50 protein-coding genes (1 of these 50 running past the window's edge) are annotated in these 57671 nt (G+C 64.3%); 35 read left to right on the top strand and 15 right to left on the bottom strand.

Annotated features, from left to right (window positions below; genetic code table 11):
• The 12 genes from TBU01S_RS04305 to groEL form a co-directional block, all read left to right on the top strand.
• Positions 1-646, top strand: partial view of a sigma-54-dependent Fis family transcriptional regulator gene (locus tag TBU01S_RS04305; RefSeq protein WP_068635406.1) — the 3' end only. 1364 nt of this gene lie to the left of the window's left edge; 646 of the gene's 2010 nt are visible here — the last part of the coding sequence; its start codon lies beyond the left edge, outside the window; it ends in the stop codon at positions 644-646.
• A gap of 130 nt (positions 647-776) precedes the next feature.
• Positions 777-2303 carry an IS21 family transposase gene (gene istA, locus TBU01S_RS04300; protein ID WP_068635405.1) on the top strand — a complete coding sequence of 509 codons (1527 nt, stop codon included), beginning with the start codon at positions 777-779 and terminating at the stop codon, positions 2301-2303.
• Positions 2304-2345: 42 nt separating this feature from the next.
• Positions 2346-3134, top strand: a complete 789-nt coding sequence (gene istB, locus TBU01S_RS04295) for an IS21-like element helper ATPase IstB (protein ID WP_068635404.1) — start codon at positions 2346-2348, stop codon at positions 3132-3134.
• 473 nt (positions 3135-3607) lie between these two features.
• A complete protein-coding gene (locus TBU01S_RS04290) occupies positions 3608-5251 on the top strand; it encodes an aromatic/alkene/methane monooxygenase hydroxylase/oxygenase subunit alpha (protein WP_217999562.1) in 1644 nt (547 codons plus the stop codon).
• A 117-nt stretch (positions 5252-5368) separates the two neighbouring features.
• Positions 5369-6544 carry an aromatic/alkene monooxygenase hydroxylase subunit beta gene (locus TBU01S_RS04285; RefSeq protein WP_068635402.1) on the top strand — a complete coding sequence of 392 codons (1176 nt, stop codon included), beginning with the start codon at positions 5369-5371 and terminating at the stop codon, positions 6542-6544.
• A 16-nt stretch (positions 6545-6560) separates the two neighbouring features.
• Complete coding sequence (locus TBU01S_RS04280) at positions 6561-6974, top strand: MmoB/DmpM family protein (protein WP_068635401.1); 414 nt, start codon at positions 6561-6563, stop codon at positions 6972-6974.
• Between the two features lie 14 nt (positions 6975-6988).
• On the top strand, positions 6989-7495 hold the full coding sequence (locus TBU01S_RS04275; RefSeq protein WP_068635400.1) for a hypothetical protein: 507 nt from the start codon (positions 6989-6991) through the stop codon (positions 7493-7495).
• An 83-nt stretch (positions 7496-7578) separates the two neighbouring features.
• Complete coding sequence (locus TBU01S_RS04270) at positions 7579-7857, top strand: DUF4242 domain-containing protein (RefSeq protein WP_068635399.1); 279 nt, start codon at positions 7579-7581, stop codon at positions 7855-7857.
• A 181-nt stretch (positions 7858-8038) separates the two neighbouring features.
• A complete protein-coding gene (locus TBU01S_RS04265; protein WP_068635398.1) occupies positions 8039-8302 on the top strand; it encodes a hypothetical protein in 264 nt (87 codons plus the stop codon).
• A gap of 58 nt (positions 8303-8360) precedes the next feature.
• Positions 8361-9455 carry an FAD-binding oxidoreductase gene (locus TBU01S_RS04260; protein ID WP_068635397.1) on the top strand — a complete coding sequence of 365 codons (1095 nt, stop codon included), beginning with the start codon at positions 8361-8363 and terminating at the stop codon, positions 9453-9455.
• A 47-nt stretch (positions 9456-9502) separates the two neighbouring features.
• Positions 9503-9790, top strand: a complete 288-nt coding sequence (locus tag TBU01S_RS23760; RefSeq protein WP_157659093.1) for a hypothetical protein — start codon at positions 9503-9505, stop codon at positions 9788-9790.
• 10 nt (positions 9791-9800) lie between these two features.
• A complete protein-coding gene (gene groEL / locus TBU01S_RS04255; RefSeq protein ID WP_169802951.1) occupies positions 9801-11507 on the top strand; it encodes a chaperonin GroEL in 1707 nt (568 codons plus the stop codon).
• A 432-nt stretch (positions 11508-11939) separates the two neighbouring features.
• On the opposite strand, the gene TBU01S_RS04250 is transcribed toward groEL, so the two are convergent.
• Positions 11940-12173 carry an NIPSNAP family protein gene (locus TBU01S_RS04250; protein WP_245650847.1) on the bottom strand — a complete coding sequence of 78 codons (234 nt, stop codon included), beginning with the start codon at positions 12171-12173 and terminating at the stop codon, positions 11940-11942.
• Between the two features lie 254 nt (positions 12174-12427).
• Between TBU01S_RS04250 and TBU01S_RS04245 the strand changes: the two genes are divergently transcribed.
• The 8 genes from TBU01S_RS04245 to TBU01S_RS04210 all read left to right on the top strand — a co-directional run bounded on the left by TBU01S_RS04245 (position 12428) and on the right by TBU01S_RS04210 (position 21705).
• Positions 12428-13576, top strand: coding sequence for an ISAs1 family transposase (locus TBU01S_RS04245; protein WP_083953460.1), 1149 nt, complete (start codon positions 12428-12430; stop codon positions 13574-13576).
• Positions 13577-14468: 892 nt separating this feature from the next.
• Positions 14469-14756 carry a hypothetical protein gene (locus tag TBU01S_RS23755; RefSeq protein WP_068635395.1) on the top strand — a complete coding sequence of 96 codons (288 nt, stop codon included), beginning with the start codon at positions 14469-14471 and terminating at the stop codon, positions 14754-14756.
• A gap of 43 nt (positions 14757-14799) precedes the next feature.
• Positions 14800-15828, top strand: coding sequence for a class I SAM-dependent methyltransferase (locus TBU01S_RS04235; RefSeq protein ID WP_068635394.1), 1029 nt, complete (start codon positions 14800-14802; stop codon positions 15826-15828).
• Between the two features lie 128 nt (positions 15829-15956).
• Positions 15957-17645, top strand: a complete 1689-nt coding sequence (locus tag TBU01S_RS04230; RefSeq protein WP_068635393.1) for an AMP-binding protein — start codon at positions 15957-15959, stop codon at positions 17643-17645.
• 89 nt (positions 17646-17734) lie between these two features.
• Complete coding sequence (locus tag TBU01S_RS04225; protein ID WP_068635392.1) at positions 17735-19063, top strand: acetyl-CoA hydrolase/transferase family protein; 1329 nt, start codon at positions 17735-17737, stop codon at positions 19061-19063.
• Positions 19064-19157: 94 nt separating this feature from the next.
• On the top strand, positions 19158-19985 hold the full coding sequence (locus tag TBU01S_RS04220) for a TonB-dependent receptor domain-containing protein (protein WP_068635391.1): 828 nt from the start codon (positions 19158-19160) through the stop codon (positions 19983-19985).
• 20 nt (positions 19986-20005) lie between these two features.
• A complete protein-coding gene (locus tag TBU01S_RS04215; RefSeq protein WP_174524506.1) occupies positions 20006-21250 on the top strand; it encodes a sialidase/neuraminidase family protein in 1245 nt (414 codons plus the stop codon).
• Positions 21247-21705 carry a thioredoxin domain-containing protein gene (locus TBU01S_RS04210; protein ID WP_068635389.1) on the top strand — a complete coding sequence of 153 codons (459 nt, stop codon included), beginning with the start codon at positions 21247-21249 and terminating at the stop codon, positions 21703-21705. The genes TBU01S_RS04215 and TBU01S_RS04210 overlap by 4 nt, the downstream gene beginning before the upstream one ends.
• Positions 21706-21836: 131 nt before the next feature.
• Here TBU01S_RS04210 and TBU01S_RS04205 read toward each other — a convergent pair whose 3' ends face one another.
• The gene (locus tag TBU01S_RS04205; protein ID WP_068635388.1) at positions 21837-22175 is read right to left on the bottom strand and encodes a helix-turn-helix domain-containing protein; all 339 of its coding nucleotides are present in this window, start codon (positions 22173-22175) and stop codon (positions 21837-21839) included.
• A gap of 399 nt (positions 22176-22574) precedes the next feature.
• Between TBU01S_RS04205 and TBU01S_RS04200 the strand changes: the two genes are divergently transcribed.
• The 4 genes from TBU01S_RS04200 (at position 22575) to TBU01S_RS04185 (ending at position 28118) form a co-directional block, all read left to right on the top strand.
• Positions 22575-23903 (top strand): recombination directionality factor, encoded by a 1329-nt coding sequence (locus tag TBU01S_RS04200; RefSeq protein WP_068635387.1) that lies wholly within the window; start codon positions 22575-22577, stop codon positions 23901-23903.
• Entirely contained in the window at positions 23900-25210 is a 1311-nt protein-coding gene (locus TBU01S_RS04195; RefSeq protein ID WP_068635386.1) for a metallophosphoesterase family protein, read from the top strand. Before TBU01S_RS04200 ends, TBU01S_RS04195 begins: the two co-directional genes overlap by 4 nt.
• A gap of 89 nt (positions 25211-25299) precedes the next feature.
• Entirely contained in the window at positions 25300-27780 is a 2481-nt protein-coding gene (locus TBU01S_RS04190) for an AAA family ATPase (protein WP_068635385.1), read from the top strand.
• Between the two features lie 101 nt (positions 27781-27881).
• Positions 27882-28118 carry a hypothetical protein gene (locus TBU01S_RS04185; protein WP_068635384.1) on the top strand — a complete coding sequence of 79 codons (237 nt, stop codon included), beginning with the start codon at positions 27882-27884 and terminating at the stop codon, positions 28116-28118.
• A 67-nt stretch (positions 28119-28185) separates the two neighbouring features.
• Here the strand turns inward: TBU01S_RS04185 and TBU01S_RS04180 are convergent, their stop codons facing one another.
• Both TBU01S_RS04180 and radC read right to left on the bottom strand, forming a co-directional pair.
• Entirely contained in the window at positions 28186-28494 is a 309-nt protein-coding gene (locus tag TBU01S_RS04180; protein WP_068635383.1) for a DUF5983 family protein, read from the bottom strand.
• Between the two features lie 263 nt (positions 28495-28757).
• A complete protein-coding gene (gene radC, locus TBU01S_RS04175; RefSeq protein ID WP_439654540.1) occupies positions 28758-29429 on the bottom strand; it encodes a RadC family protein in 672 nt (223 codons plus the stop codon).
• A gap of 374 nt (positions 29430-29803) precedes the next feature.
• On the opposite strand from radC, the gene TBU01S_RS04170 reads away from it, so the two are divergent.
• The gene (locus TBU01S_RS04170) at positions 29804-30019 is read left to right on the top strand and encodes a hypothetical protein (RefSeq protein WP_068635381.1); all 216 of its coding nucleotides are present in this window, start codon (positions 29804-29806) and stop codon (positions 30017-30019) included.
• 75 nt (positions 30020-30094) lie between these two features.
• On the opposite strand, the gene TBU01S_RS04165 is transcribed toward TBU01S_RS04170, so the two are convergent.
• From TBU01S_RS04165 to TBU01S_RS04155, 3 genes are all read right to left on the bottom strand, one after another.
• Positions 30095-30766 carry a hypothetical protein gene (locus tag TBU01S_RS04165; protein ID WP_068635380.1) on the bottom strand — a complete coding sequence of 224 codons (672 nt, stop codon included), beginning with the start codon at positions 30764-30766 and terminating at the stop codon, positions 30095-30097.
• A 111-nt stretch (positions 30767-30877) separates the two neighbouring features.
• The gene (locus TBU01S_RS04160) at positions 30878-31117 is read right to left on the bottom strand and encodes a hypothetical protein (RefSeq protein ID WP_068635379.1); all 240 of its coding nucleotides are present in this window, start codon (positions 31115-31117) and stop codon (positions 30878-30880) included.
• 249 nt (positions 31118-31366) lie between these two features.
• A complete protein-coding gene (locus TBU01S_RS04155; RefSeq protein ID WP_068635378.1) occupies positions 31367-31861 on the bottom strand; it encodes a hypothetical protein in 495 nt (164 codons plus the stop codon).
• A 129-nt stretch (positions 31862-31990) separates the two neighbouring features.
• On the opposite strand from TBU01S_RS04155, the gene TBU01S_RS04150 reads away from it, so the two are divergent.
• On the top strand, positions 31991-32221 hold the full coding sequence (locus TBU01S_RS04150) for a hypothetical protein (protein WP_068635377.1): 231 nt from the start codon (positions 31991-31993) through the stop codon (positions 32219-32221).
• Here TBU01S_RS04150 and TBU01S_RS24710 read toward each other — a convergent pair.
• The 4 genes from TBU01S_RS24710 to TBU01S_RS04130 all read right to left on the bottom strand — a co-directional run bounded on the left by TBU01S_RS24710 (position 32192) and on the right by TBU01S_RS04130 (position 41324).
• Positions 32192-32416 carry a hypothetical protein gene (locus tag TBU01S_RS24710; RefSeq protein WP_068635376.1) on the bottom strand — a complete coding sequence of 75 codons (225 nt, stop codon included), beginning with the start codon at positions 32414-32416 and terminating at the stop codon, positions 32192-32194. The genes TBU01S_RS04150 and TBU01S_RS24710 overlap by 30 nt on opposite strands.
• Positions 32417-33065: 649 nt before the next feature.
• On the bottom strand, positions 33066-35042 hold the full coding sequence (locus TBU01S_RS04140; RefSeq protein ID WP_157659092.1) for a hypothetical protein: 1977 nt from the start codon (positions 35040-35042) through the stop codon (positions 33066-33068).
• Between the two features lie 131 nt (positions 35043-35173).
• Positions 35174-39955 carry a helicase-like domain-containing protein gene (locus TBU01S_RS04135; RefSeq protein WP_245650846.1) on the bottom strand — a complete coding sequence of 1594 codons (4782 nt, stop codon included), beginning with the start codon at positions 39953-39955 and terminating at the stop codon, positions 35174-35176.
• Positions 39956-40679: 724 nt separating this feature from the next.
• Positions 40680-41324: a GGDEF domain-containing protein gene (locus TBU01S_RS04130; RefSeq protein ID WP_068635373.1), complete on the bottom strand. Its 645-nt coding sequence runs from the start codon at positions 41322-41324 to the stop codon at positions 40680-40682.
• 250 nt (positions 41325-41574) lie between these two features.
• Between TBU01S_RS04130 and TBU01S_RS04125 the strand changes: the two genes are divergently transcribed.
• Positions 41575-43614, top strand: a complete 2040-nt coding sequence (locus TBU01S_RS04125) for a ParB/RepB/Spo0J family partition protein (RefSeq protein WP_083953457.1) — start codon at positions 41575-41577, stop codon at positions 43612-43614.
• A 176-nt stretch (positions 43615-43790) separates the two neighbouring features.
• Here the strand turns inward: TBU01S_RS04125 and TBU01S_RS04120 are convergent, their stop codons facing one another.
• The 4 genes from TBU01S_RS04120 to TBU01S_RS04105 all read right to left on the bottom strand — a co-directional run bounded on the left by TBU01S_RS04120 (position 43791) and on the right by TBU01S_RS04105 (position 48944).
• Positions 43791-44882 (bottom strand): UvrD-helicase domain-containing protein, encoded by a 1092-nt coding sequence (locus tag TBU01S_RS04120; RefSeq protein WP_068635372.1) that lies wholly within the window; start codon positions 44880-44882, stop codon positions 43791-43793.
• The gene (locus TBU01S_RS04115) at positions 44875-46569 is read right to left on the bottom strand and encodes an ATP-dependent nuclease (protein WP_217999560.1); all 1695 of its coding nucleotides are present in this window, start codon (positions 46567-46569) and stop codon (positions 44875-44877) included. Before TBU01S_RS04115 ends, TBU01S_RS04120 begins: the two co-directional genes overlap by 8 nt.
• Positions 46570-46702: 133 nt before the next feature.
• Complete coding sequence (locus tag TBU01S_RS04110; protein ID WP_068635371.1) at positions 46703-47620, bottom strand: hypothetical protein; 918 nt, start codon at positions 47618-47620, stop codon at positions 46703-46705.
• Positions 47621-47735: 115 nt separating this feature from the next.
• Positions 47736-48944: an integrase domain-containing protein gene (locus TBU01S_RS04105; protein ID WP_083953456.1), complete on the bottom strand. Its 1209-nt coding sequence runs from the start codon at positions 48942-48944 to the stop codon at positions 47736-47738.
• Between the two features lie 1189 nt (positions 48945-50133).
• Here TBU01S_RS04105 and TBU01S_RS04100 point away from each other — a divergent pair.
• From TBU01S_RS04100 to istA (TBU01S_RS04070), 8 genes are all read left to right on the top strand, one after another.
• Positions 50134-51177 (top strand): PRTRC system protein D, encoded by a 1044-nt coding sequence (locus TBU01S_RS04100; protein ID WP_068635370.1) that lies wholly within the window; start codon positions 50134-50136, stop codon positions 51175-51177.
• Positions 51174-51452 carry a hypothetical protein gene (locus tag TBU01S_RS04095; protein ID WP_068635369.1) on the top strand — a complete coding sequence of 93 codons (279 nt, stop codon included), beginning with the start codon at positions 51174-51176 and terminating at the stop codon, positions 51450-51452. Before TBU01S_RS04100 ends, TBU01S_RS04095 begins: the two co-directional genes overlap by 4 nt.
• Positions 51453-51459: 7 nt before the next feature.
• Positions 51460-51933 carry a CFI-box-CTERM domain-containing protein gene (locus TBU01S_RS23750; RefSeq protein ID WP_157659091.1) on the top strand — a complete coding sequence of 158 codons (474 nt, stop codon included), beginning with the start codon at positions 51460-51462 and terminating at the stop codon, positions 51931-51933.
• Positions 51921-52475: a PD-(D/E)XK nuclease family protein gene (locus TBU01S_RS04090; protein ID WP_068635368.1), complete on the top strand. Its 555-nt coding sequence runs from the start codon at positions 51921-51923 to the stop codon at positions 52473-52475. Before TBU01S_RS23750 ends, TBU01S_RS04090 begins: the two co-directional genes overlap by 13 nt.
• 172 nt (positions 52476-52647) lie before the next feature.
• On the top strand, positions 52648-53862 hold the full coding sequence (locus TBU01S_RS04085; RefSeq protein ID WP_068635367.1) for an ABC-three component system protein: 1215 nt from the start codon (positions 52648-52650) through the stop codon (positions 53860-53862).
• 2 nt (positions 53863-53864) lie between these two features.
• Positions 53865-54359 carry a three component ABC system middle component gene (locus TBU01S_RS04080; RefSeq protein WP_068635366.1) on the top strand — a complete coding sequence of 165 codons (495 nt, stop codon included), beginning with the start codon at positions 53865-53867 and terminating at the stop codon, positions 54357-54359.
• A complete protein-coding gene (locus TBU01S_RS04075; RefSeq protein ID WP_068635365.1) occupies positions 54359-56347 on the top strand; it encodes a DUF3732 domain-containing protein in 1989 nt (662 codons plus the stop codon). The genes TBU01S_RS04080 and TBU01S_RS04075 overlap by 1 nt, the downstream gene beginning before the upstream one ends.
• Positions 56348-56738: 391 nt before the next feature.
• Positions 56739-57671: IS21 family transposase (istA, locus tag TBU01S_RS04070; protein ID WP_157659094.1), on the top strand; the 933-nt coding region annotated here is incomplete at its 3' end.

Genomic DNA, 57671 nt, shown 5'->3' with positions numbered 1-57671 from the left:
GCCCCTCGGCGGTCGCGAACCTATGCCGGTCGACATTGCGCTGGTATGCGCGACGCACCGCAATTTGCGCAGCCTGATAGCGCAGGGCCAGTTCCGCGAAGACCTCTACTACCGCCTGAACGGGCTGGCGATCTCGCTGCCACCCCTGCGTCAACGTAGCGACCTTGCCGCCCTGGTTAACCATATCCTCTTTCAGTGTTGCGGGGGCGAGCCGCACTACAGCGTGAGCCCAGAAGTGATGACGCTCTTCAAGCGGCATGCGTGGCCCGGCAACCTACGCCAACTACATAACGTTCTCGATGCAGCGCTTGCCATGCTCGACGACGGCCATGTCATTGAGCCCCATCACCTCCCCGAAGACTTCGTCATGGAGGTCGATTCGGGCCTCCGACCGATCGAGGAAGACGGTTCGACGGCGGCGCATCGCGCGCGACAGCCGGCGTCGGGAAGCGGTCCTGCCAAAAAGTTGCAAGATCTCGCGTTGGATGCCATCGAGCAGGCGATCGAGCAAAACGAGGGAAATATATCGGTCGCCGCACGGCAGTTGGGGGTCAGCCGGACCACGATCTACCGCAAGCTGAGGCAACTTTCACCAACCGGTTGTCACCGACCGGCACATTGGAGCCAGTCGCGGATCGGCACATAGAGGCCAGCGCCGGATCGGCGTAATGGAGCCACTTCCCCTCTGACGGACGTCTCGACCTTGACCGGTCCATCGCTACCCTGCTGCCTTTTTGTTCGGCAGGAGGTAGGCGGTGGCCCGCAGGAGCATCGAGATGTACGAGTACCGCCAGGCCCTGATGCGCATGCGCCAGGGCGATTCCGAGCGCGAGATCGCGCGCTCGAAACTGATGGGGCGCAGCAAGGCGGCCCGATTCCGCGAGCTGGCTCGCGGCCAGGGTTGGCTCGATCCCGAGCGGCCCTTGCCCGAGGACGCCGAGATCGCCGCCGCGCTCGGGCCGCCGAAGTTGCCGGTGACGGCCCAGTCCTCGATAGCCGCGTACCGGCCGCTGGTCGAGCAGTGGCTCGGGCAGGGCGTCTCCGGCGTGGTGATCCACACCACGCTCAAGCGCGAGCACGGGTTCAGCGGGCACTACTCCAGCGTGCGCCGGCTGATCGCGCAGATCGGCCGCGAGCAGCCGCCTGAGGCCACGGTGCGGCTCACCTTCGCGCCGGGCGAGGCCGCGCAGGTGGACTTCGGCGCGGGTCCCCATCTGGTCGACCCCGCCACGGGCGAGATCCGCCGCACGTGGGCGTTCGTGATGACGTTGTGCTTTTCGCGTCACCAGTACGTGGAGTTCGTCTGGGACCAGAGCGTGCGCACCTGGCTCGGCTGCCACCGTCGCGCCTTCGAGTGGTTCGGCGCCGTGCCCGCCCGGCTCATCATCGATAACGCCAAGTGCGCGATCACCCGCGCGTGCATGCACGACCCGCAGGTGCAGCGCGCCTACGCCGAGTGCGCCGAGGGCTACGGCTTCCGGATCGACGCCTGCCCGCCGCACGACCCGCAGAAGAAGGGCATCGTCGAGGCCGGTGTCAAATACGTGAAGGGCAACTTCCTGCCCACGCGCAGTTTCCGCGATCTGGCCGATCTCAACGCGCAGGCGCGCGAGTGGGTGTTGAAGGAGGCCGGGCTGCGCATCCACGGCACCACCCGCGTGCGCCCGCTCGACACCTTTGCGGTCGAGCGCAGCACCTTACTGCCGCTCCCCGAGGTGCCGCCGGATCTGGGCACCTGGCATTCGGTGACGGTGCATCGCGACTGCCACGTCAGCTTCGAGCGTGCGCTGTACTCGGTGCCGTTCGCGCTGGTGGGCAAGGCGCTGTGGCTGCGGGCCACCGACGCCGTGGTCACGGTCTATCACGACTTCAAGCCCGTCGCCACGCATGCCCGCGCGCGGCGTCCCGGCGAGCGGCGCACCGTCTCCGACCATCTGCCGCCGGCCGCCCAGCGCTTCTTCGCGCACGACCGCAGCTGGTGTCTGCAGCAGGCCCGCGAGATCGGAGACGCCTGCGCGCAGCTGATCGGGCAACTGCTCTCGGACCGCATCAGCGAGCGCCTGCGCGCCGCCCAGGGCGTTCTCGCGCTCAAGGACCCGTACGGCGCGGCACGCCTCGAGGCCGCGTGCGAGCGGGCCATCGCCCACGACAGCCCGCACTACCGCACCGTCAAGACCATCCTCGCCGGCGGTCACGACCTCGCGCCGGTGAGCACGATCACCCCCGAGCCCTATGCCGGCCGTGCCCGCTTCGCGCGCGCCACCGCGTCGCTGTTCGAAGACGACGGCCCCACGTTTCACTGACCCGGGCGCAGCGCGCGCCCACTTCACCCAAGGAGCCTCACCATGAACCCTGCCACCGAACTGGCACCGCAGCTCAAGCAGTTGCGCCTCTCCGGCATCCTCGATTCGCTCGACGCCCGCAACCGCCAGGCCATCGACGCCAAGCTCGCCTACACGGAATTCCTCGCCCTGCTGATCCAGGACGAGATCGCCCGCCGCGAGCAGAAGAAATTCGGCACCCGGCTGCGCCGCGCGGCCTTCCGCGCCAGCAAGACGCTCGAAGGCTTCGAGTTCGACCGCCTGCCCTCGACCAACCGCGCCCTGGTCCATGACCTCGCGACCGGGCGCTACATCGACGAGCGCGCCCCGGTGCTGATCGTCGGTCCTTGCGGCACCGGGAAAAGCCATCTGGCGCAAGCGCTCGGCCACTGCGCCGTGCGTCAGGGGCACGACGTCATCTTCGCCTCCTGCGCGCAACTGCTCGCCAGCCTGAACGCCGCCCGCGCGGTCGGCACCTATGAGCGAAAGCTGCAGCAACTGGCGCGCGTGCCGGTGCTCATCATCGACGACTTCGGCCTCAAACCCCTTCGCGCCCCCGCCGACGAGGATCTGCACGACCTCATCGCCGAGCGCTACGAGCGCACCGCCACCATCGTCACCAGCAACCTCGACTTCACCGAGTGGGACCAGGCCTTCCCCGGCAACCGGCTGCTGGCCTCGGCCACCGTCGACCGGCTGCGTCACAACGCCTATTGCCTCACGCTCGACGGGGCCTCTTACCGTGCGCCCCGACAGGGTCCGAATCGGGCGAAAAACGCCCTTGCCAGCACCCCGAAAAACATCGATTCTTGACCCCCCAACGACGTCCGTCAGAGCCCGGTTCGAGTGGCTTCTATATGCCGATCATCGGTGGCTCTATTGTGGCGGTCAGTGACACCGGTCGCCTTCACCCCCACAGATAGTAGGTGCTGCGGCTGCTCATGCTCCTGTCGCGGTAGCGCGCTGTTACGCGACCGCCCCCGGACCTCGGCGGACAGCGCGGAAGATTGGAAACAGCCCGAGCGTGCGTGCCTCGGGCTGCATCCTTGCCACACCCAACCGGATTCGTCGGACCGCTCGACATTCGCGTTCGCTCCCGCGGCGCCGCGGGTGTACCGTTGCGTTACAGATGTACCCTTCTTTAACGTGTAACACACGCCTGGAGCGGCCAAGAGCCCCGCACCTTGCGGCGCGTCTTCCCCAGGGGCCCACCGGTTGCGGCCTTTTGCTGCGACCGTCCATGCTGGCACGACACTTGCTGAAAGCGTTAGAGCGGAATCGGTCCGATGGAGCATTCGAAGCCGCTACCGACAGCAGAACACACAAAGGAGGAAGTGATGTCAGCAAATATGGCAGTCAAACAGGCCTTGAAGGCCAATCCGGTCCCGAGTTCCGTGGATCCTCAGGAAGTCCACAAATGGCTTCAGGATTTCACTTGGGATTTCAAGGGCAAGACCGCGAAGTATCCGACCAAGTATGAGATGGACGTCAATACGCGCGAGCAGTTCAAGCTGACTGCCAAGGAGTACGCGCGCATGGAGTCGATCAAGGAAGAGCGCCAGTACGGCACCCTGCTCGATGGTCTCGACCGTCTGGATGCGGGCAACAAGGTGCATCCGAAATGGGGCGAGGTGATGAAGCTGGTCTCCAACTTCCTCGAGACCGGCGAATACGGCGCAATCGCCGGTTCTGCTCTGCTGTGGGACACGGCCCAGTCACCGGAGCAGCGCAACGGTTACCTCGCTCAGGTGATCGACGAAATCCGCCATGTGAACCAGACCGCGTACGTGAATTACTACTACGGCAAGCACTACTACGACCCCGCCGGCCACACCAACATGCGCCAGCTTCGGGCGATCAACCCCCTGTACCCCGGTGTCAAGCGCGCCTTCGGGGAGGGCTTTCTCGCGGGCGATGCCGTCGAGTCCTCCATCAACCTCCAATTGGTCGGCGAAGCCTGCTTCACCAATCCGCTCATCGTTTCGCTTACCGAATGGGCGGCCGCGAACGGCGATGAAATCACGCCGACCGTGTTCCTGTCGATCGAAACCGATGAACTGCGCCATATGGCCAACGGCTATCAGACCATCGTGTCGATCATGAACAATCCGGAGACGATGAAGTACCTGCAAACGGACCTCGATAACGCATTCTGGACGCAGCACAAGTTCCTGACCCCCTTCGTCGGGGTGGCGCTCGAATATGGTTCCAAGTACAAGGTCGAGCCGTGGGCCAAGTCCTGGAACCGGTGGGTGTACGAAGACTGGGCTGGCATCTGGCTGGGCCGACTGCAGCAGTTCGGCGTCAAAACGCCAAAGTGCCTGCCCGACGCCAAGAAAGACGCCGTTTGGGCACACCACGATCTCGCGCTGCTGGCCCTTGCCCTGTGGCCGCTGACCGGCATCCGCATGGAACTCCCGGATAGCCTGGCGATGGAGTGGTTCGAGGCTAATTACCCCGGTTGGTACAACCATTACGGCAAGATCTACGAGGAGTGGCGCGCTGCCGGCTTCGAGGATCCGAAGAGCGGCTTCTGTGGTGCGCTCTGGCTGATGGAGCGTGGTCACGGCATTTTCGTCGACCATGCCTCGGGTTTGCCGTTCTGCCCCAGCCTCGCCAAAAGCTCTATCAAGCCGCGGTTCACTGAATACAACGGCAAGCGCTACGCCTTCGCCGAGCCGTATGGCGAGCGCCAGTGGCTGCTCGAGCCCGAGCGCTACGAGTTCCAGAACTTCTTCGAGCAGTTCGAAGGCTGGGAACTCTCCGATCTCGTCAAGGCGGCAGGCGGCGTGCGCAGCGATGGCAAAACGCTGATCGCGCAGCCGCATCTTCGCGACACCGACATGTGGACGCTTGACGATCTGAAGCGGATCAACCTGACGATCCCCGACCCGATGAAGATCCTCAACTGGCAACCCGTCGCCCAGTGAGGGTTGGGCCGGCGCACGCCGCCAGGCGAGAGATGCGCCGGCGGGGAAGACTTGCCGCCCGCCTACGAGCGGGCGGACGTGCCAACGAACGAACAGCACTATATGGAGTAGATAAATATGTCAACAAACATCTTTACGCGCGGGATGGTAGACCCGGAGCGCCAAGCCTGCATTCAGGAGGTCGTACCCAAGGCGCCGCTGGAAACCAAGCGTGACCATATTCCTTTCGCCAAACGCGGCTGGCGCCGACTCACCGAGTATGAAGCGGTGATGTTGCATGCGCAGAATTCACTGGACGCCGTCCCGGGCAGCCAGGAGGTGGGTGAAGTCGTACAGAAGTGGCCGGGTGGCAGGCCGAACTACGGCGTCGAGTCGACCGCGGCCCTCTCCAGCAACTGGTTCCATTTCCGCGACCCGTCGAAGCGCTGGTTCATGCCCTACGTGAAGCAGAAGAACGAGGAAGGGCAGACAGCCGAACGCGCGATGAAGAGTTGGGCCGAGGGCGGCGACGCGGAAATGATGAACGCCGCGTGGCGGGAGCACATCCTGGCCCGGCACTACGGCGCGTTCGTCTATAACGAGTACGGTCTGTTCAGCGCCCATTCAACAACAGTTTACGGTGGCCTTTCTGATCTGATCAAAACCTGGATTGCCGAGGCCGCGTTCGACAAGAACGACGCCGGTCAGATGATCCAGATGCAGCGCGTGCTGTTGAGCAAGGTGTTCCCTGGCTTCGACGCCGACCTGGCCGAAGCCAAGCAGGCATGGACTGAGGACAAGTCATGGAAACCCGCCCGCGAGTTCGTCGAGCACATCTGGGCCGAGACCTACGACTGGGTCGAGCAGCTTTGGGCGATCCACGCCGTCTACGACCATATTTTCGGGCAATTTGTCCGGCGCGAATTCTTCCAGCGGCTCGGCGGCATCCATGGAGACACGCTGACGCCCTTCATTCAGAACCAGGCGCTGACGTATCACCTGCAAGCCCGCGACGGCGTAACGGCACTGTGCTTCAAATTTCTGATCGAAGACGAGCCGGTATACGCCCAACACAACAGGCGCTACCTGCGGGCATGGACAGGGCGCTATCTCCCGCAAGTGGGCCGCGCATTGAAGGCCTTCCTGGCAATCTACAAGGAGGTTCCGGTAAAGATCGATGGGGTGACTTGCCGGGAGGGCGTGCGCGCCAGTGTCGAACGCGTGGTGGACGACTGGGCGGCGCGGTTCGCTGAACCGATCAACTTCAAGTTCAACCGCGCGGCGTTCATCGACGATGTGCTGAGTGGCTACTAATTCAGGGGCAGACCGAATGTCAAACGTAAATGCATACCACGCTGGCACCAATGGTAAAGAAGGCCAGGACTTCATCGATGACTTTTTGAGCGAAGAGAACAGTGCTCTACCCACGAGCGAAGCCGTGGTTCTGGCCCTGATGAAGACCGAAGAGATCGACGCGGTCGTCGACGAGATGATCAAGCCGCAGATGGAGGACAACCCGACCATCGCCGTCGAGGACCGCGGTGGATACTGGTGGATCAAGGCCAACGGAAAGATCGTCATCGATTGTGACGAAGCCACCGAACTGCTGGGCAAGAAGTATACGGTGTACGATTTGCTGGTCAACGTCAGCACCACCGTTGGGCGGGCGATGACCCTCGGCAATCAGTTCATCATCACCAACGAGCTCCTTGGTCTCGAAACCAAGGTCGAAAGCGTTTACTGAGGAGGATAGACGACATGTCGAAACAGGTTTGGTACAACACACCGGTGCGCGACGAGTGGATCGAGAAGATCACTGCGATCAGGACAGCGCGCGAAGGCACCGACATGCTCGCCCGCTTCCGCGCGGAGCATACGGGGCCGGATCGCACGACGTACGATCTCAAGAAGGAATACAATTGGATCGAGTCGCGCATCGAGATGCGGGTCAGCCAGCTTCATGCCGAGGCCACGGCCTCGGACGAAGACCTCCTCACCAAGACGATCGACGGCCGCTGCGCAAAGGAAGTCGCAGCGGAGTGGCTGAAAAAGGCTGCGGACATCGACTGTCACTACGAGATGGAGCGGCTTTGTGTCGCCTTCCGCAAGGCGTGCAAACCGCCGATGATGCCCATCAACTTCTTCGCGCCGGCAGAGAAGGAGTTGGTGGCGAAGCTCATGAAGCTGAGGGCGCCCACGTATCTGACTACCTCCCTCGACGAGTTGCGCGAGGCACGGGGTGTAACGATGATTTCCGTGCAGTAAGCGGCCGGACGTTCTGAGCCGGATCCTCCCCGACAACGGGGAGGACTGGTCAAAATAGCCATCAAGACTGAAAGGAGCAGGGAATGCCGAAATACATCATCGAACGTTCGATTCCGGGGGCAGGGAAGCTGACGGAGCGGGACCTCGCGTCGGTGTCGCAGAAATCCTGTGGAATCCTCCGCTCCATGGGGCCACAAATCCAATGGGTCAAAAGCTACGTCACCGACGACAAGCTCTACTGCATCTATATCGCTCCCGATGAGGCCTCCATCCGCGAGCATGCAAGATCGGGAGACTTTCCCGCCGACAAGGTGTCCCGCATACATCGGATGATCGACCCGACTTGCGCGGAATCGGCATAATCGAGCCGTCCTCGGAGGACCACGACTTCCCGAGGGCCTCCGGACGATGGATCGCGGCGGACGGAAACCTGCGTGGCCGCGGACGCGGGGTGGCCACAAGATCGTAACGTAAAGTACTCTAATCCGAGAGCGCGGTCGCTTTCACCCGATCGAGGTGGAAGTGACTGGGCGAGGGGGAGATATGAAAGAAGCGCCGGCAATACCCGATCTGCCCGGTTTGCCCGAGACTGTCGGCGAACCGACGCTGGTCCTGGAAGAAGATGGCTTCCGGGTTTTCGCCACAGAGCTGACGATCATGTGGCGATGGGACATCTACAACGGCGATGCGCACGTTCATACCGGATGCGCCCAGCACCCGGAGAGCTGCGTCGTCGCGGCGAGATCCAAAATTCGATTCTTACGGCGCCCCACTGTGGCCATGCTACTGGGCGGTGAAGGTCAATGAGAGGGGGTTCGAGACGCCAACTGATGGACGCGACACCCTAGTAGGAGACTGAAGGTATATGCTGATGCAACAATATAAAATAGTCGCCCGCTTCGAAGACGGCGTGACATACGAGTACGATTGCGGCGAGGACGAAAACCTGCTCGCCGCGGCGTTGCGCCAGAACGTCCGTTTGCTGTGTCAATGCAGAAAGGCGTTTTGCGGCAGTTGCAAGGCCTTGTGCAGCGAGGGCGACTATGAACTGGGCGATCATATCAACGTTCAGGTCTTGCCGCCTGACGAAGAAGAGGACGGGGTGGTGGTCACCTGCGATACCTTCCCACGCAGCGATCTGGTCCTTGAGTTTCCGTATACCAGCGACCGTCTCGGTACCGTTACGGCTACCGAGGCGAAGACGAGCGTCGTCAGCGTGGAGAGACTCTCTAGCACCGTTTACCGTCTGGTGCTGCAGGCACTCGACGCCGAAGGAATGCCTGCACGGTTCGACTTCGTTCCCGGGCAGTATGTCGAAATCAGTACAGCCGATTCGCTCGAGACCAGGGCGTTTTCGCTGGCGAACCTTCCAAACGACGCCGGATTGCTCGAGTTCTTGATCCGACTCGTCCCCGGCGGATACTATGCGGCCTATCTGGAGCAACGCGCAGCGGCAGGGCAGACGATCAACGTGAAGGGACCGTTCGGCGAGTTCGTGCTGCGTGAACACGAGTTGGTGGAGGACTTCACGCTGCCAGCGGACAGCCCAGCGAGAGGTGGGACGATTGCGTTCCTGGCGGGTAGCACGGGGCTGGCGCCTCTCGCGAGCATGCTGCGCGAGCTCGGGCGGCGAGGATTCAACGGCGAGTGTCACCTCTTCTTCGGCATGCAGGACACCGCAACGATGTTCTACGAGAAGGAACTCCGGGACATCAAGCGAACGCTTCCGGGGCTCACGCTGCATCTCGCCCTGATGGTCCCTTCTGCCGAATGGGAAGGCTACCGTGGTAACGCCGTAGCTGCGTTCAAAGAACATTTCGCCGCCAGTAGCCAGATACCCGAGAACGTTTACCTGTGCGGGCCCGGACCGATGATCGCGGCCGCGCTCGGCGCTTGTCGCGAGCTTGGAATTCCCGACAATAGAGTTCACAGGGAAGAATTCGTAGCGAGCGGCGGTTGAACGGCGCTTGAAGAAACCGGGGCGCGACGGGCAGCGTTTACGAGACCATGAGTCAAGAAGAAAGAGATTTTCTGGCCGGTGCAGCGGCAACACTCGGCGAGAGCGTCGGACAACTGGAGCGCCTTGCCCAAGAATTAAGTGAAAAGCTGGGCGATGAGCGTGTCAACATTGTTCGGGGTTTGCTCGAACAGGTTTATGACCGCGACGACGAAGCGGAAGTGCGTGCATCCCTCTGCTATACGGAGAGAAAGCTGTTGTGGGCGTGGGTCCGTTTGAAGAGACTGAAGGGACTCAGGCTCAGTATTGGTCGTGGTTCGATGAGAAACATTATATGAGAAGCAGAACGTGATCAGTTTAAATTGCAAGAAGACAACCACAGGGTTAACTGCGCACTTGGCCCTGGTCCGCGGAATGAAGGCGTTGGCGGAATTGGTTGGAACAACGCTGGGGCCCCAGGGCCGCCACGTCATGCTTGCGCATCGGGCCGGATTGGCTCCGCACGTCAGCAAGGACGGCGTCGAGGTCGCACGTCACCTGTCGTTGCCGGACAGCGAGGAAGAACTTGGTGTCCGGTTGCTGCGCAACGCAGCCGTCGCAGTGTCCGAGTCCTTTGGCGACGGCACCTCCACTGCAACCGTTTTTACGGCGGATCTGGCCGTGCGGGCGCTCAAACTGATCGGTGCCGGGGCGGATACCCTGGAGGTCCGTCGAGGTCTGGGTTTGGCTGCCTATGCCGCGTTGGTCGCCCTGAACGACATGGCCCGGCGCGCCGACCGGGGAATGCTCACCGCCGTTGCCCAAACCGCTGCCAACGGCGACCGTCGCGTGGCGGATCTCCTCGTGGAGGCCTTCGAAAGGGTCGGGGCTGAAGGCACGATCGAAGTAGAAATGGGTAATTCGGTCGAGGACGTCCTTGAAGTCGCGCAGGGCAGTTATTTCGACACGGTGCCGCTCGTCACGGCCTTGTTGCCGCCAACAGGGCAGGTCGAGTTCGCCCGGCCACTTATCCTTTTCCATTGCGACGCGATCGAGACGGCGGACGAGATTCTTCCGGCGCTGGAGCTAGCTCGCAGTTCACGGAGACCCTTGCTGATTCTGGCCGACTCGGTGGGTATCGACGTCGAGACGCTGCTCGTCCGGAATCAAAATGAAGGCACCTTGGCTGTTGCGGTCGTCAGGGCGCCAATGTATGGCGATACGCGTCGCGAGGCCCTGCTTGACCTGACGAGCAAATTCGGGGGGACGGCGTTTGGAAGGGAGGGATTCGTCGAATTCGCACTCAGGTCTTTGGGATCACTGTCGGAAGGTGACTTGGGGCAGGCGGACGAAGCAATCCTAGAGGCGGATGGTGTGACTCTGAGAGGCGCCGGAAACAATCCGTCTGCATTGGAAGACCGAATCGCGCTGGTGCGTGCTGAACTCGATCGCGGCGACGTTTCCGTGGGCGACTCCCCATCGGCAAAGCTCGACTACATCGAGAAGCGAAAGGAGCGGCTGAAGTTGCTGGCTGCAGGTAGCGCCAAGCTGCATATCGGGGGGCCGACGGACGTTGAGATCAAGACGCGTTTGCCGCTCGCCGAGAACGCTCATCGGGCGCTCTTGGCGGCCGCGAAGTCGGGAGTGCTGCCCGGGGGCGGCGTCGCAATGATTCGTGCGGCTGAAAAGGTGCAGCAAGAGATGGGGCGACTTGAAGGCGACGTTGCTTCTGGGGCATCCATTTTCCTGCAGTCGCTTGACACACCCATCCGGTGGATTGCACGAAATGCGGGGCTGCGCCCGGATGAAGTGCTCGCTCGAACCCTGGCGAACGAGTCGGACTTTTACGGACTCAACGCCATGACTGGCCGATATGGCGACTTGGCTGAAGACGGGGTTCTCGACGCCCTCGATATGGTCACCGACGTGATACGCGTCGCAGTCAGCGTCGTCGGGTCGATGTTGGGCGTCGGCGCCCTGGTGACTCGCGCATCGCCCAAGCCCGCGCCAGAGCGCTTCAAGGGCACGGAGCGGGTACACGACAAGTTGATGCGCGAGGGCGGGTTCGATGAATGAACTGGGCGCCGCCAGAGGGCACGACCTCCGCGTGCTCGGCACATCTGGAACATCCTCGCACTAGGTCGACGCCGCCAGAGGGGTGACCGGCAGGCTGATGACGGATGCTCGCCCCGTTCATCAGACGGCCGGAGGCAGATTCGGGCAGAGCGGATCGGTCTTCGCCATCGTGCCCCCGCGCAACGGACGCACTGCCGGCCAGGAAGCAATATCGGCTCGGCTGCGTTGCCTTGCACTCCATCCAGTTCGAAAAGCGCTCCTCAAAAAGTCGTAGCGCAGTCGAAGGTCGTTGCCTGGTGCGCCACCGCCCCGGCGGCAGCGCACGCATGACGAGTCGTCCGGGGACGACCGGCTAGCCGGTCAACTTGGCCGCCAGCACGTCGACCGGCCCGATTTGCGGCGGTTGCGCCAGCAACTCCGGCGCTTTGACCATCAACGCCGCCGCGATTGGGCCGGCCGGTGAGCTTGTCGGCCCGCGTCGTCGGCAAAGGCGTCGAAAATGCCAAAAATGGAGGGGCCCAGGCGCGAGGCGAACCATACCGGCGTCGCTTCCTCCTCGTTCGCGAGCGCGAGTGCGTTTTCCTTTTCCAGGAAGCTCGCAACGGTAGACTCTTCGCCCGGCTTGGCTTCCAAGCGGACTAGTAACGCAACCTTGGTTATAGTCATGATGTTCCAGCCTCTTCCGTCATTGAAGGAGTACTGACTCTAAACGAATCACGGCTCGGGACCGAGTGGCGAGACCGCCGATTATGGTATCGTTTTCGCCATGAAAATCTTTGTGCTCGCAATGGATGGCCAGGGCTCCCGCAGCTACCCGCATGTCGTTGACACCCCAAGAATGTCGTTGACGATCATGCGCTTACCGCGCCCCTGTTCACGGCGCCCCGATTTGTGTAGTTTCCTGTCTTTTTGGACGGGCAATGGAAGCGGACAAATTGGTGGCTCTGGTCGAGGTGTTCGAAGGACTCGAGGACTGGCGCAACGCGCAGCAGACGCGTCACCGGCTGGACGAACTGCTTACCGTGGCGGTGTGCGCGGTGCTCAGCGGCGCCGACGACTTCGAGGATATTTCGCAGTGGGGCAAGGAGAAGCTCGACTGGCTGCGCCGTTTCCTGACTCTGGACTACGGCGTGGCTTCCTCCGACACCTTCGAGCGGGTGTTCGCACTGCTCGATCCGGAGAGCTTCGAGCGCGCCTTTCGCAGTTGGGTCGCAATGGTGATCCCGGCGCTTGGTCACGAGCAGGTGATCGCCATCGACGGCAAGAGCAGTCGGCGCACCACGAGCAAGGCGGCGGCCGCGCCGCTGCACCTGGTCAGCGCCTTCGCTGCCGAGGTGGGCGTGGTGCTCGGGCAAGTGGCCACGGGCGAGAAGTCCAACGAAATCACGGCGATTCCCGAGTTGCTGGGTGTGCTGGACATCAAGGATTGCATCGTCACCATCGATGCCATGGGCACCCAGACGGCCATTGCACGAACGATCCGCGAACGCGGTGCGCACTACGTGTTGTGTGTGAAGGACAACCATCCCACGCTGCTCGATTCGATCCTGCTGACCCACGCCGGCGTGGCCGGGCCGCTCGAAGCAGCCAGTACCTGCGAGACACGTTCGCGCGGCCATGGACGCGAGGAAGTGCGTCTATGCCAGACCTTCGAGGCCGACGCGCGGCTCTACAAGGCCGAGCAGTGGCCCGATCTGAGAAGCTTCGCCACGCTCGAGCGCACGCGCATCGTCGCCGGCAAGAAGAGCGTCGAGCGGCGTCACTACATCAGCAGCCTGCCGCCCGATGCGGACAAGATCGCGCATGCCGTTCGAAGCCACTGGGAAGTAGAGAATCGGCTGCATTGGTGCCTGGATGTGCAGTTCTCCGACGACTACGCCCGTGCCCGCACCGGGCACGTTGCCCACAACTTGGCGCTGGTACGCCACATCGCGCTGAATCTCATTCGGCTGAACACCTCACGCAAGGCCAGCATCAAGACCAAGCGGCTGCTGGCTGCCACGTCAGATGAGTACCGTGCCGAGTTGCTCGGCTTCGAACCGCAGGACGAGGAGGAGGTGGACGATTGATGACGTTCGGGTAGATGCGGGAGCCCTGAATGGATGGCGTGTTTGACCTCGGACTGTCGGCGGTGCTTGACACGCTCGGTACAGCCAACGAACTGGCACGCGCGCTTCGACCCCCAACGCAACTCACCCAGACGAACGATCGTCGTGACCGCCTCCGGCTCCAACATCTCCCGTGCTCCGTGACCCAAAGGGCGCACAGGATTCACCATCAAACTCATCGCTTCCAACTTCTGCCTCCTTGCGAACAAGGGGGTCAGTTCTTCGTGTCGTCAGGGGGTCAATTTACGCTGTCGCCTGACAACCGGCAAGGCGGGCGACGATCCGACTACACGGATCCTTCCCGAGCGAATCAGCTCGATCCTGTCGATGATCACGGACTGCTGCGCCTGGTGACTCGACGAGATCTCCGGCGCAGCGTCTGATCGATGGTCAGTGTCGTACCTGGCCGCAGCCGGAGACGAGGAGCCGAGTATTTCGGACGCGCCGAATCGATGACAGCCGTTCAGTCAGCCATCAAACCGCAGCCCCGAGTCGGCGGAAGCCATGGGATGGGTGATCCGGTTCGGCCGCTGGGCATGTAACAGGGTCGGCGGCTCCACTGTTTCAAACTGCGACGTAACGGGCTCAAGATGCATCACAGCCCGCGCCCGCTGACCAAATGTTTCCCCGCGAGGGCGGCTGGCCGGCCGTCTGGTTCCGGTCTGGTTTGCCGTTTTTTCCGTACTGAGCCCTAACTGGTACGAGTCATGCTATCGGTGACCCTGGAGAAAGCCGCGCAGCCCGCGGTTCCGAAAGGATTATACGGGCGAAACCGAAGTGATCGACAAGCGGCCCATTTAGCGACCAAGCGCACCTTGCGGCGCATGGGACGGGACAACGAGAGAGCTTTGGGATGAATGTCGAATATGTGTTCGATCAAGGTCCGTTTCGGGTGGGCATTGCGAGAGAGGACATCCTTTTCCATTGGGTCGTTTGGAACGGGGCTGTGGTAGTGCGGGAAGGGGCGGCCATTACGCGTGAAGCCGCATTGCATGACGCGCTCGCGACCGTCTTCCTGCTTCAGGAACCTGCAGGGCACGAGAGCAAGGTCATCTGCGCTGGAAGCCGGTCTTCCGAAATCAACCGTTCTGATCAATCATGGCCCCTCAACGCTATGGGGCAGCAGAGCAGCGAGGACTGAATCGTTGACAGGCAGCGCAGGTTACACAGCAGTCGGAGGCGCGATGGGAAATGACGCCGCAGACCTCGACGGGTACGATTCGGTTGCTTCGATCGAGGCGGCGGAACTGCTCGAACTCCATTACGACATTGGTGGCGGGCTGTACAAGATGTGGGCAAGTCCGGGCTCGGTGCTAGCTGCCGCCGTCCTGGGCTGGGCGCGCTGTGACCACCCGGCGCAGCTGCACTACGGCTGGGATTTGGCGGGTGCGGCGAGCCTCGACGACGCGATTCGCGACACGACCCGCCGGGCATTCGACCTGTTGGATATTGGCGAAATTTCGGCGCCGCTGGTCTTCGAGCCTGGCTGCGGCATCGGCGGCGCGGCAACCGACATCGCCCTGTTGCGCCCCGACAGCGAAGTGATCGGATTATCTGCGGTCCGGGCCCAGGTCGAAACGGCCCGCCGTTGCGCCGCGGCAATGGGGATCCGCAACGCGACGTTTTGCCACGGAAACTATCTGGGCACGCCCTTCGACGACGGTTCCTTCGACGGCATCTACGCCATCGAGTCGTTGTGCTACACGCCGGCCAACGAACGGCCGGCGCTGGTTGCCGAGCTCTACCGCCTTCTTCGTCCGGGCAGCCGGATCGTCGTAATGGACGGTTGTACATGCCGCGCGCCAGAGAATGAAGAAGAGCGCCGCTACGTGAGCGACGTCCTGGCGGGCTGGACATTTCCCGCGCCGTGCACGCCAGGCGAGTTCCTCGAACTCGCCGACCAGGCGGGCTTCGAGATGGTGGAGCAGCGCGACGTGACGAGTTCCATCTACGATTCGGCACGTCGGATCGCCGCCATCGCTCGTTATCTGCTGCTCCCCCTCACCCATCTCGCGTCGCTGCCTGGTGTCGGCCGCTTGTTGAGTTCCCTCGGTTTCGGCTCATCGGCCCACGCGCGGCGCTTCGTCGCCGCCTGTCTTTCGCAGCTGTCCGTTTTCGACCTGGGTCGCGGCGCCTGCCTATTACCTGCACGTCTTCCGCAAACCACCTCATGCGTTTCGTGGAAGATGCCGAGACGAAAAAACACAGCGTGAACTGACCAGTCGCGCGTCCGCGCCGCGCCCCACTGGGGCCGCAACGGCAGTCAGGCTGGGAGCGGACGCACCTTCCGCTGACAAGTCACGACGCCACTAGAATTGTTGAAGGAAGAGGAGGGGAAGGAATGGATTCGATCCGATCGTTTCATGAGGCGAGGGATTTTCTCCTGGCGCACCGTACCGATTACGATGCCGCCTATCGCAGTTTTCACTGGCCCGTGCTCAACGAGTTCAATTGGGCGCTCGATTACTTCGACGGCAGCCTGGCCCGGACCGACGGCGCGGCCCTGTTGGTGGTGGACGAGTCGGGGTCACAGACCAGGATCAGTTTTGGCGAGATGTCGCAGCGGTCCAACCAGGTGGCGAACTTCCTGCGCGCCCTCGGGGTCCAGCGCGGAGACCGCATTCTGATCATGCTCGGCAATGTCGTGCCCCTCTGGGAAGCCACCCTTGCGGCAATCAAGCTCGGCGCGGTCGTTGTTCCGACCACCACCCTGGTCACCCCGAAGGACCTGCGCGATCGTATCGAGCGAGGCCGCATCGCGCACATCCTTTGCGCCGCTCAAGACACGCACAAATTCGCGGGCCTGGCTGGAGAGCTGACGCGAATCTGCACGGATGGTCCAGTGGACGGCTGGATGGAATTGCAGGGCGCGCGCAATGCCGACAGTGGCTTCATGCCGGACGGTCCGACCCGGGCCACCGATCCCCTGTTCCTCTACTTCACCTCGGGTACCACCTCCAAACCCAAGCTCGTGCTCCACACCCATCAGAGCTATCCGGTCGGCCATCTATCGACCATGTACTGGCTTGGCCTCAGACCCGGCGACATTCATTACAACATCAGCTCCCCCGGTTGGGCCAAGCACGCCTGGAGCTGTTTCTTCGCCCCCTGGAATGCGGGGGCGACGGTCTTTATCTACAACGCGCCCCGCTTCAACGCGAGGGCCACCCTGGACGTGCTGACCCGGCATGAGGTGACCTCCCTGTGTGCGCCACCGACCGTGTGGCGGATGCTGATCCAGGAAGATCTGGCCCACTGGCCGGTCATGTTGCGGGAGCTGGCGAGCGCGGGCGAACCGCTCAATCCGGAAGTGATCGAGCAGGTGAAAATGGCGTGGGGCCTTTCTATCCGCGACGGCTACGGTCAAACGGAGACCACCGCGCAGGTTGGCAATCCGCCCGGGCAGCCAGTCCGCTACGGCTCGATGGGCCGACCGCTGCCGGGCTATCGCCTGGCGCTGCTCGATGCCGACGGACAGCCCGGCGTCGAGGGCGAGCTGAGCCTCCCTCTCGCCCAGCGGCCACTCGGATTGATGGAGGGCTACGAGGGCGGTGAGGCCAAGAACGCCGAAGTCATGCGTGACGGCCACTACCATACCGGAGATGTCGCGCGCATCGACGAGGACGGCTATCTGTGGCACGTCGGACGTGCCGACGATGTGTTCAAGTCCTCGGATTACCGCATCAGCCCCTTCGAGCTCGAGAGCCTGCTGATCGAGCATGACGTAATAGTGGAAGCCGCAGTGGTGCCCAGCCCCGACCCCGTACGGATGTCGGTCCCGAAGGCCTACGTCGTCCTGCGCGCCGGTGCGACCCCGGACCGCGACACGGCGCGCGAAATCTTCCGCTTCGTGCGCGACAAGGTCGCGCCCTACAAGCGCGTGCGGCGCCTCGAGTTCGCGGATCTACCCAAGACCATCTCCGGCAAGATCCGCCGCGTCGAGCTGCGCCAGAAGGAATTGCAGCGCACGGATGTCTCGCATCGCGAGGCGACCGAGTTCTGGTACGAGGATTTTCCCGAACTCGGCTGAGAAGGGCGTCGACGGAAGACACTGCCGGCAGCGACAGGTGCTGCGGCGGGAGATGCGATGATTTCAATGATGGAGTAAGGAGCACTACAATGAATTTCGAACGGATGCTTTCCGAGAAGGCCGTGACCGCGGACGAAGTCGCAGCACTCGTGCAAAGCGGCTGGACGGTCGACTATGGCTTTGCGCTCAGCCAACCCGAGTTGTTTGACGCGGCACTGGCTGCCCGCAAGGACGAACTCGCCAACGTCCGCGTGCGCAGCGCGCTTTCGGTCAAACCGCGTCAGGTGGTCGAGTTGGACCGCGACCAGCGCCACTTTCACGTCGAAAACTGGCACTTCTCCGGCTACGATCGGCGAAAGTACGACGACGGCCTCATCAGTTACATCCCGTTCAACTTCGGCGAAGGGCCGCGGCTGTATAGGCAGCACCTCGACACGGACGTGCTGGTCATCAAGACTGCTCCCATGGACCGGCATGGATTCTTCAATTTCGGCGCCAGCAACAGCTACCTGCAGGCGGCGTGCGACACCGCCCGGCGCGTCGTGGTGGAGACCAGCACGACGATGCCACGCTGCTGTGGGATCGAGAATGCGCTGCACATCTCCCAGGTCGATTTCGTTATCGAGGGCGACAACGCCCCGCTGACCGAGTTGCCCAGTGCGCCGATCTCTGAGATCGACCACCGGGTGGCGGAATTCATTCTGCCCGAAATCGAGGATGGTGCGTGCCTGCAGATCGGCATCGGCGGCATGCCGAACGCAGTGTGTTCGGCATTGGCTACGGCCCCGATCAAGGACCTCGGCATACACACCGAGATGTTCGTGGATGGCATGGTAGACCTGGTCGAGGCAGGCAAGGTCACGGGGTGGCGAAAGAGCACGTTCCGCGGCAAGATCGTCTTCACGTTCGCCCTCGGCACCCGCCGTACCTACGATTTCATCGACAGCAACGAAATGTGCCTGAGCCTGCCCGTGGATGAGACCAACCTCACCGAGAACATTGCGCGCAACCGTAGGGTCGTGTCGATCAACAATGCCATGCAGATCGATCTCCTCGGACAAGTCGCCTCGGAGAGCGCCGGGTTCAAGCATTGCACGGGCACCGGCGGCCAACTCCAATTCGTGCGGGGCGCCTTTATGTCCGAAGGCGGGAAGTCGTTCATCTGCCTGTCCTCGCGCTACTCGAAAGACGGCGAGCCACGCTCGCGCATCGTCTCGGGGCTCGCCCCGGGCACGGTGGTGACCACTCCGCGCACCGACGTGATGTACGTGGTCACCGAGTACGGGATCGTCAATCTCAAGGGCAAGAGCGTTCCGGAACGGGTGGCCGCGCTTATATCCATCGCCCATCCTGACGACCGCGAGTTCCTGGAGAGGCAGGCTCGCGAGTACGGACTACTGCCGCGGCGATTTCACTGAACCGGCCAGGCCCGCGAACAGGGGCGAAGCGCTGCTCGGCGCTTCACCTTTCGGGGTGTGAAAACCGTCCGCGCCCGAGTCCCAACTCAGGGCCATGAACAAGAACCCTTTCGTGATCGCTGCAGCCCGCCTGTGGGCGGCAGAAGCCGGCCCGCTCATCGCCGCGGCTGCGGCGATGAGCGCGATGTTTGCTGCCGGCCTCTACCTGGCCGGCTGGTTCGGCGCCCAGGCCGCCGTCGATTCGCCCACCGGCGCCTCCCCTATGCCCCTTCTGCGGCTCGCCCCGGTCTGGCTTGCGGAAGGCAACGATCCCGATCTGAAGCCGGAAAAGAGCGACGCCAAGGAACTCGCCTTCATCCGCGAGGGCGAGAAGAGCAGCCTGCGGGTGTCGCTGTTCGAGGACGACGTGCGCGACGCCATCTTCCTCCAGCAACAGACCGTCGGCGCCACCACGGTGAGCACGGTGCAGAATGTGGACCGGGTGCGCACTCGCGGTGCGGAACTGGCCTGGCGCGGCGCCGACGTCGTCGCGCGCGGCCTAGACTTGGAGGCGAGCCTCGCCCTGGTCCAGCCCAAGACCCTGGAGAATGCCGCCTACACCGCGGCCGAGGGCAAGGACTGGCCGCGCGCGCCCAGGCTGCGAGCCTCGCTGCTGGGGAGCTACCGGAGCGGTCCGTGGCTGGCTTCCCTCGGTGTGCGCCATGCCGGCCGCCAGTACGGCACCCTCGACAACAGCGACCACAACGATGACACTTTCGGCGGGATTTCCAGCTACACCGTCGCCGACGTCAAGCTCGGCTATGAGATGGGCAAGTGGGGCAGCGTCGGCGTCGGCGTCGACAACCTCACAGATCGCCGCTACTACGTCTACCACCCGTATCCGGGGCGCACCGGCTACGTCGAAGTCAAGGTCGAGCTCTGACGGACATGGGATACGAAAAAATGTTGGACAATATCGAGGCGACGGCGCGCCCGCGTCGCCGCGGAACGCCCGGTTGGGGCACGCTGCTCGCCCGTCGAGCCGTCTTGGCCGCCATGGCCGTTGCCACCACGTTCGCGGCCGCCGTGGAACTCCCGCCCCCAGGCCGGAGCCATGATGGCGCCACGGCCCGCAGCGAGCTCGGCGCTAGCGCCGCCTTCGCCCCCGACGGGACGCTCCACGCCGTGGTCAAGCGCGGCGAGCAGGTCCTCCTCTACCGCAGCGCGGACGCGGGCACGAGCTGGGGCGCGCCGGTGGTGGTGAATGCTACGCCGGAACCAATCTCCGCCGACGGCGAAAACCGCCCCAAGATCGCCTTCGCCGCAGATGGAGTGGTCCTCGTGTCATGGACCCGGCCGCTCGCCAGGCGCTTCAGCGGAGAAATCCGCCTCGCGCGCGGCGCAGGCGACGGCCACTTCGCTGCGCCGATCACGGTCCACCGTGACCAAAGCGAGATCACCCACCGCTTCGAGTCCCTGATGGTCGCCAGCGACGGGCGCGTTGTGGTGGCATGGATCGACAAACGGGATCTGGAAGCCGCCACGGCGGCCGGGCAGGATTACCGGGGCACGGCGCTCTACGCCGCGGTCTCGGGCGACGGCGGCAGGACCTTCCAGCCCGAGCGCAAGGTCGCCGACCACTCCTGCGAGTGCTGCCGGATCGCCGCCGCAGCGGACGCGGACGGCACGCCGCTCTTTTTTTGGCGCCAGGTGTTCGAGGCCAACGAACGCGACCACGCTCTGGCCAGCCTGGGCCCTGACGGTGCGCCGGCAGCAGTAGAGCGTGCGACTTTCGACCACTGGCGCATCGACGCCTGCCCCCACCACGGTCCGGGCCTCGCGGTGGGCGCTGATGGCACGCGCCATGCGGTGTGGTTCAGCGAGCGCGATGGCGAGGGCCGGGTGTTCTACGGCCGCCTGCGCAGCGGCGCGGTGGAGGGGCAGCGCCCGCTCGGCGGCGAGGGCGCTGCCCACGCCGACGTTGCCGCCGCGGGCGACCGGGTGGCAGTGGTGTGGAAGGAGTTCGACGGCGAGCGCACGCGTTTGCGCGCCGAGATCGTCGAAGACGGCGGCCGCCGCTTCCACGCGCTCGAACTCGCGGCGTCCGCCGGCGCGACGGACCAGCCGCGCCTGCTGACGCGCAACGGTGACTTTTTCGCCTTCTGGCACACCGAGGCCGAGGGCTTGCGAGGGTATGCGCTGAATTGAGGATCGTTACCTTCCTGCTCATCGGCGGCCTCGCCTTCGGCGCCGCCGCGGCTGAACACTTCGTGGCCATGGACCGCAGCCAGGCCGCCATGCTCGCCGACCCGAAGGCGCATACCGCGCCGACCGTCGTCGCCCTGTGGTCGATGGATTGCGCCTATTGCAAGAAGAACTTGGCGCTCCTGGCCGCGCTCGCGCGCGGCAATCCCCGCTTGCGCTTGATGACGATCGCCACCGAGCCGGTGGTCGAGGCGGCCGCCGAACTCCTCGATCGCCTCGCAGTCGCCGGTCCGCGCTATGCGTATGGAAACGAGGCGCCCGAAGCGCTTGCCCACGCCCTCGACGCCAGATGGCGCGGGGAACTGCCGCGCACCCTGCTGTTCGACGGTCACGGGGGCCGTGTCGGAGTCTCGGGAGTGATCGACGAGGCCGCCGCCCGACAGGCGCTTGGGTTGTGAGGCACGTCGTGAGTTAGAAATTCCCAGACAAATGCGTTCAATACTGGCTAGGACGTCATCGGGCGTCTTTGTCCAGACGAAGGGCGTGGGATCTGCGTTGTGCGTGTCGAGGTACCGGATCGGTGGAGAGCTTAAAGGTCTGTTGACGGTGGCGCTGCAAGCCGAAGGCGCGCCAGGTGTGCTTGACCACCGTCTGCAACAGGCCCATTTTGCGGGCCAACGCTGCGGCTGCTCCAGTGCGTGGCGGTCTCGGGCACGGTCTCCAGCGTGCGGGCGATCACGGCTTCCACGTTGGGATCGTCGATCGTGCGCGGCGCCCCCGAGCGCCGCGCATCGAGCAACTCGTCCAGACGCTGCCCGGCGAAGCGATTGCGCCACTTGGAAACCGTCTGCGGCGTCACCCGCAATCGCGCCGCCACGGCCCTGTTCTCCATGCCGTCCGCGCAGGCCAGCACAAGTTCCGCACGCATGGCCAGCGCCTGCGCCGTCTTGCGCCGATGCGCCCAGGCCGACAGTTGCTCCCCCGGTTTCGTTCAGCACGATGTGCGCCTTCGGTCTGTTGGTCTGTTGGTCTGTTGGTCTGTTGCCCATCGCATTCTTCCAGGCGATTGGTCCTACAACCCGAAGGACATGTGATTAGCGTACGTAATGCCGACGCACCCAGTGTCGAGGCGTCGCTGAACGCGAGGATCGGTAAGAAAGCCTTCTTTTGCTCGAATGCAAGCAAGGCGGGCGCCAGTCTCCATTGTGTCTATCTATCACGCATGGCACGCGCAAAACGCCAGCGGTTCGGGGCGGGGTTGAAGCGCGGGGAAGTCGCGAGAGCATGAATTGTCGGAATGTCCCGATGTTCATGAAGGAGCGCCGTCATGGCCCATCCCAACGCACACCCCGTCATCGCCGTGCAGGGCGGCGAGACGACGGCCGTGCCAACCCTGCTGCGGCAAGGCCCCGCCCGCATTCACACCGGCGGCAAAATCCGTGCCGGCATCAAGGTGCTCACCAAGAAGGCCGCCGGCGAGCCCCAGGCCAAGGCGCTCTACGAGCAGGGTGTAGCCGCGGGCCCGTCCTTCGAGCAGATCGAGCGCGCCATCACCGGGGCTCTGCCCGATCTCAAGACGCCGCTGGTGCCGCGCAACGTGCCGTGGTTCACCGTGCGGGCACAGGACTTCCCCAATCCCGAGATCGCACGTGCGATTCTGGACGCCTACGGGGAGGATCGAGGCGAAGGCAGGCGCCTGTATCGCTTCCAGGTGGTGTTCCCCTCCGACTACTGGCAGAGCGTGATACCGCACGAACTGGCGGCCTGGGGGACGCCCGAGAAGCACTACTGGTCGCAATACTCGGCCGATGGCCGGGTGCGGCACTGCATGTGCCATGCCCCGGTGCCGGTCGACGAGACGGGCCGGCGCACGATCCGCCTCTTTGGCGGGCGCAAGACCATGGTCCGCGAGGACAACGGCGGCCTATGCCACCCCGAGACCTGCCGTGAGTACCAACAGCGCCAGTGCAACCTGACCGGACGCTTCCTGTTCTTCATCCCCGGCATCCGTTCGATCAGCGCCTTCGAACTGCACACCAACAGCTTCTATGCGATGAACTCGGCGATTCAGAAATTCGAGACGGTGGGCTTCCTGCGCGGCGGGCGCATCTCGGGCTTCCTCGACCGGCAGCGCACGCCGTTCTACCTGACCAAGAAACTAATGGAGGTAGCCCACATCGACGAGCAGGGGAGGGCGGTGCGCGTACCCCAATGGATTATCGACCTTGAGGCGCCGGTGGATGTGACGGCCTTGCTGCGCGACAACGAGGATGCCGAGACGGCCCTGGTCCAGGCCCAACTGGCGACGCAGGTGCTTCAGGGGAGCTCGGTTGCGGCGAGCGCCGAGCCGCTACAGCCGGAGGCGGCCGAGAGCCAGGCGGTGACGGCGACCGAGGCGGCATCCGGCGAGGCGCCACCACTGCGCGAAGGGCATCCCAGCCTTGAGCAACTGATGGCACGTGTGCAGGCCTACAGGATCGCGCCGGAACGCTACCAGGCGTATGCCGATCGGCGGTGGGGAAGGGGCTGGAAGATCAACCCGCATGGCCGTGCCCGCGCCTGGGACGAACTGGAGCGCTACCGCCACGACCCGCCGGGCTATCTCGACAAGATCGAGAGCGAACTGCAACTCTCCTCCCGCGGGAGGGCATCATGATCCGCCTCGCCCATTTCTCCGATCTGCACTACGGTACGAAGAACCTGGTCGAGGCCGATCGCTGCTTCGGCGCCGCCATCGACCGCGCCATAGCGCTGGGCGTGGAGGCGGCAGTCCTATCGGGCGATGCCACTGACCATGGCCTGGACTTGCACGCGCCGGCCGCCGAACGGCTGTTCGCCCAGGTCCGGCGGCTGGCCGATCATTGCCCGGTGCTGATGCTGCAAGGGACTTTCTCGCATGAGCCGCCGGGTACCTTGGCAATCTTCGGGCTGCTGGGCGGACGGCATCCGGTGCATGTGGCCGACCGCATCGGGCAGGTCGCCCTTATCGCCGAGGGGAAATGGCTGGCTTCGACGGACTGGTGCTTCGACCGGCTGCCGGCCGGTGCTCGCGCGCTGTTTTCCTGCGTACCCACGGCGAACAAGGCCGCGGTCGCGGCGGCGGTCGGTGCAGCGGATGCCGCCCAGGCCGTCGGCGAAAACCTCGCCTGCTTGCTGCGCGGTTACGCGCCGATCCATCGCGCGGCCCGGCGGCAACGTGTACCCACGATCGGCGTCTCGCATGGCACCGTGTTCGGCTGCATCAGCGAGCACGGCGTGCCGATGGCCGGCTTCGATCACGAGTTCACCACCGGGGCGGTGTTCGCCGCCGAGGCGCAGGCCTTCATGCTCGGGCACATCCACCGCCATCAGTTCTGGGCAGCAGAAGGCGCGGCAGGCGGGCAATGTATCGCCTATGCCGGTTCCATCAGCCGCTTCCACTATGGCGAGGAGGGGGAGAAGGGGTTCCTGCTGTGGGAGGTCGATGCTGATCAGGCACGCTACCGGCTGGAGCCCACGCCCGCGCGCCGGACCATCGATATCGTGTTCGACGGCAAGCCCGACCTCGAGGCCCTGCGGGCCACCGTCGCGCAGCAGGACGTCGCCGGCGCGTTCGTGCGCGTGCGCTGGACCGTCGCCGACGAAGATCGCCACGAAGTCGACCGCGCGGCAATCGAGCGCCTGCTGGCCGGGGCGATGGAGACCAAGCTGGAAGGGCGGATCGTCCCCGTGGTGCGCACGCGGGCGGCCGGGATTTCGCAACTGGCGAATCTGGCGGACAAGGTTCGGGTCTGGGCGCAGGTGACCGAGGCGCGGGCCGATCTATTGCTCGCGTGCCTGCAGGCGCTCTCCAGTCAGGCGCCGGAAGCCATTGCCGAGGGGGTGCTGCGGAGGCAGGCCGGTCCGGCGTGCGCGGCAGGCGTCGAAACCCCTGTCACCCGGTCTTCGCCGCAGCCTGATTTGGCGCCTGCGCTGTCGTCCTGACCTTGCCGGATCCGTCCCCTTGGGGACGGGCTTGCAGACCCTTTTTCATGCGGGAGACTGAATGGGTCATCCCGCAGGAGAACCCCACCATGCAACCGCTTTCACTCACCCTCAAAGGCTTTCGCGGCATCCGCGATGGCTTGGGACGCGATGTCCTGACTCTCGACTTCGAACGACTGGCCGACGGCGCCGAACTGGTCGCCATCGTCGGCGCCAACGGGCGTGGCAAGACCACCGTGATGGACAACATGCACCCGTATCTCACGATGCCCTCGCGAGCCGGTGTGGCCGGTCCAGGCGGCTTCTCCTATTACGACCACGTCTGTCTGCCCGAGAACGAGAAAGACCTGATCTGGGCGCACGACGGCCGTAGTTACCGCTCGCAGGTCGTGGTCCGGCTCAACGGCCGGCGCAAGACCGAAGCCTTCCTCTTCGTGCTCGCCGACGATGGCGCCTGGAAACCGGTGGCACTGGACGACGGCACCGTGTCCGACGGCAAGGTGGACACCTATACCCGCTGCGTCGACGCCATCTGCGGCAGCGCCGACACCTTCTTCACCTCGGTGTTCTCGGCCCAGGGCAAGCGGCAGCTGAGCGCCTACCGCAATGCCGAGATCAAGACCCTGCTGGCCGATCTGCTCGGGCAGGACCAGATCCGGGCGCTCGGCCAGAAAGCGGCCGAGACGGCGCGTCTCCTCAGGACGGGCCTCGCGGCGATCCGGCAGGAACAGGCCTCGCTGGACGAGGAGGCGCGGCGGATCGAGGGCGAACAGCGGCGGCTCGATGGCGCCCAGGCTCGCGTCGCGCAAAGTCTGTCGACCCGACAGGCGGCCCAGGCCGAGCAGGAGTCGGCGCGAACCCGGCATGCCCGGTTGCTCGCCGAGCGAGAGCAGGCGCAAGGCGTGGAAGCGCGCCGGCGACAACTTCAGGGCGAATGCCAAGCCGTGATCCAGACCGGCAAAGAGGTCATCGAAGCCTTGCAGGCACAGGATCGGGGCGAGCAACAGCGGCTGGAACGGCTGGACCAGCGTATCGCCCAGCGTCTCGGTCAGGAGCGCAGCCGGCGGCAGGTCTTGCAGAACCAGCGCCGGCAGTGCCTCACCTTGCTGGCGGGTGCGCAAGCCGTGCGGCATGGAGAGCGCCGTCTGCCACTGGCAGAGCGCGTCTTGTCGCTACGATCAGCCCAGGTCGGAACGTGGCGGGAGCACGTTCAACACCTGACCCAGTGCCAGGCTACGGAGCGGATGGCCCAGCAGAACCTGTCCGGGATCGAGCGCGAGGCCGGGCAGGCGGTGCTCAAGGCCGAGGAGTTGGCGCGGCGCTTCGGGCTGACCGGCGAGGTGCCGTGTGCGGGTACCGATCTGCAGGGGCAATGCAAGCTCCTAGGCGATGCGCGGGAAGCCCAGGCCCTGATGCCCAGCGCCGAGGGGACGATCCAGCGCCTGGGGCGCGAGAAGTCGACGGTACAGAAAGAACTGGACGCCTTGCGCGAACAGCATCAGGCCCTCGCCGCTGCGCCGCAGGCATTGGCTCGAGCCGAGCACCGGGCCGAGCGTGCCCGGGCGCGTGCCTCGCGGTTTGCGCTGCTGGCCGCCCAGGCCGGCGAAATGGCGCGGGCCTGGGCTACGCTGGCTGAGATCGACCAGGAGTTGACGGAACTGGGGACGGCGCCGGGCCCCGATTCCGCGGCTGATCGGCCGGTGGAGACGCCGGAGGAGGCGGCCGAGCACCAGCAGATCGGCGCGGCACGGCAGGCGATCGCCTACCAGCACGAACAGCAGGCCAAACACTATCGCGCTACGCTGGACCGGCTCAAGCAGGCGCTGGCGGCCTTGCCTGCACCTTATGACGAGCAACGCCTGATCGATGCACAGACTAGGATGGAACAGGCGGCACAGTCGGTTACTGCCGCCGAGCAGGCCCATCTGAACGCAGTGCGGGATGCCGAAACCCTGGGTGTCCTGATGCAGCAGGCAACGGCCCTGGCCGGCCGCCATGCACGGGTGGCCAGCCGCATCGCTCAGGTCGAAACCGAGTTGGGCAACTGGAACCTGTTCGCCAAGTGCATGAGCAACGATGGGCTGATCGCGCTAGCCATCGATGACGCCGGTCCGGCGTTGTCGGCACTCGCCAATGACCTCCTGCTCGCTTGCTACGGTCCCCGCTTCACGGTGTCGATCCAGACGCTGGTGGAGACGGGAAAAAGCGAACAGAAGGAGGGCTTCGACATCGTGGTGCATGACGGCGAGTCGGGCGAGAGCAAGAGCGTCGGCCTGATGAGCGGCGGCGAACGGGTCTGGATCAACGAGTGCCTGATCCGGGCGGTGGCGCTGTACCTTGCCCAGCATACCGGGCGCCGCTACGGTGCGCTGTTCTCGGACGAGGCCGATGGGCCGCTGGACCCCGAGCGCAAGCACATGTTCATGGCGATGAAGCAGGAGGTGCTGCGGCTGGGGGGTTACCAGCGGGAGTTTTTCGTGTCCCAGACGCCGGAACTGACCGCTATGGCGGATGCCGTGATCGATATGGATCTACACAGGGAGCCGCACGAAGTCCCGATTGGAGCGTAGTTGGATACAGGATGCCCGCGGTCGGCATGACAGAGCTATCCGCCGTTTGGCCGCCATCGATTGCCGTGGCTTGTCGGGCGCCCCGCCGCTAAAATGTCTGCATGTCGAAAATCCCCGAATCCACGCCTGCATTGAACAGGCTGCGCGCAGCGGCCGGCTTAATCCCCCTTATTGAGGATGGCCTTCGCCAGTCGAAAATCACCGCCGAGAAGGCTTCTTTGATGGCGGAGTTTTGCAGCTGGGCGGCGCAGCAAGCAACGGAAGGCACTCCGGAGGCCTTACGCCTTGCCGATGACATCAAGTCGGGCTTGGAACGGCTTAAAGCGCTGCTGGCATAGCGGTGGCCGGACGATGCCGGCCGCCGCAACTAACGTGTGGCCCCATTGTGAGAGCTGAATTGCCGACTCACGCCTCGGGCTCCTGCAAATCAAAGATCGGCAGACCGTCGATCACGGCCGCTTCGCTATCGAACTTCAGCCAGGCAATACCGGCTTGCTCAGCGACCGTGAAAATCGCGGCCAAATCGGCTTCGGCCGGGATCCGGTAACAGGGGGCACCGACGTAGATGACGCCACCGCTCTCGGTCGGATAAGCGTTGACCGACAACTGGGAATCGGCCAGTTTCAGGCGGGTGCTTGGACTCAGATGCGAGATCGATAACGAGGCCAGCGATTCAGCCTGCGCTCGCAAGCTTTCCACGGCGGGCGTTTCCATGCGGTTCTCCTTCCTCTTGATGAGATGTCGACTTGGTCTTGGGACGCGTGCCAGTCTGACGACTGAAGTTCATTCCGCAGTCGCGACAACGGAACCAGCGCACCCAACAGCACGCCGTCACCTGCGCAGAGGGGGCAATGTGAAAGGGTTTTCACCGGCATGATGGTCGTTTCACCTGGCAGAGGAAGGAGCCCGCCCCTGTGGTGGAGGCGAGCGTGCTGCTCAGGGTCGGACACGGAGCGGTATACGGGCGGCGCATGGCGCTATATCAACCCACGTTCCTCGAACGAGATCACGCGGTCCCCGGCCACGACAAAATGGTCGATGACCCGCACGTCCACCAGGCTCAGTGCCGACTTCAGCGTCTGTGTCAGCATTTCATCGGCCCGCGACGGCTCTGCTTCCCCCGAGGGGTGGTTGTGGGCGACGGCCAGGGCGGCGGCATTGCGAGCGAGCGCTCCCTTGACCACTTCCCTGGGATAGACGCTGGTCTGGGTCAGGGTGCCACGGAACAGCTCCTCGGCCTCGATCAGGCGATGTTGGGCGTCCAGGTAGAGTACCAGGAACACTTCATTTTCCAGCTTCGCGCAGTGCAGGCGCAGCCAGTCGCGCAGGATCTGCGGCGAAGTCATCAGCGGACCGCTGCGCATCTGCTCGCGCAACTCCCGCAGCAGCAGTTCGCGGGCGACGTTCAGGCGATGGGCCAAGACGGTATCGGCGGTCCCGAGCATGCCCATTTGGGCCACGGCATCGCTGACGTGCAAGGGGTTGGTCCCCGATGCGCAGACCAAGGGCGAGAGCAGTTCGCTGACCAGATCGGCGCGCGACAAGGCAGAGAGATTCATGGCGTTCTCCACGAAAGAAGAGCGGGAACGCCGATCCCCACGGGGACAAGGTCCCCGCTTGGGAAGAATGTGCGGACGAATGGATAACATTGGCCGGCACGACGAATGAGGCAGGTATCGACTGCGACGCCGGCCAGGGGCCGGATTCCATCCCTCGATGGAATGCATGTATGCCCGATCAGTTTCCGGCATCAGGCGGATGGGCACAAGGGAGAGGGCACAATGCCGTGTTCAACCGGCTGGAAGCCGGTGGCCTTGTGCATGGCGCTTGGTGGTGGGCTGCGGCCGCTCTCCGAGAGCGTGCGGCGAAACGGGACGCGAAAAAGTGCCGGATCGCCCTCCAGTGCGACTGGAATGTCAGCCCACTGGCGCCAGACAAATTTTATGCATCTCCGCCGCAAAACCCGCGACAACCCTGGACGATTTGGTCAAGATAGGGACTCAACCCTTCTTGCAGAACGACCATGATCCGCCTCGGCTCGCAAATTCGACTCACTTGCCGGGAGGTCGAGCGTTTTCGGAAGATCACCGACATCGAGCCGGTGGGCATCCGTACGCTCGACGACCTGGACGCCTACATTGCACGGTGCAAGGCGCACTACTGGGGCGTCTCCCAGGAAACCCAGTTCCTGCACTGGCTCATCGACCGCGAGTACGCGCAGTGCCGCCAGGCGGCGTAGGGTGCTTTCGGCGGGCCATCGTCTCCCCGATTGTGCAGCAGGGGAGACGGTGCCCAGTCGACAAGCGTCGTCGGCTCACTGGAAGAGACGCGGCTCGATCGTGCCACCGCGCATAAAAGCGAGGTACGCGCCGGCCTTGCCGATGTCGCCGAAACTCGCGACGACCTCATCGCGCCGCAGCACCTCCCAGGGCCGTTCAGCATCGTCCGAAGGCCGGATGCTCAGATCGGCTTCCCGGTACGCGGCCTGACGGTAGAGGAAATCGCCCGATCCCCAGTCGATGATGGCGAGGAGGCAGGCGCACAGGATGGCGGTGCCGCCGCATTCGCCGGCCTCGATCAGCAAGGGGACCTTCAGGCTCCCGGTTGAGCGGCCGATCCGGCCGACGACATCATGCTCTTCGAGCCAGGGTTCGCCGGTGCGGGTGTCGCCGAGGATCAGGCGCACCTTGCGCTCATGGGTGCGGCAGGACTCCAGGACCCGGGCGGCCATCGCATCGGTGCCGGGATCGAAGTAGGTCGTGCGCGTCAGTGGGGACCGGCTCCAGGCCTCGACGGCGTTGCAGTACTTTTCGTAACCGGCGATCGTGGCGTAATCGTCCTCCGCGAACGCCAGGTCGGGCCGGCCCAGCTTGTGGGCGATCTGGTTGGCGTGATCGCGGGCGTTGGCGAAGCCGAGGCAGCTGTAACCCACGCCGCAATCGACCACGTAGCGTCGCTGCTCCGGATTGATGCTTACCTTGTTCATGTCGGGGTCCTTTCGAAATGACGTGGAACCCGACACCCGCAGGATGTGAGCCCCACGGACGTTGGGTGGTTCGCTGCGCCGGACAGCGGCTGGCGTACCGAAACTGTTGATTCAGGCCGCTTGCACTGCCGGCTGGAAGGCTTGCTCTACGACTAGGTCATCGGCGACGACGACCTGATCGGATAGCAGGCGGTCCAGCTTCAGCAGCAGGGCGTCCGCGTGCTCCTGGTCATCCGGGTAGAGAGACGGGCGCAGTTTCTCGACCTCCTTCTTGATGAGGCGAAGTTCCTGGACGATGGCGCACTCGGCGTGCGCTTCGATGGCATTCAGGATGGCGGTGACGGTAATCATCAATGGCTTCCTTTCATTGCGGAGAATGAGTTGGCATGCCGGTGCAGATCGGCGGGTGCAGATCGGCCGGGCGGGTGTCTGGGTTGCGCGGCGTCGCCTTGCGGAGGCTCGTCGGCATGGACGGGTTGGGGGACGGGGCGAACACCGCACGCGCCGCTGGGTGAACAGCGGGCGTGGGCGTTCGTCGATCCGGATGCGGCGAAGGGGCCGCATCACAGGTCAGGGCGGGACGGCCCGGCGATTCTCGAGTCAGGCGGCGCGTGAGGCCTTGGCTTCGGCAGGTGCCGCGGCCTGGTCGGGTGCCGGCCCGGCGGCCTGCTGCTCGAAAACCGCGTGTGCCGTCGCGAACTCGGCGTCCCCGGCCAGGCGGCGTACCTGGGCCACGGCCGGCTCCTTGGTCACTTCGGGCAAGCATTCGACAGCGACATCGCGGCCGTGCAGCAGCCCCGTCTGCAAACTGCGCCAGGGCTGCACAAACAGGCCGTGGCACAGCCAACGGACGAACTGACCGATCCGCTGGTGGCGCGCTTGGCGCGCCTTGTGCCGGCGCAGGGATTCCTTGCAGCACAGGTACAACGCCAGATGGGTGCGCTTCATTTCAGGATCGGACTCGAGCTGAGCCATGACTTCGGTCGCGATGGCCGGATCACGGCCGACGCGCTGATAGAAACCGACCCAGGCACGCTCTTCCTCGGTTTCGATGCTGGTGCGCCGGGCGCGAGGACGAGGTTTCGCAAGGGACATGGTGTTTTCTCCAACGACGAGTAGAGGGAACACCTGTCCCCGTTCGGGGAGGCGGTGGACTCCCCGATGGTTGCAAGGACATGCGGCGCTGCTAAGCTGAACGCTCACATCCCATGAGGGCCCACACAGATGCTCCGTGCAGGCGACGCGCTACGGTTCACGCCCGACGAAATCGATGCCTACCGGAAACTCGGTCTCGACTTCGACGGGGCGCGAACACGGGATGACATCGAACAGGCATTGACCCGGTGGACCGATACGCTGAACGATGAACGTCCCGATCTATTGGAGAAGATCGCCGTGGCTATGGCGAAAGCCAGGGGCATCAAGCTACCCGCGCGTTTGACGCGGGTGCGCTGACGCGGCCTTGTTGCCATTTGCCTCGGCAATCCTCATCCAACGGTCGGCGATCCGGTCCAGGTAGACCAGATCGTCGGCTTCGATCTCGCCCGACTCTCGCAAGCGGGCGATGACCTCCTTGACCAGGGACGGATCGTCCTTGGCCAGTTGGATCACGGTGGCGGCAATGCGCCGACGGTAGAGGCTGATCGACATGATCAGCCGCCTGCCGCGCGCGATTCGGAAGCCCGGCCGGACCGCCCGGGGGCGGCGGGCCGCGGCCTCAGCAACGCCGGCAGGACCGATGGGCGCGGGGCAGGACGGGCATGGCCCGAACCGCCCAGCAACGCGGCGACCGGGCGCGACTCTCTGGTAACGGGGATTGCGAACATGGTGTTCTCCTTCGGAAATGAAAGGGAACACCCTTCCCTGGCGGGGAACTCGGAGTTCCCCGTTCGGGATGCTCGGCCGTGGACGGCAGAGCGGTTCGGCGACGTGCCAGGCGGCACGCACAGGATGAAGGCCCACCGTTCTTGCGAACGGGGCCTTCGCTCGATGCCGGGCGGCCCGAAGGTCGCGCGGCGGGACACAGCGTTCAGCCAGACGGCTGAACCGGACACTCGGCCAAAGACATGGCCGGACCCGACCGAAGCCGGGGATCCACGAGGCAGGTAACGACTGCGACGCCAGCAAAGCTGGACCTCAGGGTGACCGAAGCCACCGATGAAGGCTGTGCAGACGCGATGTCCACAGAAAGCTCCTGCAGTATCGCGGCAGGATCAATGAGACTCAAGTCCGCGCCACGGGTTGCCACCCGCAAGCGCCGGGACTTCAGAGACGTTGCGTTGCCGAGGTGGCGTGCCTTCTATATCTGCTCCGTAAGGCGGCCGTAACCCCGGCCGATACCCTCGGCCATCTTGGGGAAGAGGACGCTGAGCAGTGCGTCGAAAGTGGCTGGGCGCAGGTAGGCCTCGTCGCCAGCGTCGATGCGGTCGATGAGCGTCTGACGCCACGCCTTGTATTTGCTGGCTTGCTCCCCAGTGAAGTGTGTTTCGAGTTCATAGGCTTTCACGGCGATGGCATATAGCGAGTCCCAGCGCTTGTTGTGTTTCCCGCTTTGCATGATGGCATTGAGCACCTGGTAGCCGGTGCGTACGTCGTACCCGACGCCCTTATTGTGCTGGATGGACAGCAGCCGAGCGATCAGGCCGGACTCGTCCAGCAGGAAGGGATCGTCGGCTCCCGGCAGACCATGAGCCGACAACGCCGATGCGGCTTCCATGATCTGCGCCCATTCATCGCTGCGCACGCCAAGGAGCGTCGGTTCCGGACCGTCGCCATGGTGTCGTTGGGCTTTCCTGATCCGCACGTTGGCATCGTGGAATGTGGTCACGTCCTCCAGGTAGCGGACCGTCCAGTCCGACACGGGCAGGGCGAGCCAACGAGGACGCATCAATTCAAACAGGCGTTCCTTGTAGCGGAGCGTCACGGGATGCGCATCGAGCGCCGCGTCGAGTCGCTGTTGCTTGATCGAAAAGATCGGGTGATGCACCCAACGTTTGCCGAGCGTCTGATTGACTACGAGATCGCTCAATGCTTCCCGGTTCAGCCGCCCGCCGAGTTTGCTCAAGTCGATTTCCAGCGTGGCGATGTCGAGTTGGCGAATGCGCTGCAACTTCTCGTCGTCGACGCCATGGGTGACCGTGACCTCCACAAGCACGGTGGATGGCCAGGGCGAGCTGAACGTGTCCTCGATCTCTTCCTCGAAATCATCGTTCACCCAAGTGTCGGTGATGCCTACCGTGGAGATCTTGCTTCCGTCCACCGTGGCGATGACATCCGGAACGATTCGGCCCCGACGTTGCTCGAGTTGCACATCGGTGAGTTCCAGCTTTTTCGGCGGGGAAAACCAGGTCATGCGAAGCGTGTCGGTCTCCCACTCGCCGAGAAACTCGTCGGAAGGTTCCCGCCGGGCGGAAACCTCGAGACCAGGTGTCGCGATCCGGCGCGCGCGCTCCAGGATGGCCTTGACCTCGCGATGCAGCAGCGTTTCGCGTCGCCAGCGCTGTGCAGTGGCTTCGTCGAGGTCGGATGTCAGGCGGGACCGGAAATCGGCCTCGTCGGTCGCATCCCATTCATCCAGGGCGTCGTGCGCTGCCCGGGCCGCTTCTTCATCGCCCCGGGCGGCCAGTGTTCGATCCTGCCAGTGGGAGCACCAACGGATGTCGGGCAGGATTCGCAAGCGGGCACGGATGTCCTCGGGACTGAGCATGGCAAGATCCGGGTCCGAAAGCGAAATCGTGACCATGGCCCGCCCGTCGGGTCCGTCGGCGGCATCCCGTCTGCCGGTGAGGTCGACGAGCAGGGTACGGCCGTCGTCCAATGTGAGTTCCGCCGTTGCGTGGTCTAGCAGCCGCGCACTCCCGATCATTCCACGTTCGGCCGGCGCTTCGACCCAAACTTCGTAACCCCGGCCGCTGAATCCTGTCGCGGTCCGCGACATGGTTCGCCGTGGGAGATCGATGAATCCCTGTTCGTGGAGAAGATGGGTTGCGGCCAGGCGCGCAGCGACGATGGTGCAGGCATCCTTCTGGCCTCCTGGCGGGTGTCGGAAATGCGCCGTGGGGCGGACGCGCATTGGTTGCCCGGGCATGACCGGCGTCAAGTTCAACTGGCAGGCAGGACAGACGCAGGTGCATCTGTGCTCGACGACCTCGTCGTCGTGGATATAGCGCGGCTCGCCGGTCCGGGCATCGTGCGCCCACTTCAGCGGTACCTCGGAAGCGTCGGGCCCCGCCTGTTCAGGCGAGGCACCGAGCCTGTCGATCTGCCAAGCAGTCACCTGATTCTCCTGCATCACCTGAAGCAATGGCCAATCTCGCATATTCCCACACAGGTATGCGTCATAGGTACATCGCCGCCTGCACCAAACAAAAACCCCCACGGCCGTTCGGCCATGGGGGTGAGTTCCACTTACGCCGCTTGCCGCACCTCTTCGGCATCGACGCTGGCGCTGCCCGCTTCGTCCTTGTCCAGGTCGAGTTGCCTGAGCAACTCGCGCTGCCGGACCAGCAGGTCGGTCAGGCGGCCTTCGTGCTCGAAGGGCCGGGCCAGTTCCAGCCGCAGGTCCTCCAGCCGTTTGCGGCGGGTCGCCAGCTGCGCTATGGCATCGGTGTGATGCTTGCCCACCGATTCCAGCCCGGCCAACAGGGCGGCCACCAGCGCCGGACCCGTTTGATAGGGCTCGGCGTTGTACAGGCAGTGCCCTGCCAGATAGAGGTTGGGCGTCTCCTCGCCGCGGGCCGCGAGGATGCCGAGGTCGAAGCCGCCAAACCGGCCGACGATCCGTTCGATCATCCGGCTGGCCGTGCGCACTTCCTCCTTGGCGGCCTTCACCAACCCGCGTAGCGCTTCGCCCACCGCATCGGGGCCCACGATCCTGCGTCCCGCCAGCTCCATGGCGATGCCTTGCATGGTCTGCGGCTCGATCCGGGCCGCATCCTGCGCGTACAGCGCGATCTTCTTCTCCAGCGCTTCGATCGTCATCGGCAGCCGGCCCACTTCGCTTTCGTTGGCGTAGCGCTGGTTGCGCCACACCGAGAACAGCGTCGAGAGCTTGGCCACCTCCGCGTCCACGCCGGCCTTCTCGATCACCAGCGGATTGCCCGACGCCAAGGCCTTCACCTCGGCATAGGACAGCGCCGCCAGTTCCACATCCTCCAGCGACCGGATGCCTTGGTCGCCCTTCATCACCTGGGCGATGAAGCGCGCCTTGGTCTCCAGCGTTTGCCACATGTAGCTGTCGAAACTGCCTTCCGTCACATACCGGAAAATCTCCACCTCCTCGCTCTCGTTGCCCTGGCGCAGGATGCGCCCCTCGCGCTGTTCGACGTCGCACGGACGCCACGGCGCATCGAGGTGATGCAGGGCCACCAGGCGCGTCTGCACGTTGGTGCCGACGCCCATCTTGGCGGTGGAGCCCAGCAGGATCCGCACCCGGCCCTCGCGCACTGCCTTGAACAGCGCCGCCTTCTGGGCATCCGTCTCGGCGTCATGGACGAAGGCGATCTCCTTGTCGGGGATTCCGGCCGCGATGAGCCGCGCCCGCAGGTCGTCATAGACGCTGAAACCCTTGCCGCCCCTGGGGGACGACAGGTCGCAGAACACCAGCTGGCTGCCGCGGAAGTCCGCCGTGCGTTGCCAGATGGCGTAAACCTCCCGCACGCAGGCGGCCACCTTGCCGTTTTCGTCGAAGCGCGCCAGCGGCGCCACCAGCCGGAAATCCAGCGCGGCCTTGCGGCCGTCGGTGGTGATCGCCAGCATGTTGTCGTCCTTCGGGGCGACCTCGCCGTTGCGGATGGCTTCCGCCCGCAACACCAGAGTCTGCACAAAGGCCTTCAGCGCGGGGCTCGCGGGACAGGCGACGGTGCGCGGCTTGCCGCCACGCAGCTTTGGCACCGGCAGGCCCAACATCTCTGCTGTGCGGATGTCGGCCACTTCGCCGAACACCGCCATCAGCTCGGGCACGTTGATGAAGCGCGCGAAGCGGGTGTGCATGCGGTAGCCACTGCCGTCCGGCGCGATCTCCAGCGCCGTGACGCTCTCGCCGAAGGTGGCGGCCCAGGCGTCGAACTGCTGCAGCCCGAGCTCCTCCAGCCGATTGGGCTGCAGGTACCGCATCATGGTGTGGATCTCGGCCATCGTATTGGCCACCGGCGTCGCCGTCGCGAACACCACCCCGCGCTGCGCGTGCCCATGGAGCTGCATCGTGTAGCGCGTCTTCAGGAACAAATCGAAGGCGCGCTCCGAACTCGTCAGCGGCAGACCCGCCACCCGCGTCATCTTGGTGAACCGGTAGAGGTTCTTGTGCAGGTGGGCTTCGTCCACGAACAGGGCGTCGATGCCCAGCTGTTCCCAACTGAGCAGCTCGTCCTTCTTCTGGTCGGCCAGCAGCTTCTCCAGCCGCGCCGCCCAGCTCTTCTTCATCGCCTCGAGTTGCTTGACGATCCGGTTGGACCGGTCGTTGCTCTTCTGGGCGCGTACCGCCATCTCTATTTCATGGATGATCTCCTTGATGAATCGCTCGCTGAATCGCGGTGACATCCGGATGCGCTCGAAGCTCGAGTGCGTGATGACTACCGCGTCCCAATCGCCCGTGGCGATGCGCGACACCAGCTCGCGCCGGCGGTCGCCTTCCAGGTCTTCCTTGCTCGCCATCAGCACCGACGCGTTCGGATAGAGCCGGACGAACTCCGCCGTGTACTGGGCCAGCATGTGGTTGGGGACCACATGGCAGGGCTTGTTGACGAAACCCAGCCGGCGCAGCTCCATGCCGGCGATGACGCACACCGCCGTCTTGCCGGCGCCGACCACGTGGAAAAGCCCGGTGTTGCCGGACTGCACGATGCGCCACACGGAATCCAACTGGTGCGGATGCAGCTCGAAGCAGCGGGAGAATCCTGGCAGCTTCAGGTGCGAGCCGTCGAAGCGGCGCGGCCGCGTGGCATTGAACAGGTCGTTGTAGATGCGGCACAGCTTCTCGCGGCGCCCGGTGTCCTCGAAGGCCCAGACGGCGAACCGCTCCTTGATCAGGCCCAGCTTCTCCCTGGCCGCCAGCGTCTCGTCGGGATTGACTAAGTACTTGTCGGTCAGGGGATCGCGGTCCCGGACGGTGGGCACCTGGACGTTGAGCGCGCACTGCACCAGTTCGATCGCGTTTATGCGCGAGGTGCCGAATTCCTGCGTCACCTTCACGTTCTGCCGCGCTTCCCACTCGCCGTACTTCACCGACCAGGCGCCGGCCTCGGCCGAATACGCCACTTGGCAGTCCTTGAGTTCCAGGACCTGCTGGATGAATGCCTCGACATCGAGGGCTGGAATCCACACCGCGCCCAGACGCGGCTCGATGGCTGCCGGTTCCAGGTCTGCGGGCTGCACCTGTTCCAGCGCGGCGCTGTTGCGCCGGTAGGCTTCTCCTGAGAGCACCGCCTGTTTGAGCTTCGCTTTCACGTTGCCCGACAGGTAGTCGTCGGCGGTCTTCCAGTGCCCGTCGGCGGGGTCCAGGAAAATGTGGCCCGCCTCGGCCAAGGCCGCCAGCACCGCCGCTTCGGGGGCGGCGAGCAGCCCGGCCATATAGGCCGGATCGACCCGGCCGCGCCACTGGACGGACGCGGCCAGCGCTTCGGCCGGTTCGCCCGCCGTACTCGGCTCCACCACCCGGGTGAGCGTGCGCCGCGAAAACAGCGCCGCCTTGCGGGCCGTCTCGGACTCCTCGTCGTAATGCTCCAGCGACAGGAGCAGCGGATAGTCGGGGTCGCGCCGGAATGCCAGCGCGTTGGCGCGGGTGGACAGGCAACCGCATTTCGCGACGTAGCGGTCGTAGGTCCCGTTGAGCATGGCCCGCAGGTGGCCCAGCCGGCCGTCGCTCTCGTCCGCCAGTTGCGCGTCGAGCAGCGCCCGGGCGTGGTCGCGAATGGCGCACATCCCGGTGATGCGGGCGCGCTGCGTGGCGTTGAGCCGGTCATGGACATCGACCATCTCGCCGGCTTCGACCCGATGGACCCGCCCCTGGTGGAGACGGTAGCTGCCGGGCCGGGCGCCGGCTTCGGCCGGGACCACCACCCGCAAGGGCGCAGCCTGATGGACGATCGGGTGGTAGACGCCGGCCGGCAGCAAGGCGATGCGCTCTTGCAGAGCCGCTTCCAGGTTCCCCTCGAACACGGCGACCGGCACTTCCTCATAGCCGTTGCTCTCGCGACGGATGCGGCCGATGCAAAACTGCGGACGCTCGGCGTACCAGGCGTTGATCGGCAGGTAGCGCTCGTAGCACTGAGGATGCCGGAGACTATCGGGCACCGCCCCCAGCTTCAGCCAGTCCGCATCGACCGCCTCGGCCCGCTGCCGCTTGCGCAGGAACAGGATGTCGGTCTGCACATCGGTGGCGGCGATCCCGGCGAAGGTGCCCTTGGGGAGGCGGATGGCACCCAGCAGGTGAGCCTGCGCGGCGATGTACTCGCGCACTGCGTCGTACTGAGCATCCAGCGTGTGGCTGCTGGTGATGAAACACACCAGCCCACCGGGGCGCACCAGGTCGAGGGCGCGGCCGAAGAAGTAGTTGTGGATGCTGAAACGGGCATAGGCCCGGTTGCTCACGTCGGCGACCTTGTACTTGCCGAAGGGGACGTTGCCGATCACCAGGTCGAACCAGTGGTCGGGTAGCTGGGTTTTCTCGAAAGGGGCAACCCGCACGTCCACGCCGCCAGACGCGTAGAGCGCCTTAAGGATGCGGCCGGAAACCCGGTCGATCTCGACGGCCGTGACGCAGCTGCGCTCAGCCAGATTCCGCGCCATGGCGCCGATGAAATGGCCAATGCCGGCGGCGGGCTCCAGAATGCGCCCGCCGGTGAAGCCGAAGCGCTCCACCGCCTGCCAGATGGCCTCGATCACGTGGATCTCGGTGTAGTGGCTGTTGTTGACGGAGGCGCGCGCCGATTCGTAGTCCTCGGCGCCGAGCAGCGTCTGCAGGCGACGGGCGCGTCCGGCCCAGGCGCGATCCTCGGTATCGAGGTTGAAGCTTGCAGGCAGGCCGCCCCAGCCGGTATAGCGCAGCAGGACTTGGCGCTCCTCCGCGCTGGCTGGGCGGTTCTCGGCTTCGATCTGCCGCAACTGGTCGATTGCCGCCAGATTGGCTTCGAATTTCGCTACGGCGCCGCCCAGACCATCGAGGTCGGCACGACCCAGGCTGGGCCAGACCACACGCGATGCCGTTGCTACGCTGGCGACGACGCGCCAACTCGCCCGGGGAGCGATGGGCGCCGGGAACGTTTCGCTCGTCCCGGGATCGGACGGAGCAACGTCCTCATCGGCGGAGCAAGAGAGCCGGGGTATGGCGAAGGAAAAGGTCGGCCTTGCCACGGGGGGCAGGCCAGGAAGCACAGGACCGTCCGGGTCGAAGCCGGGCAGCCACAGGGAAGGCGCGGTAGGACGTGCCATCGGTGTGTTCTCCATGAAATGCGGGAACACACCCCCCACCCGGGGAGACATGCTCCCCAGGTGGGAATGACAGGCGGATCGCGATCGAACCCGCTACGGCGACGCGAGGCGGTTCAGCCTGATGCTGGACTCGCGGCGGCAAGACATTGCTGCCGGTACTCTGAAGGCGGGTGACGACCGCAACGCCGAATGGATCGGAGCGCTCGAAGGCGCGTGTTGGCCGAAGCCAGATGCACGGTCAGTGTGCCGCGCGGCGCGCCGTTTTGCGCACGGAGCGGTCGATTGCCTGCGGAAGCCCGAGCGGAGCGCGGAGTTTGTGGGTGGCGATGGATGGGCCTGCGCTACGCGAACGCCGAGGGCGAGCCCTGATGCACCCTCCAATTACGAGGCAGGCCCGACCATGGCTACGAGGGGGCGCCGACCATGGCTACGAGGGGGCGCCGACTACATCAGCATCTGGTCGGTCGCGCGGCCGAAGACGCCAATCTCAACCGCCTTCCCGTGAATCGGCGTCGGTTCGAGTACATGCTGATGCGATTTGTTGGCCGCACGCATTCGCAGTTGCCCCGTCCACCGACCGGGCGGGCGGAACGCCCAGACTGACCGTCGCCTTGCCCTGCCGCTTCGCATCGAGCAAGGCGGCGTCGGCGCGCTCCAGGGCCTGCGCCAGCGATTCGTCGGCATGGCGCTCGGCAATGCCTGCGGAGAACCGCAGGAAGACGGTACTGCCCGAAGCCGAGAGCGGCGAGACGGCGAGCGCATCCCGCAGACGTTCCAGCATCTTTCGTGAGTCGCTCCCGCTGCAGTCCGAGAGGATCAAGGCGAACTCGTCGCCGCCCAACCGGGCGATGGTGTCGGTCGGACGCATATGGCGGCGCAGCGTGGCGGCGAAATGAATCAGCGCGGCATCGCCCGCCGGATGGCCGTGCCGGTCGTTGATCGCCTTGAAGCCGTCCAAATCGACCATCACGCAGCAGGCCGACGCGTCCTTCACATCGCCGTCGGCCCATTGGTCGCAGGCGCGCCGGAATCCGCGACGGTTCAAGAGCGGGGTGAGGTCGTCCTGGTGGAGCAGGTGCTGTGCTTGTTGCAGCGCCCGTTCCAGGGCAACGATCTGTTGCTTAACGGCCAACCGCCGATGTCGTCGCTGGGAGCTGGAGCGCATGAAGGACCCGTGCCGCGTAAAAAGAGGACCACAGCATAGGGAGGGGCGTCGGAGATACCCAGCGGGAACGGGCGGATTGTCGGCGCCATTTCAAGATCAGGCGCGACGTGCCATTCGATTCAAGGAGACGGAAGGCTTGAAGGGTAGGGGGCGGGTGAGATTCTGAACCTATGGACATGCCCATCGGCGTGCCCCTTTCAACCGTTCAGGAGGCCTCATGAAACTCTCCAAATCCGAAGTCGACGCCATCATCGCGGCGTCGCCCCGTACCTTCGCTCCCTTCAACAAGCTGGTCCTCTCGGAGGACTATCAGGCACGCACCGGCGGCAGTACGCCGAAGCTGAGCATCGCCGAACTCGCGGCCTCGATCAAGGAAAGCGGAGTACTGCAAAACCTTGTGGTCGTGGAAGGCGCACGCGGCCGCTACCAAGTCTGCGCCGGTGGCCGTCGCCTCGAAGCGCTGGCTCTGCTCGTGAGTAGCAACGACATCGCCGACAACTACCCGGTCCCGGTGCTGATCGTCCCCGCCGACAAGGCGCTGATCGCCAGTCTCGCCGAGAACTGCTTCCATGTCCCGATGCATCCCGCAGACGAGTTCGCCGCCTTCGCCAAGCTGATCGGGCAAGGCAAGTCGGTCGAGGACGTGGCTGCCGCCTTCGGCGTCACGCCGCTGGTGGTCAAGCGCCGCATGAAGCTGGCAACGGTGTCGCCCAAGCTGATGGCCCTGTTCCGCGAGGACAAGATCAGTCTGGACTGCCTGATGGTGCTCGCCTCGGTCGATGACCACGAGAAGCAGGAACAGGCGTGGGCCAACCTGCCATCGTGGAACCGTCATGCCGACTACCTGCGCCAGTTGCTCACGCGCGGCGAGATCGAGTCCGACCGCCATCCGGTGGCGAAGTACGTCACCGTCAAGGCCTACGAGAAGGCGGGCGGGCCATCGCGCCGCGATCTGTTCAGCGACGACGACAAGAAGGTCTATCTGCTGGACGCCGCGCTGCTGGAGAAACTCGCCATCGAGAAGCTCCAGCGCACGGCCAAGCAAGTCTTGGGCGAGGGCTGGAAATGGGTGGATGTCCGTACGCGCTATGTCTATGACGAATACGTCAAGTACGGCGAACTGCGCAAAGCCAAGCGCCCGCCCACCGAGCAGGAGGCGGCCGAGCTCGAAAGCCTGCAGGCGCAGATCGCCGAGCGCCACAACAGGATGGAGGAACTCGCCGACCAGGACGGCAACGAGGACGAGTTCTACAAGCTGGAGCAGGAGGCCGAGGCGTTGGGCGCGCAAGTCGAAGCCATCGAGGCGGCGCTGGTGGTTTGGCCGGTGGAACTGATGATGCAGGCGGGCTGCGTGGTCTATGTCGGGGACAATGCGGCACCCGCGGTGCGCTATGGGCTGGTCCGTCCCGAAGATCGCAGCGACATGGCGCAGGCTGCCCGCGAGGCCGGTTCGACCGAGGGGGCAGGGGGCGAGTCGCTGGTCTCGCTGCCTGCGGCCAAGACCCGGCCGGTTCACTCCGAGCGCCTCGTGCGCAGCCTGACTGCGCATCGTGTCGCCGCCATCCAGGCCGAACTGCTGAGCCGCCCCGATGTCGCCATCGCCGCCCTGACCGCGCAACTCGCCGCAAAGCTGGTGCTCGACGGCTACCGTCGCCTGTATGGCAGTGGCGATCCCCTGACCATCAACGCCACCGACAACCACGGCACCCTGCGGACCGAGGCGGAGGATATAGAAGCCAGCGCTGCATGGCAGCAGTTGGAGGCCGAGCGCCAGGCCTGGGCAACCCATCTGCCCGAAGACGTGGACGCGATCCTGCCTTGGGTGCTCCAGCAGAGCAACGCCACCGTGGTCCGTTTGCTCACCTTCCTGATTGCGACCAGCGTGACGGGCGTCTATGGCGCCGAACCGGACAAGCAGAGCACCGTTGGCATCGCGGCGGCGCTCGGGCTGGACATGACGAAATGGTGGAAGGCGACCGGGCCGAGCTACTTCAACCATGTCTCGAAGGCGCGCATCCTGGAGGTCGTGACCGAAGCGGCCGGGGCGAATGCAGCCAGCCCGCTGCAAGCGCTCAAGAAGGATGCGGCTGTGTCCGGAGCCGAACAGGCGCTGGCGGGCGTGGCGTGGTTGCCGGGCGTGTTGCGGAATCGGGAGCCGGCTCACGCCGACGCGGCATCAGATGACACAGGGCCTGGTGCCATACCTATGGCTGGTGATGATGTAGCGGTCGCGGCAGAAGCCGTGGAGGCAGCGTAGACGGAATGCTTATTCCTGAGATGTTGACCGAGCAGCCCGCCGACGTGACCACGCGGGACGGATAATCGTGATCACTGGCACTTGCGGCCACAAGCGGAAGTTCGCCCAATCCCGATCAATGTCCGGCCGAAGCTGGAAGCGGCCACTCGCTGCAATCGGATGAGTACCGACCATGTCTAGTCCCGCTCGAGATCCGCCGCCGGCTTCCAATATGGCAAGCGCGACATACCTGGGTCGTCGAGCACGATTGCGACGCTCTGTTGTGCCCGCGTGACCGCCACATAGAAGCTTGAAGCAGCGATGGCGTCCATACTGACGCCGCCTCGAACAAAGTTCGTGATGGTGGACGTCGGGGCAATCAGTACGCGGGGAAACGTCGCGCCTTTGGAAACCTTGAAGTTCATGAAATCCAGGGCCAGATTTTTCGCCGAGGCAACCGAGTGACGCAGACTCTGGGGACCATATTGCGCCACGTAGGCATGGACGTGCTCGCTGCGGACAAGAAATACGCCGTCATGACCCGTCGTGTGGTCATTCTTGGAGACGGTACTAGGAAAGGCCCAGGACGGGTCAAAGATGGTGTCCGAGAACGCCGCGATCTTCGGGTGACACCGCCAAGAGACCGCGCTCTCCTCGATCGCCAAGAGCCCCTTCTTCTCGCGACTCCTGAACCAGTTGATCGCCTCGGCGTAGGCGTACTTCTTGTTCTTCGCGCTGCGCGCGTTGGTGGAGAGCACCGCTTGGCGGATATCGCCAACCATCCAGAGGTCGACAGCCGAGCCTAGAAGAGCATCGACGATGTCCCAATCGTAGGCGCTGAGGTCCTGCACCTCGTCAATCAGGATCTCATCGTAGATGCCTTCCAGCCTGCGGGTCAGCGCGCCCTGGCTCGCCGTGATCAGCTCGAACGCCAGACGTCCGAGTTCGCTCCTGTAAACCGCGCCGCTCTTGTCTACAAAGCGGGCCTTGCCGGTTGCCATTCGGAATGGCATGCCTTCAAAGTTGAAGCCCAGCACACGCTCGCCGGGGAACTTGAACGGCAGGAAGGGTTTCGCGAAGTGCCGCAAGAGGAACGTGAACCAGCCGAGCACTTCGACGTTCAGATGGTCGCCTGCGTAGCGAGCAAGGCGTTCCTGAAGCTCGCACTGGTTCCTTTGCGTGTAGGTCAGGGCAAGGACGCGCCGCTCACGCGGCAATCCTGCGCAGTGCTCGACGATGCCTTGGGTCTTGCGAGAGCCGGCGACCGCCAGGGTCACCCGCTTAGCCATGGATGAACTGCGCGGCGTGGAGCATGTACGCCGGAGGCGTGAACCGCTCTGGCGAACTCGCGATGCGCAGGGCGGCCTCGGTCTTCTCGCGCGACATCCACGTCTCGATGTCCGCCTTGTCCGTGATTCCGAGGATGGTCCGCAGGTGCGCCTCTCCGCAGTGATGAATCATCTGCGGCTCGAGCGTCCTGCCATGAGCCACTTCGCCAATGAAGACTTCACGGGAGCCAGGCTTGAGCCACTGCGCCAGCGGCTTTCGAAGCTCATCCGGTTCGATGCCGTCGTTGTCGCGAAGTGCTGCGACCTTCTTCCCCAAGCGCCCGCACAGCTCGAGCCCCCGGGCCAGCGACAGGCCCCGCATGCTCATGACATCGATCCCGCACGCCATGGGCCGCTTTCCATAAAGGTCCGTGAACACCCGCTCGAAGGCGATTTCATCGGAGGGGCCCTCGACGAGAACGATTCTGTCGGCCAGAACGATGCGCAGGGTGTCGAATCCCGGTAGCTTCTTGAAGTAGCTCACCGTCTCCGGATCCAACTCGTTGAGTTTCACGGGAGCGGTGGGGCCGAGGAACTGCAAGGCCTCAAGTCCGAGCCGATTCAGCACGCTCGAACTGTGAGTGGTGATGAAGAGTTGCTGGTCGTCGCTGGCCAGCGCTTCCATCCTGTGCAGGAGCCTCGTCAGGCTGGTGTGGCTCAGGTGGTTCTCGGGCTCCTCGATCATGACGAACTTGGCTCGGCCCGCATGCTTGTTCATCGCCAGTGCGATCTTGATCGCTGACTGCTGTCCTTGCCCGGCCATCGTGAACGGAACGCCATCGACGTGGGGGGCCACCGACTCCTCCCAAGACGTGCGCGCGGTCTGATCCATCGCCAGGGCAATCGGCTGCTCATGCAGTTCCGCATGAAGCTTGCCGATGCGCTCATTCACGCTCTTGAACGCAGAATCTGACAAGGCCGCCTTGGATTCGCGGTATTGGCGGGAAATGTTGGCTCGCTCCTGGGGTTCGAGCTGACTACCCAAGATCTGGCGCAGGTGATAGTCGACGCCACTAGTGCTTCGAACGGTGCGCGCGTCAATGACCGCGGTCGCCAGCACTCGCGGGCGCATAGTCAGCCGGGCGTCCGCGAACGTGGTCCACTCGACGCAGTAATACTCGACCGGCAAGAGCGGCGAGGGCGCCTTCGCCCACGCTTGCAGCTCGGCGGAATAGTCGGGATTGGGAATGCAACGAATCCGAACGCCTGGACACGCGTTGGTGGGCGTGTCCGAGTTATGGGCCCCGCACAGCTCCTGCAATTCCGGGACGTCTTCGAGGAACACCTCGATGTCGATTTCCGGCAACCGTTGGGGTTCGCCACGCGCCCTCTTTGTGATGAAGTCGGCCACCACGCCCGCGTTGAACCAGTGGGGATTGAGCTCTTCGGTCGCGCTTCGCCCGTTGATGCGTCCCGTCAGTGCGAGAACGATGGCCTCCATGAGCGTCGACTTACCGGACTCGTTGGCGCCGACGATAAGGTTGAGCTTGCGGTTTGGGTAGATCGTCAGGTCGCGATGGATGCGGTATCCGCGGACACGAATCTTCTTTATCACGAGGTCTCCAGCGCACTCAAACGTGGTGCGTCCGACATTCTGCTGCAGAGCAGCGAATCCGGTCGAGGATGTTCCGGCGGCATTGACCGCCATGCCGTTTTGGGTCGGTTCGTGCTGCTTAAGTCGGTCATGTCGTTGGATTTGCTGACTGGGATGAAATCGGGCAGCAACATCTCCGGATATGTCGCTCCGGCACCCGCATCCAGAGGGGGGAATATCTGCATACTTATCGAGCCCAACCGACTTCCCTGAGAAGAAAGCCCAAGGCATTCAGAACCAGTTGGGCGTCTTCCTCGGTCGGCGGTCGGGTGTTGTAACGTTTCTGTTCGTTGGGTTTCCCACGCGAGTGAAAACGTTGCAGCAAGCGAACGGCCGAACCGGCAGCGGATGGCGAATGGGCATCGGTATTGCCTTGCTGCTTTTCAAATGCCTTCAACAAGGCGCCCAGGTCAAGATGATGAACGTTGTCGGGAGCACCTTCGGTCGATTCGAGCCAGTGCGCGAGAACGACGGTCGCGGCGGCGCGGCACAAGTCGATCAAGGACACCGGGCTGGACCGGAAGGCGGCATCGGCGACATGCTCCAAACTCGCCAAGACTTCGGTCCGTGCGCCTTCCGGGATGTGATCCTCGACGAGTTCGGGTAAGGCGCCAAGGCTTGAACGGGCGCGCAGCGTGATCAACTCCTCGCCCGATGCCACCGTCTCCACCGACACGATCCGCCAAACGGTCGGGGCCGATTTCGTCCCGAGTACCAATTGCGCGTGCAGGACGTTCGGCCGCATCGAAGAGAAGATCTGGGCCGGCCGAAACGTACAGAGCGTTCGATTCAGGCGGCCATCCATCGTCATGCTGTTGCGATCGACGGGTTCTGCCGGGTGCGGCGGAAAATGCCAGGTCTGCTGTAGCGCGCCGTCCCGCCACTCATACAAGCGCCCCCGACGTACGCGCGTAACCGGATCGAACGAGTCTTCCCGAAAAATCAGCTTGGCGTTGTCGAGGTGGGGTGAGGACGGCAGCGTTTCCCAGTCGGCCTCGCTGGCGATCAAGGTGGCGATGGACACCACCGGTGTGGGCCACACGCCGTGACCATAGTTGCTAACCCCCTCGTAGACCAACCAGGTATTGCCGTCGATGCCGATCATATAAATGTCTCTCCCTCTGCTTGCGCCAGGATGCTAACGGCTTCCCGGCCACCGGTGAACGCTTGGGCGCGAAAGTGCCGCGCCCGAGCATGACCGAGGAACGCGGCAGGCGTCGCTAAGCCGTGCTGGGCGGCGCGTCGGAGGCTTCGTGAGGGGAGGCGGCCGCAAGGCCTTCATCCGTCGTCGCGGGTGTGTGGCGCGACGGGCTGGCTCCCAAATACGCACCAGAGGCCCTGATCCTCCCGTGGCCTGCCATTTCGGCGACGGCCTGACGCGCAGCGTGGTCCAGGTCGGGGGGGAGGGGGCCTCCCCCACGCACCGGCGGGGCCTCGCCATCGGTTTCATCGCCAAAGCGCCGAATCAACGCTTCGTGGCGCAGCCCATGGGCGGTGATCCCGCGCTCGCTCGACGTGATGCCGAATTTTTCCATCACATAGTCGAAACGGCGCAGGTTGCGCTTCAAGTCATGCCGAGGATCGCCCAAGTGCGCGTCCTCACCTTCAGCTACGGCACGGGCGTAATCGAGGGCGGCCATGCCGGCTGCACTGTCCAGCGCCAAGAACCGTAGCCGTCCCCCCTTGCTGCCCTCCTTGATCCGCACGTAGTGGTCCGCGCGGCGTTCCGCCGGAGACAGGCCGGTGGCCTCGAAGGGCACGACACAACGGTGCGGCCGGATCATCACCGATTCCTTGCGCCGCAGCCCGAAGGCCTGGATCAGGCGCAGCGAGGCGCCGACATAGCGGTCGTAGGCGCAAACCTGCTCGATTAGCGCGTCGATATCGACACCCTGGCCCGACCAGCTCTTGTCGCGCTGCGCATATTCGTGCCGCTGGTACTCCTCGGTACTCAGCCCGTAATCGGCCGGTTTGCGGATGAAGCCGGGCTTGCCCAACCACATCGCCAGGCCGCGCAGGAAGCTGAGGTAGGTCTGGATGGTGGCCGGCGCGAGCTTCTCCTCCTGCCAGATCTTCACCATTGCCTGGATGTGCCGTTCGCCAAGGTTGCGTGGGTCGGGCAGGGTCTTGAAGCCGGCCTTCGTTTTGAGGTCGCGGAAGAAGCGGCGCAGGAAGTCGGCGCGCTCCTGCCGGGTCTTGTGCGAGACCGTCTTGTCGAGCGAGGTGTGCAGGCTATTGAAGAGTCCGAGCAGCACCTCGAGCACCTTCATGGGGTCGGCCTTGCCGGGTTTGTAGCGGACGAGGATGGCCGTAGGCGGCAGATTGGCCTGGGCTTGATCGCGGGTGGGCTGCAGCGGGGCGGCACGGCCCAGCCCGGCAGTGCCTTGAACGCGGCGGCGGGTGGATGACGTGGGATTGGCAGTGGACATGGCTTTCCTTCGAATGAACGCCGTGCGGCCGTCCCGGCGGCGCACAGCACAGCAATGGATGGAATCCCAGCATGGCGGGCGAGACGGATTCCGGAATCTGGCCCGACCGTGGTTGCGGCAGTTCAGCGCAGCACGTAACCACGGACGTTGCTGCACCTACCCAAGGATTTGCCGATGGCCTACGTGCAAGCGCAGGTATCGGCTCGGTCGGTCTTAAAAATGAAACGGTGATCCGTCCCACTCACGCATTTCTGCGCTCGCGAGCTTGGGGATGCCGCCGCGCCTCTGGGGCATGGCACGACATCGGCACGCCGGTCGAGCCGGGTGCTACCGGTGGATCAGTCCTCGATTCGTATCGTCAGCCACCTGCATGGGTCCGCCCCTGACCGAAAGTCCAGGGCGGTGCCAGGTTGACGAGCGAAGACACACGGGGAGCCCATCAGGGGCAAGCACGACCGTGTGCGGCGCAGGATGCGCATGCTCGAAGGATGACGGGAACAGCGGGACGGCATCGGGTGCCGTCCGGACCATTTGCTCAGAGCATCGGCGCGTCCTCAGGGGAACGCCCAGCGGACAATTGCTGGCAAGCCGGTGCAGGCACTACGAAATGAAAATCCTCGGGGGCGAGGCCTTGAAGGCCATAGCCGCCCCGACTCGACAGGTCAGGGCTCTTGAAGGGCGGGTAACGACCGCAACGCCTTTTGCTCCGCGATGGAGCTGGCCAGGAGGCCACGGGAGCCCACAGTTGACTCCTCCCCATCGATGGCGTCAACGGCCGACGACCGCACGCCCATGGAATTCCGTGGGCTTGCGGGTGGCACTTGAAATCGGGGTCTGAGGCTCGCTTATTTTTCGGCGGAAGACGACAACCAAGCGCGGCCTGCCCTTGACGAGCAAATCTTTGGCCTCTGGGGCCGACCGGGACCTGTCCGGTGCTGGCGTGCACCCGCCGCCAGTTCGGCATACGGGGTTGATACCAGCGGTTTGAATGAGAGCGTAGTGACACACACGCAGTCCCCTTGAGGGATGACGTTTTCAGGTGTCACTGGATTGTCTGTACGGCGCTGGTTTGCTGACAGCGAGTCGGACCAGATCCCGAAATCGGGCGCAAAGAGTGGGGATTCCGTGTGGCGGGATCAGATCGTCCTGTCAATGCTGATCGATCTCAACTCTACCTCGGAGCCTTGCTATGGAATTGATCGTCAGAGCGGTGGATGTCGGATCCGGCAACACCAAGTTCGTCACCGCCTCAGCCGGTACCGACATCCGCTGCGCCAGCTTCCCCTCCGTCGCCTATCCGTCGAGCGACGACTCGCCGTCGTGGCCGTCCAGCGAGCGCAAGAAGACGGTGTGCATCCCCATTGGCCCGCTGTTCTACGAGGTCGGGCCGGACGTGAGCCTCGCGGCCGATACCTTCCGTGCCAAGCAGTTGCACGACGAATACACCGAGACGCCCGAGTACCTGGCGCTGCTGCGGGGGGCGCTCTCCATGATGAAGGTGAGCCGCATCGACTTGTTAGTGGTCGGCCTGCCGGTGGCGCTCTTCGCGGTCAAGAAGGCGGCGCTGGAGAAGGCCATGACCGGTCGCCACGACATTGGTGGCGGCAAGGCGGTGACGGTCGGCAAGGCCCTGGCCGTGGCCCAGCCGCAGGGCGCACTGGTGCACTACGCCTCCGAGCACCAGAAGATGGCGGAGATCGGCCACGAGCAGAGCCTGATCATCGATCCGGGCTCGCGTACGTTCGACTGGCTGGTGGCGCGGGGCATGCGGCTCGTGCAGAAGCAGAGCTATTCGTTCAACCGCGGCATGTCCGACGTGCTGCGGCTGCTGGCGGCCGAGATCACGAAAGACATCGGCTCGCCGTACCGGGACTACGACGCCATCGACCTGGCGCTTCGCACCGGCAAGCAGCCGGTGATCTTCCAGAAGCCCTACGACATGAAGCGCCTGCTGCCTCTGGCCGAGACGGTCGCCGAGCAGGCGGTCTCGACTATGAAGCAGTGGATCGAGGCACCCCACAGCTTGCAAAACATCATCCTGGTCGGCGGCGGGGCCTTCCTGTTCCGCAAGGCGGTGAAGGCAGCGTTCCCGAAGCACCGCATCCATGAAGTGAAGGAGCCGATGTTCGCCAATGTGCGGGGCTTCCAGCTGGCGGGGCAGAACCACGCGCGCAGCGTGATGGCCGCCACCGGGAAGGAGCGGGGCCACGACGCCTCGGGAGAAATCGAATGAGCGCCGAGACCACGCAGGATCCCAAACCCATACGTCTCGTCTTCGAACTGGCGCGCGCCGATCATCCGCGCCTGTACGACGACCTGATCCGCTTCCACAAGGGCACCAAGCGGGTCAACCGCCTGCGCGTGCTGGCCTACGACGGCTTGCTGGCGCAGAGCGGCGTGATCGCCGGGATGGGGCGGGGCTTGCCCCATCAACCTTCCGGAAGTGGGGCGCAGGAGGGCAGTGGCGATGTCACCAACGACATCTTCGCGCCAGCGATCGACGGGTGAGGCGGCCATGGGAAAGCGGTCGCGCCAGTCGGCGAACGATCGGATGGTCAGTGCTTCGGAACTGGCCCAGATGGGCCGCTGCGAACGGCTGGTCATGTTCGAACATCGGCATGGCAGCCGCCGCACCGCCGGGCAGGAGCGAGCCCGGGAGCGCGGGCTGGTCGAGCATGAGCGCTTCTATCGAGAAGGCCTGGCAGCTTCTGCACAGGCCGCGCGGAAGGGGCGCTGCTTCATCGCCACCTGCGTGTTCGGCGAGTCTTGGCAGACCCAGGTGCTGCGCCAATTCCGGGACATTGCGCTACGTCGGAACGTTTGGGGACGCCGCGTCATCTGGTCCTACTACCGGTTGGCGCCCGGCATCTGCAAATGCCTGCGCCGATGGCCTGCCTTGCAGGCTCCGGTACGCGTGGTCTTGGGTGCGATAGCGGCGTGTCTTCGATGGTGGCCAGGTTTGCGCGGAGGCAGCCAATGTCGGCGCTAGGCTGTAGTGTCCTTGGCGCTATTGTCGTCGTATGCCTCGCGCTGGCCATAGCGCGTCGGCAGTCGGCAGAGACCAATGCCGCACTCGCCGAGCGAGCCTCACGGCCGGACGCGCTGCGGGATGCCGAACTGGTCGATATGGAGAGACTGTTCTGGGCTTCCAACCCCGTTGGGGTGGTGGGGAAGATTGACCGCGCATACCGCCTGCCTTCTGGCCTGCTCGTGTTGGTGGAGCTCAAGACCCGCTGGATCAACCGGCCCTTCCTTTCGGACGTGATCCAGTTGTCGGCGCAGCGGATGGCAGTGATAGGTCAGACGGGGCAGTCGGTGGCGTCGTACGGGTATGTACTGGTGAAGGCACCGACGGGGCGCGCCTTGCCGATCCCGCATCGTGTCCAATTGTTGACTGACGAGCACGTGGTGGCCCTGGTCAGGAGGCGGGAAGACATTCTCACAGGTCGTGTCTTGCCGCGCCGGCCCCAGTCTCGGAAGACGTGTCTTTCATGCGCATTCCGCGGGCAATGCGACCGTCTGTTTCCCTGAGCGAAATCGGTGCATCCCTCGATCAGTTTCGGCGGAATCCCGCGGCCACTTTGCGCTACAAGGGGAGAGGGCAAGATGCTCGGCCGGCACATGACGCCGCGCCAACTCAACCATATGCCGCAACACGTTATCCATTATAAAATGATATTCGAATCAGTCGAGGACGAACTGAATGGCGACATCGAAGCGCGGCGGATCCTCCCGCTCCAAGAATCGAAGAACCGAGGTGCCGGGCCAGGCACTGGGCTATGGTCTCCAGTACACGCGGATGACGCAACTCCTCTTGGAGGCGCCCGCCGGGAGCTTTTGCAGTATGGAGTTCCTCGATGATGTGGCGCAGCAGCACGCAGACAAGGGTACACGCCTGATCCAGAGCAAGAGTGCGCTGACGGCCAATCCAGTCGCCGATCGCGCCAAGCCGCTGTGGAAGACGCTGTCCAATTGGACGACGTTGGGGGCAGATTCCGATTACGATCTGGAGAAGACGGTCTTCGAGATCTATGTCTCCCGTCCGGTCGGCGGCCAACTCGTCGAGGCATTTGCCAATGCCCATACGCTGGAGGAAGCGCGGGCGGCCATTGCGCAAGCGCGCGACGCCTTGTGGGGAAAGTCGCCGGACTTCGCGTTGAAAAGCACCGTGGCTGACGAGATCGCCCCGTACCTGGAACGCGTATTCAATGCAGATCAGACCTGCCTGGAGCGGATCATCTGCAATTTTCAGCTGACCCTTGGCAGCGGAAGTCCCCAGGCTGACATCGAGGCTGTGATCCGCACCCATCCGGTTTCCGCGACCAAGGTTGCCGATATCGCCGACCACATGTGCGGCGTCGTGAAGCGTCGGGTGGACGAACTGCTGGAGGCCGGGCGGCCGGCCGTCATCGCACGTGACACGTTCTATGGCTGGTACGCTGCCTACCTGCGCAAGGTCGATCGGGACACCGTACTACCGAGCCGCGCCAAGGCGCCGAGCGAGGAGGAGTCGCGCGGTCAATTGCCGAAGATATTTGTTCAGCAATTGGACCTCATCGGGATGCCCTTCGAGGACAAGCTGGAGGCCGCGAGCGACTATCTGATGGCCGCCGCCGACCGCACGGCTTGGGCCGTCAGCGGCGAAGTTGATGAGTCGTCGTTCGATGACCTGGACGCCGCGCTGAAGCGCAGTTGGAAAAACAAGCGACGTACTTGTGGCATCGAGCATGGCAGCAAGCCTGGTGAGATCCAGGGACAGGCGCTTTACTCCGATTGCATGGACTTCACCACCCCCCTCCAGGCCATGCAGCCGCCGGACCACTTCATTCCGGGGTGTTTTCACCGGCTGGCCGATGACTTGTCGATCGGATGGCACCCGGACTACGAGCAGCAGCTCAAGGTCAAGAAGGCTGCGTGACGATGCTGGCACGTGAAGCACAGAACATCCAGAACCCAGCGCTCGGCGCCGCCGCTCTTTGGCGCTTTTGCTGCGGCTATGTCGAAGCCCATCCCGTCGGTGACCCTCCGCGCCTGCCGATGCTGTTCCTGGTGCTGCCCATCGTGCTGCACCAGGCGACCACCGAACTGCTACGGCGTACCCGGCCCAGTTCTGGGCTACGGGCCTTCGCCGCGAAATTCGGGGACTCCCAAATCTCCAAACAGGACCTGCTTCTCCAGGTTCACGAGCGCGCAGTCCGCTGGCGCACGCTCAGCCTTCAGTCGATCGAGCTGGCCGCCGCCGGGCACCTGATCCAGCTGCTCGAGGGTGGAGAGGTAATCCCCTTGTCGCGCACCAAGGCTCGCGGTCTACCCGACGAGGTGAAGCAACTGTTGGCCGATGCAGAAAAGCTCGGCGTGTGGTGCGGCCAACTTACGCTGCACGAAGTGACAACAACACTGAAAATAAGGCTCTGATGTATCTGCAGATTCGCGAGATCGTGCTCTGGCCGCGCAACCCAAACTTCGAGCCGCGCCGGCTCCAGTTCGAGTTGGGGAAGGTGAACGTTATCAGCGGCGCGTCGCGGACCGGCAAATCCGCTGTCATTCCCATCATCGACTACTGCCTTGGCGCGGGGACTTGCTCGATCCCCGTCAAAACCATCCGCAAGTATTGCGAGTGGTTTGGTGTCGTGGTGGCGACGTCGCAGGGCGACAAGCTGCTGGCCCGGCGGGAGCCCGGTGCGCAGCGCAGTACCGACGACATGTACCTGCTGGAAGCGGAGCGGATCTTGGACATTCCGCGCCGCATCGCCAAGAACACCAATGCCGACGCTGTGAAGCGGCTGCTCGACGAACTTGCGGGCCTGTCCAAGCTCGACTTCTCGGGCGGCGAAGAGTCGACGGGGTTCGATGGTCGTCCAAGCTTCCGCGATCTTGCTGCGTTCACGTTCCAGCCGCAGAACGTCGTCGCCAATCCGGACGTGCTGTTCTTCAAGGCCAATACGTACGAACACCGGGAGAAGCTTCGGAAGATCTTCCCATATGTGCTCGGGGCCGTGACGCCGACGCTGATGGCGAAGCAGTTCGAGCTCGGGCGTGCCCGGCAGGAACTGCGTCGCAAGGAGCGGGAGCTCAAGGACGCCCAGGAGGTGTCTGCGCGCTGGCTGGCCGACTTGAGGGCGAAGTTCAGCGAGGCCCAAGAGCTGGGGCTGGCCGCCAAGCCGGAGCAGGAGCTGTCGCGTGGCCAGATGATCGAGCGACTGGAAGAAGTCGTCGCGCGCACGGACCTCACGCTGTCGGTGAGCACGTCGACCATCTCGGATGCATTGCGCGAACTCAGCGGCCTCGAGGTCGAGGAGCGCGAGGTGTCGCGTGAGCTGACAACCTTGCGCCATCGGCTCAGTGAGATGAACCGCATGCGCGTCGGCGTCGACCAATACCAGGATGCCCTCGCGCTGCAGCGGGGACGCCTGCAGCTATCGAACTGGTTGGTGTCTCACACCGACGACGAGGCGGACTGCCCGATGTGCGGCAGCCATACGGACTCGGCTAAGCGCAAGTTGGCCGTGCTGTCGGAGCGCCTGCGGGAAGTCGAGGCAGAAGCCGGCGTCGACAAGGAGGTGCCGGCCGCCTTTGACCGCGAGTTGCAGCGCGTGACCGAGGAGGTCGGACAGGCGACGGAGCGGCTGCGCTCGGTCCAGATCCGCAAGCGGGCCTTGTCGGGGCGTTCGGACGAAGCGCGCCAACGGCAGTTTGCCGCGCAACGGGCCGAGCGGTTCGTCGGCAACCTCGAGTCCGCCTTGGACCTGCATCGGCGGCTGGGCAGCGACAGCGAACTCGTCGAGGAGGTCGTGCGCCTGAGGGAACTGGTACAGCGGCTGGAGGCCGAATTGCGCGAGCAGGATGTCGAAGCGCGCAAGCGCCGGGCCCTGCACGCCATCAGCAACAACGCGGGCCGACTCCTGCCGCACCTCGATGTCGAGAGCCCGAACGATCCGATCTCCCTGGAAATCAACGATCTGACGATCAAGGTGCGTGGCCCGGAACGTGACGACTACCTGTCCGAGATTGGCAGTGGCTCCAACTGGCTCTCTTATCACCTGGCAGTGCTGCTGGCGCTCCATCAGTTCTTCCTGTCGCAGCGCAGGGGGCCCGTCCCTGCATTCCTCGTGCTTGACCAGCCGAGCCAAGTGTACTTTCCGAAGCGCATCGTGGCGCGGCCGGAGGACGAGGAAGACGAGGAGGCCGAGGAGCCCCAACTGCGGGACGAAGACGTGGACGCCGTTCGACAGGCGTTCGAGGTGATGGGGCGTGTGGCTCTGGATACCAAAGGCGGTTTGCAGCTCATCGTACTTGACCATGCCTCGCGCGACGTGTGGGGCGACATCGACGGGGTTGTCGGCTTGCCCGAGTGGCGCAACGGCGTCAAGCTCGTGCCTATGGCGTGGTTGGATGACGCCTGACCTCCGAAGTCCGCGGTGATCGGGCCAAGGCGGGCCCCGCCAACACGGTGAGGCCTCCTCACGCTGCTTCGGGAGCCAGTGCCGAGGCTTGGGCAGCACGGTGGGCGGCCGATCCGTGAAGTGTTCGATCACTCGATTGCTCGCGTGAAGTACAGGTCGAGGAAGATGCCCTCGAACAGGCTGTCGGGCGCGTCGATGTCGAGGTAAGCGAACTGTTCGGTTCGCGAAGCGTGTTCGGGTTGGCGTCCTTCGTGCCGCGTAAGTGGGCTTTCGTGGTGTGTTGGCGCCGGCCGAAAACTGACCATCTAACGGGGTGAATTCCGGTTGAAGACTGACCAGGGTGTTTAACCTCTCTGCCTCATTTTGAGGCAGAGGACATGAGGTGATCACCATGGAACTGTTGGGGAAGGTCAGACGGATGCATTACCGGGACGGGCTGTCCCGTTCGGAGATTGCGCGGCGCACGGGGCTGTCGCGCAACACGGTGAAGAAGTGGCTGACGGCCCCTGAGGCCGTCGAGCCGCGTTACCGGCGCTTGCAAGCACCGGGCAAGTTGGATCCCTTCCACGGTGCGCTGTTGCAGGCGCTGGAAGCCGATGCGCGGCGCCCGAAGCGCGACCGGCGTACGGCGAAGGCGCTTTACGCGGAACTGAAATCGCAGGGCTATGCCGGCGGTTACACGGTCCTGACCGATTTCATCCGCCACTGGCGTGAGCAGGCGGGCGCGAACGCGCCGACGCGCGCCTTTGTGCCGCTGAGGTTCGAGCTGGGCGAAGCGTTCCAGTTCGACTGGAGCGAAGAGCGGCTGGTGATCGGCGGGGTCTGGCGGAAGCTTCTGGTGGCGCACCTGAAGTTGTGTGCGAGCCGAGCCTTCGTGCTGATCGCCTACCCGAGCCAAAGTCACGAGATGCTGTTCGACGCCCACACACGCAGTTTCCAGGCGCTGGGCGGGATTCCCCGGCGCGGCATCTACGACAACATGAAGACGGCGGTCGACAAGGTCAAGAAGGGTAAGGGCCGGGTGGTCAATGCACGCTTCTCGGCGCTGTGCTCGCACTATCTGTTCGATCCGGACTTCTGCAACGTCGCCTCGGGATGGGAGAAAGGTGTCGTCGAGAAGAACGTGCAGGACAGCCGGCGGCGGATCTGGCAGGAGGCCGGCACGTTGCGCTTTGGCAGCTTTGCTGAGCTGAACGCCTGGCTGCTGGCCCGTTGCCAGGCCCTGTGGCAGGAAGTGCGTCATCCCGAGTACGCGTTGTCGGTGGCCGAGATGCTCGAACACGAGCAACCGCACCTGATGCCGATGGTGTCTGCCTTCGATGGG

It is taken from the genome of Thauera butanivorans NBRC 103042, assembly GCF_001591165.1.
Taxonomy (GTDB): domain Bacteria; phylum Pseudomonadota; class Gammaproteobacteria; order Burkholderiales; family Rhodocyclaceae; genus Thauera; species Thauera butanivorans.
Note: the sequence above shows the minus strand (reverse complement) of the source record. Positions and strands in the feature narration are given on the sequence as shown.

Bases quoted from the DNA above. Each gene is read 5' to 3' on its own strand.
- istA (WP_068635405.1), top strand. From the start codon at position 777: ATGTACGAGTACCGCCAGGCCCTGATGCGCATGCGCCAGGGCGATTCC.
- istB (WP_068635404.1), top strand. From the start codon at position 2,346: ATGAACCCTGCCACCGAACTGGCACCGCAGCTCAAGCAGTTGCGCCTC.
- TBU01S_RS04290 (WP_217999562.1), top strand. From the start codon at position 3,608: ATGGAGCATTCGAAGCCGCTACCGACAGCAGAACACACAAAGGAGGAA.
- TBU01S_RS04285 (WP_068635402.1), top strand. From the start codon at position 5,369: ATGTCAACAAACATCTTTACGCGCGGGATGGTAGACCCGGAGCGCCAA.
- TBU01S_RS04280 (WP_068635401.1), top strand. From the start codon at position 6,561: ATGTCAAACGTAAATGCATACCACGCTGGCACCAATGGTAAAGAAGGC.
- TBU01S_RS04275 (WP_068635400.1), top strand. From the start codon at position 6,989: ATGTCGAAACAGGTTTGGTACAACACACCGGTGCGCGACGAGTGGATC.
- TBU01S_RS04270 (WP_068635399.1), top strand. From the start codon at position 7,579: ATGCCGAAATACATCATCGAACGTTCGATTCCGGGGGCAGGGAAGCTG.
- TBU01S_RS04265 (WP_068635398.1), top strand. From the start codon at position 8,039: ATGAAAGAAGCGCCGGCAATACCCGATCTGCCCGGTTTGCCCGAGACT.
- TBU01S_RS04260 (WP_068635397.1), top strand. From the start codon at position 8,361: ATGCTGATGCAACAATATAAAATAGTCGCCCGCTTCGAAGACGGCGTG.
- TBU01S_RS23760 (WP_157659093.1), top strand. From the start codon at position 9,503: ATGAGTCAAGAAGAAAGAGATTTTCTGGCCGGTGCAGCGGCAACACTC.
- TBU01S_RS04250 (WP_245650847.1), bottom strand. From the start codon at position 12,173: ATGACTATAACCAAGGTTGCGTTACTAGTCCGCTTGGAAGCCAAGCCG.
- TBU01S_RS04245 (WP_083953460.1), top strand. From the start codon at position 12,428: ATGGAAGCGGACAAATTGGTGGCTCTGGTCGAGGTGTTCGAAGGACTC.
- TBU01S_RS23755 (WP_068635395.1), top strand. From the start codon at position 14,469: ATGAATGTCGAATATGTGTTCGATCAAGGTCCGTTTCGGGTGGGCATT.
- TBU01S_RS04235 (WP_068635394.1), top strand. From the start codon at position 14,800: ATGGGAAATGACGCCGCAGACCTCGACGGGTACGATTCGGTTGCTTCG.
- TBU01S_RS04230 (WP_068635393.1), top strand. From the start codon at position 15,957: ATGGATTCGATCCGATCGTTTCATGAGGCGAGGGATTTTCTCCTGGCG.
- TBU01S_RS04225 (WP_068635392.1), top strand. From the start codon at position 17,735: ATGAATTTCGAACGGATGCTTTCCGAGAAGGCCGTGACCGCGGACGAA.
- TBU01S_RS04220 (WP_068635391.1), top strand. From the start codon at position 19,158: ATGAACAAGAACCCTTTCGTGATCGCTGCAGCCCGCCTGTGGGCGGCA.
- TBU01S_RS04215 (WP_174524506.1), top strand. From the start codon at position 20,006: ATGTTGGACAATATCGAGGCGACGGCGCGCCCGCGTCGCCGCGGAACG.
- TBU01S_RS04205 (WP_068635388.1), bottom strand. From the start codon at position 22,175: ATGCGTGCGGAACTTGTGCTGGCCTGCGCGGACGGCATGGAGAACAGG.
- TBU01S_RS04200 (WP_068635387.1), top strand. From the start codon at position 22,575: ATGGCCCATCCCAACGCACACCCCGTCATCGCCGTGCAGGGCGGCGAG.
- TBU01S_RS04195 (WP_068635386.1), top strand. From the start codon at position 23,900: ATGATCCGCCTCGCCCATTTCTCCGATCTGCACTACGGTACGAAGAAC.
- TBU01S_RS04190 (WP_068635385.1), top strand. From the start codon at position 25,300: ATGCAACCGCTTTCACTCACCCTCAAAGGCTTTCGCGGCATCCGCGAT.
- TBU01S_RS04185 (WP_068635384.1), top strand. From the start codon at position 27,882: ATGTCGAAAATCCCCGAATCCACGCCTGCATTGAACAGGCTGCGCGCA.
- TBU01S_RS04180 (WP_068635383.1), bottom strand. From the start codon at position 28,494: ATGGAAACGCCCGCCGTGGAAAGCTTGCGAGCGCAGGCTGAATCGCTG.
- radC (WP_439654540.1), bottom strand. From the start codon at position 29,429: ATGTTATCCATTCGTCCGCACATTCTTCCCAAGCGGGGACCTTGTCCC.
- TBU01S_RS04170 (WP_068635381.1), top strand. From the start codon at position 29,804: ATGATCCGCCTCGGCTCGCAAATTCGACTCACTTGCCGGGAGGTCGAG.
- TBU01S_RS04165 (WP_068635380.1), bottom strand. From the start codon at position 30,766: ATGAACAAGGTAAGCATCAATCCGGAGCAGCGACGCTACGTGGTCGAT.
- TBU01S_RS04160 (WP_068635379.1), bottom strand. From the start codon at position 31,117: ATGATTACCGTCACCGCCATCCTGAATGCCATCGAAGCGCACGCCGAG.
- TBU01S_RS04155 (WP_068635378.1), bottom strand. From the start codon at position 31,861: ATGTCCCTTGCGAAACCTCGTCCTCGCGCCCGGCGCACCAGCATCGAA.
- TBU01S_RS04150 (WP_068635377.1), top strand. From the start codon at position 31,991: ATGCTCCGTGCAGGCGACGCGCTACGGTTCACGCCCGACGAAATCGAT.
- TBU01S_RS24710 (WP_068635376.1), bottom strand. From the start codon at position 32,416: ATGTCGATCAGCCTCTACCGTCGGCGCATTGCCGCCACCGTGATCCAA.
- TBU01S_RS04125 (WP_083953457.1), top strand. From the start codon at position 41,575: ATGAAACTCTCCAAATCCGAAGTCGACGCCATCATCGCGGCGTCGCCC.
- TBU01S_RS04120 (WP_068635372.1), bottom strand. From the start codon at position 44,882: ATGGCTAAGCGGGTGACCCTGGCGGTCGCCGGCTCTCGCAAGACCCAA.
- TBU01S_RS04115 (WP_217999560.1), bottom strand. From the start codon at position 46,569: ATGGCGGTCAATGCCGCCGGAACATCCTCGACCGGATTCGCTGCTCTG.
- TBU01S_RS04110 (WP_068635371.1), bottom strand. From the start codon at position 47,620: ATGATCGGCATCGACGGCAATACCTGGTTGGTCTACGAGGGGGTTAGC.
- TBU01S_RS04105 (WP_083953456.1), bottom strand. From the start codon at position 48,944: ATGTCCACTGCCAATCCCACGTCATCCACCCGCCGCCGCGTTCAAGGC.
- TBU01S_RS04100 (WP_068635370.1), top strand. From the start codon at position 50,134: ATGGAATTGATCGTCAGAGCGGTGGATGTCGGATCCGGCAACACCAAG.
- TBU01S_RS04095 (WP_068635369.1), top strand. From the start codon at position 51,174: ATGAGCGCCGAGACCACGCAGGATCCCAAACCCATACGTCTCGTCTTC.
- TBU01S_RS23750 (WP_157659091.1), top strand. From the start codon at position 51,460: ATGGGAAAGCGGTCGCGCCAGTCGGCGAACGATCGGATGGTCAGTGCT.
- TBU01S_RS04090 (WP_068635368.1), top strand. From the start codon at position 51,921: ATGTCGGCGCTAGGCTGTAGTGTCCTTGGCGCTATTGTCGTCGTATGC.
- TBU01S_RS04085 (WP_068635367.1), top strand. From the start codon at position 52,648: ATGGCGACATCGAAGCGCGGCGGATCCTCCCGCTCCAAGAATCGAAGA.
- TBU01S_RS04080 (WP_068635366.1), top strand. From the start codon at position 53,865: ATGCTGGCACGTGAAGCACAGAACATCCAGAACCCAGCGCTCGGCGCC.
- TBU01S_RS04075 (WP_068635365.1), top strand. From the start codon at position 54,359: ATGTATCTGCAGATTCGCGAGATCGTGCTCTGGCCGCGCAACCCAAAC.